This is a genomic window from Streptococcus sanguinis (assembly GCF_050222175.1).
Taxonomy (GTDB): domain Bacteria; phylum Bacillota; class Bacilli; order Lactobacillales; family Streptococcaceae; genus Streptococcus; species Streptococcus sanguinis_M.
In genome coordinates this window covers 1957892-2015562 of record NZ_CP071420.1, presented here as the reverse complement: position 1 = coordinate 2015562, position 57671 = coordinate 1957892, and the positions used below count along the sequence as shown (strand labels likewise).

Here is a 57671-nt window from a genome sequence, read left to right as displayed (position 1 = left end):
TGGTGTAGCTATTGGGATGGGGGCTCAGGGCTTCCTGTCGGATCTGGTCAATGGTTTCTTTATTCTTCTCGAGCGCCAGTTAGATGTTGGTGACAATGTTCGCCTGACTAACGGCTCTATCAACATCGCTGGAACGGTGATCAGTGTAGGGATTCGGACGACGCAGGTACGGGACGCGGACGGAACGCTTCATTTTGTGCCCAACCGCAATATCATGGTCGTCAGCAATTTGTCTCGAGGAGATATGCGTGTTCTGATTGACATTCCGCTTTATGCCCAGACAGATTTGGACGAGATTTACCGCATTATTTCCAAGGTCAATGAAGAAGCAGTGCCAGAACATCCAGAGATTCTCAAGGAACCGGATGTCTTGGGGCCGCAGATGGCTTCAAATGGCCAGTTCAACTTCCGGATCAGCATGATCGTACAAGGTGGCATGCAGGTTTCCATTTACCATATCTTCTACCGCCTATACCATGAAGCGCTTTTGCGAGAGGGGGTTGAACTTCCGACGCTTGGGCCTCTTACAAAAGGCAAGTAATTATTGATTAGAAAGGTCCATATGAATCAGCGAATTCAGCAGGAAATTGTCAGTGAGGACAATCGTGTTTACCGTTTAAAACGTCCTCTCCACAAGCAGGGGCTCTTTTGGGCAGCTCTGGTGTCTGGTATTATCATCTTTCTTCTGGCCTTGCTCAGCATTCTCCTCGTCATCACTACGATTGGCCTTATGGAGGAAAATGACCATCTCAAGTCTCTCACAGGCTACCATAACTCGCCTTTAGAGACCTATTCCAGCCATGCTTTTGAGAAAACAGTTGAATTTTCCAGTGGACTCAAGGTGACCGTTCATTCGGCAGTAGAAGACAGCAAGAAAGTCATGAGCGATGAGTCGACAGGTGTAGCTGTCGTTGCGACAATCACGGTTGAAAACACTTCTAAAAAGCCCATTCTGGTCAGTCCTTATGATTTTGGACTATATGACAAGAAGGAAAATGTCTATATTTTGGACGGCTCAACCTTTGACAATACACAAATCGGCACCAATCTGGCACCAGGCAAGTCCATCCGCTTTGACTTGGTATTTGACGGGGAAGGCGGCGATGAGGATACCTATACCGTGACCTACGAAAATGCTAAGTGGCAAAAGGAGAAAAACAAGACAAAGCAAGAGAAAAAGAAGGAGTAATAGGGAAAATTATCCTATTACTCTAATGTCTTTGCTATTTTCCGCACCCAGATTTGAAAATGGAGGCAGCAAATTGAATAGATAAAAGAAGATTTGAGGCAAAAGTTTCAAATCTTTTTCTTGACTCTGACCTTAGAGGAGGGTGTATACTGGTGGAAATTAGAAAAGGAGATTACCATGAAAATCAATATCATTCGTTCAGATAAGGTTTATCAGGAGTTGCTTGAACTGCCCTTGGAAAAGAGAGAGGGTTGTTTTCGAGCTAAGATTTTAGCACCTTTTGCAACAAAATATCAAACACAACACATTCCTCTGAAAGCGAAGTATCCCGGAGGATTTGATGCTCTTTTCCTACTTGGCTTTATGAATCAGCTACCCGGCACTCTGTCAGAAAAGGATAGGCCGGCTATTGATGCTCTGAGCTCTGATCAACTCTGGCAAAATTGTCAAGATACCATCAAGAGGAGTATCGGTCTTTTTGAGCAAGCTGGCTATGACTTAGAGGTTGAGGATTACTATTTTACTATTTTGTTAGGCAATCCAGAAAAGCCCATGCTACAGCTCAATAAGGGTTACAGCGGAGATGGAGGAATTCCAGGCTACCTCATGCTTAGTCTGCTGCCAAATGACTATACTTTGCCACGTATTCAGGCTGCGTTGGCTCACGAGTGCAATCATAATGTCCGCTTCCAATTTATCAAATGGAACCAGCAGACGACATTAGCAGACTGGGTAGTTAGTGAAGGATTGGCAGAGTCTTTTGCAGCTGAACTCTATGGTAAGGAGCTCATCGGACCTTGGGTCACTTCAACCAGTCCAGAGCAATTAGAGAAGATTAAGCCCATCATCTCAAGTCAGCTTCAGCTAACAGGGATGGCGGAAATGGCTCCTTATCTCTACGGTGATGAAATTGCCGAGATTCAAGGTCAAATACCAGTCGGTATGCCTTATGCTGCAGGCTATGCTTATGGCTATCATCTGATACAAGCCTATCTAAAAAAGACGGGTAAGAATATTATTGAAGCGACAGTGACGCCTACAGAAGAGATTTTAGAAGCAACTAAAGACTTTTGGAAATGACACATTTTTGCTTGAAAATCTACCAGAACCTGATATAATGTAGGTGATTTCTGGAGGTATCAGTATGCATTATAAAAGAATTGAGTTAAAAGTCACAAATCAAGGTATCCATGAGCGCAAGATTTTTCAGGGTGTTAAGATTTTCAGCCGCAGCAAGCTGTCCAAAGATCAGAAAAGCATTCTGACGCAGAAGATTTACCTGACACCGAAGCAAAACATTGTTTACTATCAACGGGCAGATGTCAACTATGACCAGAACTGGCATCATAAGAAGGATTATTATGAACTAGCTTATGGCCAGTTGGACAGAGAGACTGTTTTTAAGGTTTGCCAAGATTTTGACGAACTAAGCCCTTTTCTGGAGAATGAGCTGCTTGAGAAGCTAAAAGAAAAGCAGTCTGCAGGCAAATTTTTTGAAAAATTAGATATATAAAAATCCGACTGCTTTGATAAGCAGTCGGATTTCTTTAGATTCGTGTTAAACGGTAATTGAATCTTCTCTTTTTTTAAGTTTCTTTGAAGTCGATAAAACAGGACAGCTTTCATCAAAAGATAGTCATTAAACAAAAATATAGATAACTGTGCCACGTCGTCTATGTTGACATCTATGAAAAATGAGCGTATAATCAAAGAGAAATGATTGAGTGCTCACTCAATTCGTGAATAAACAAAGGAGCTCATGAAATGGTTGTTCAAGCAATACAGTATAGTCGTTTCGGTGATGAAGAAGTGCTAGATTTGGTGAACATTAAATCTGATGTTTTGGAAGTGAATCAAGTTAGGGTAGAAGTTTATGCAGTTGGTTTAAATCCTATTGATTATAAGACTTTTGAGGGGGCAAAGCCACTCCGATTTCTATCTTTTATGACGAAACTAAAGCAGCCAAGTCGTTGGTTTGACTCAAAGACATCTCTTTTTCCAAGAGGTGTCGGGCGAGATTTTTCTGGAGTTATCACAGAAATTGGTGAAGGAGTGAGTCGGTTTGCAGTAGGGGATAAGGTTTTTGGAACAATGATCAGTGACCCTGGATTGGGGACCAAGAGGGGATCTTTGGCAACAGAAGTTTGTGTCAATGAATCGGAAATTGTATTGAAACCAGATATGATTGATATGAATCATGCTGCTACTATGGGGGTAGCCTCTCTAACAGTGGGAGGTGCTTTTAGAAAGATTGAGCTAAACTCTAAAGATGTTGTAGTTATTTCAGCAGCAGCAGGAGGTATTGGAAGTATCGCAGTACAGTATGCAGTTGCTAAGGGTGCGACAGTTATTGGAATTGCGAGTAAGAAAAATTCGGATTACCTGAAGTCCTTAGGTGCCATACCAGTAGCTTACGAAGAGAACATTCAGGATGCTCTTCTATCAGCAAGTGCAAAGCCGATTACAAAATTCTTGGATTGCTATGGAAGTGATTATGTTAAATTGGCTTTCAGTTTGGGATTGAAGGGCACGGCTATTGGAACGTTAGTACCTTCACCATATGTTATGATAAAAGGTGCCCAGTTCACAGGTCCAAGACATTCCACATATGATGATTTGAACACTCTAGCGGAAATGGTCTCAGATGGGAAGGTTCGGCTGAATATTGATCAGGTTTATGATTTTTCTCTAAAGTCTGTTAGAGAGGCATATTGTAGTCTGAAGTCGGGACACACTCGAGGTAAGAAAGTTGTAAAAGTAAGAGAGTAGCAGAGAGGTGCCAACAATGGAAAGTTTAGAACAAAAGTATGCTCAGACATTAGAAAATAGCAACTTGAGTTTAAAACAACGTCAAGTATTGTTATCAAGTCTAAAGTTATTCTCAGAAATTGGCTTTGAAAATACAACAGCCAGCCTTATTGCTAAGGAGGCTGGAGTTTCAGAAGGAACAGTTTTTAGTTACTTTAAGACCAAGGAAGGCATCTTAGAAGCTATTCTGTCAACTTTTCTCGAACAGGTTATTCCAGATGTGATTGCTGATTTTTCTGAGAAGAAATTTACAGCAAACCAAAAATCTTTTCCACTATTTTTAAGAAGTATTGTTCGAGATAGACTAGTTTTCATTCAGGAGAATCAAATGCAAGTTAAAATTCTCTTGAGTCGTTCTTTTATTGATAAAAATATTTCTGACCAGTTAGGGAATGTTATTATTCACTCTATCATTAAGCCAATTAGTCCAGTTCTGAATCAGTTTAAAGAAAATGGTATTATCCGAGATTGGTCAAATGAAAGAATCGTTCGTTATATTCTAGCCTTGAGTCTTTCTTATGTTATTCCAATGATGTTGAATGATAAGGAAGATGTGAACATAGATGAAGCAGTAAACGAAATTGTTGACTGCCTATCTTCTGCCTTAGTAGAAGTAAAATAAATCTTGATTTTTAAGCTTACTATTTAATATAGTAAGCTTTTTTGAGACCAACATAAAAATCCCCAATCGTTGTGATTGAGGATTGATCAAAGAATCTTAAACAATACCTTGGGCAATCATAGCCTTGGCCACGTTTTCGAAGGTAGCGATATTTCAGGAAAAGTAATCAGTACCAAGTCAGTCAGCTCTGCAGTTGTTTTAGCAGTTATAAAAAATATACTGTTTTATAATGTGTCATGTCGTTATGTTTTTAATTGACATAACACTTTTGACGGCCAGAGTATACTGACATCTATTCATCTGATAAGAGAGATTTTATCATCCAGATATTCATAGCTGGGTGTCCGGCAGCGTTAGAAAGTGGTTGTTGCAGTGATGTAAAACCATAGTGCTGATAGATGGCCACGGCTGTAGCCAGTTCAGTAGTGGTTTCTAGATAAAGCTGTTCATAACCTGCTAGGCGGGCTTCTTGGAAAATCTGCTTTATCAGCCGACTGGAATAACCTTTGCCACGACAGTTTTTAGTGACATACAGTTTTTGTAATTCAGCAATCTTATCAGACACAGGTGCAAAGCCACCACAGCCAACGAGATGGCCTTCATCTTCCAGAATAAAGTAAGCCGCCCTCTCTTGATGTTGATAATAGTCGGCCAAATGATCTAGATGAGAATCAAAGTAGACAGTTCCTGGTTTATCAAGCCCGAATTCTTCTAGGCTGGCTCGAATGAGCTGCGCTACAGCTGGATTGTCTCTCACTTCCATTGGCCGTAAGTTCATCATTTGTCCTCCGATAGGATGTATCGATTAGTTAAACAATACCTTGCGCAATCATAGCATTAGCTACGTTTTCGAAGGCAGCAATGTTCGCACCAGCCAGGTAGTCTTTGCCAAGTCCGTAAGTTTCAGCGGTAGTCTTAGCTGTGTTGAAGATGTTGGTCATGATGTCCTTGAGGCGGCCATCAACTTCTTCGCGAGTCCATGACAGACGAAGGCTATTTTGGCTCATTTCCAGAGCGGATACAGCTACACCACCAGCATTGGCAGCTTTGGCAGGTCCGTAGAAGATACCATTTTCTTTGTAAACTGCGATAGCATCCAGGTCGCTCGGCATGTTGGCACCTTCAGATACACAGATAACTCCTTGAGCAACCAAACGTTTAGCTGCGTCACCATTGATTTCATTTTGTGTCGCACATGGCAGAGCGATGTCATAGTTCCCAGCGTAAGTCCAGACAGAACCTTCATGGTAAGTAGCAGTTGCTTTTTCAGCAGCATATTCTGTCAAGCGAGCGCGGCGTTTTTCTTTAACATCAACCAAAAGATCAAAGTCAATACCGTTTTCATCGATAACATAACCGTTTGAGTCAGATACAGAGATAACAGTTGCACCAAGCTCAGTTGCTTTTTGAAGAGCGTATTGGGCTACGTTACCAGAACCAGAAATAACTACCTTTTTGCCAGCAAAGCTTTGACCATTAGCTTTGAGCATTTCCTCTGTGTAGTAAACCAAGCCATAACCAGTAGCTTCTGGACGGATCAAGCTGCCGCCAAATCCAAGAGGTTTACCAGTCAAGACACCAGCGTCGAATTGGTTAAGGCGTTTGTATTGACCGTAGAGGTAGCCGATTTCACGTCCGCCGACACCAATATCACCAGCTGGAACGTCAAGAGATGGGCCGATGTGCTTTTGCAATTCTGTCATAAAGCTTTGGCAGAAACGCATCACTTCAGCATCAGTTTTACCTTTAGGATCAAAGTCAGATCCACCTTTACCACCACCGATTGGCAGGCCAGTCAAGACATTTTTAAAGATTTGCTCAAATCCAAGGAATTTCAAGATACCTTGGTTTACAGTTGGGTGGAAACGAAGTCCGCCTTTATAAGGGCCAACTGCTGAGTTAAATTGCACGCGGTAACCACGGTTGACTTGTACGTTACCTTCGCGGTCTACCCAAGGAACACGGAAGCTGATAACGCGCTCAGGTTCAGTAATACGCGCTAGGATGTTTTCTTCAATGTATTCTGGGTGTTTTTCAAAAACAGGCTCCAGAGTATTGAGAAACTCTTCAACAGCTTGGAGGAATTCTGCCTCGTGTCCGTTGCGGGCTTTTACGGTCTCGAAAGTGCTTTGGATATATTCTTTAGCAGTTGTCATCTGTCATTCTCCTTTAAATAAAATAGTAAACCATCCTGCCGGAAGCTGCTTGCAGCTTGTGTGACGAGGATGTGTTTAAATTTTTAAAACAGGCATCTTTTAGATGTCATATTTTATTACATGGAACATTATAGCAGACTTTTTTTCTCTTGTAAAGAAAAAAGTTGAATTTTCTAAAAATTTCCACAATTTATTTTCTGAAATATTCCAGAAAATAGCTGATCGAACGGGATGTTTTCCGAACGTTAGTCAGGAATTGCCGGTTTAAAAAACGAAAAAGCGGAGTTTGGTGATATAATAGAGGAAATGAGCTGAAGGCACTCGCCTTCAGAAGAAAAAGGAGCGTTTTACTATGGTTTCGACATCTACACAGATTGCTGGTTTTGCATTTGACAACTGCCTGATGAATGCAGCTGGGGTTGCCTGCATGACAAAAGAGGAACTGGCAGAAGTCAAAGATTCTGCTGCGGGAACATTTGTGACTAAGACGGCGACGCTGGAATTTCGTCAGGGGAACCCAGAACCGCGCTATCAGGATGTTCCGCTGGGGTCTATCAATTCCATGGGCCTGCCCAACAATGGTTTGGACTACTATCTTGACTACCTGCTGGAACTCCAGGAAAGCGAACCGAACCGGACCTTCTTCCTCTCTTTAGTCGGTATGTCGCCAGAAGAAACTCACACCATTCTTAAGAAAGTGCAGGCAAGTGACTTTAAAGGCATTACTGAGCTCAATCTCTCCTGCCCCAATGTCCCTGGCAAGCCACAGATTGCTTATGATTTTGAAACGACGGAAAAAATCTTGTCAGAGGTTTTTGCTTATTTTACCAAACCGCTGGGTATCAAACTGCCTCCTTATTTTGACATCGTGCATTTTGACCAAGCCGCTGAGATTTTTAACAAATATCCTCTTAAGTTTGTCAATTGTGTAAACTCGATCGGAAACGGCCTTTATATAGAAGATGAGTCAGTGGTCATTCGTCCGAAAAATGGTTTTGGAGGTATCGGAGGTCAGTACATCAAGCCGACTGCTCTGGCCAATGTCCATGCCTTTTACCAACGCCTTAAACCGGAAATCCAAATCATTGGTACTGGTGGTGTCCTGACGGGGCGCGATGCCTTTGAGCATATCCTCTGTGGTGCCAGTATGGTGCAGGTAGGAACAACTCTTCATAAAGAAGGAGTGGCAGCTTTCGAACGCATCACCTCAGAACTCAAGGCTATTATGGAAGAAAAAGGCTATGAAAGCTTAGAAGATTTCCGAGGAAAATTGAAGTATATTGAGGAGTAATCTTCTATAAAAAGGTTTAATGTAGGAGTTGTTGTGATTTGAAATGAAGAACATCGCTGAGTTGATGGTCATTAAGACCCAGCTTTTTCATATTAATTTGAAGAAAGTTCTAATCAAATTACTATAATTTCGACTTCTTTTATGAGAAAATAGTCGCAAAGAAATGAGGTGTTATTATGGCTGAAATTTATTTAGCAGGTGGATGCTTCTGGGGATTGGAAGAGTACTTTTCTCGCATTGAGGGTGTGGAGGAAACGACAGTGGGATATGCCAATGGACAGGTGGAATCAACCAACTACCAGCTGATTCACCAGACGGATCATGCAGAGACGGTTCATCTAGTCTATGACGAAAAGCGGGTCAGCCTGCGGGAAATCCTGCTCTATTATTTCCGAGTCATTGATCCTCTGTCAGTCAATAAGCAGGGAAATGATGTAGGACGTCAGTATCGGACGGGCGTTTACTATACCAATCAAGCCGATAAGGCGGTCATTGAGCAGGTCTTTGCTGAACAGGAAAAACAACTGGGACAAAAGATTGTTGTTGAGCTAGAACCTTTGCGCCATTATGTTCTAGCTGAGGACTATCATCAGGATTATCTCAAGAAAAATCCTGGTGGCTACTGCCATATCAATGTCAATGATGCCTATCAGCCCTTGGTCGATCCAGGCCAATACGAGAAGCCTACAGATGTGGAACTAAAAGAGCAGCTGACGGAAGAGCAGTATCAGGTGACCCAGCATAGTGCGACAGAGCGTCCTTTCCATAATGCCTACAATGCCACTTTTGAAGAAGGGATTTATGTTGATGTGACGACTGGTGAGCCCCTCTTTTTTGCTGGAGACAAGTTTGAGTCTGGTTGCGGCTGGCCTAGCTTCAGCCGACCTATTGCCAGAGATGTTCTAAAATACTATGAAGACAAGAGTCATGGCATGGAGCGGATCGAAGTGCGCAGCCGTTCTGGCAATGCCCATCTGGGGCATGTCTTTACTGATGGTCCAGAAGCAGCAGGCGGCTTGCGCTACTGTATCAACTCAGCAGCTCTGCGATTTATTCCAAAAGAGAAAATGGAAGCAGAAGGATATGGCTATCTGCTGACCTTTATGCAGTAAAAGGGCATAAAATCAACTCAAATACTTCAAATCGTTATATAATTTTTTTATCACGGCGATAAATTATTTATATAAGCCAAGTCTCCTTGAACATGGTAAAATGAGAAGTAATCTTATAAAATAGAAGATTTAGAATTTTATTCATTAAAGGAGAATAAATGATGAATTTGAAAAAAATCTTTTCAATCGGCTTAGTAGGCCTTGCAGCCTTGGGTTTGGCAGCTTGCGGCGGAGGTGCAAAAAATAAAGATGCTGCTAGTGATGATAAAAAAATCTTGGTAGTTGCTTCGCCAGCACCTCATGCTGAGATTTTGGAAGCGGCTAAACCGATTTTGAAAAAAGAGGGCTATGATTTAGAAGTTAAAATTGTCAATGATTATGTGACACCTAATAAACTAGTCTTTGATGGTGACGCAGATGCAAACTTCTTCCAGCATACTCCCTACTTGGATAAATTTAACAAAGAGAATAATGAAAATTTGGTAAGTGTGGGGAATGTTCATATTGAGCCAATGGCGTTATATTCTAAGAAATACAAGTCTATCAAAGATTTGCCAAACGATGCTGTAGTATATGCTTCAACCAATCCTGCTGAAGTAGGTCGCTTTATTGATCTTTTTGTCAAAAATGGTTTGATGAAGATTAAAGATGGGGTAGATCCAGTCGATGCTCAGTTGAAAGATATTGTTGAAAATCCAAAGAATATCCAGATCAAAACAGAGATTGCTCCAGAATTGTTGGTACAAACCTATAACAATGATGAAGGAGATGCAGTTATTATCAACTCAAACTTTGCTATTGATGCGAAGCTTTCTCCAGTCAAGGACTCTATTGCTCTTGAGGATAGTGAATCACCATATGCAAATTTGATTGCTGTTAGACCAGCTGACAAAGATTCCGAAAAAATCAAAGCGTTGATTAAGGTATTGCAAGGTGATGAGATTCAAAAATTCATCAAGGATAAATACAAGGACGGATCAGTTATTCCAGCAAAATAATGAGATATAAAAGACGAACGCTTGGAGGCGACTCTGACTTACATCAAGCACAGATTTCCTCCTAAGTTCGTTTTTTTCATAGAATAAGCTATTTTATCCACTCTATGTAAGAAAATGAATGATTGCGCATCATGAAAAAATGAAAGGACTAATAATGATTCGTATTGAGAATGTATCTAAGTATTACCAAACCAAGCAAGGTTTGGTAAAGGCTGTTGATGATGTTTCACTAGATATCCAAACAGGTGAGATTTATGGGATTATAGGCTTTTCTGGCGCAGGAAAGAGCACTTTAGTTCGCTTGCTGAATGGTCTTGAAACGGTTAGCAAAGGTACTGTAACCATTAACGATAAAAATATTAGCAGCCTGAAACGGAAAGACTTGTTAGAAGCACGTAAAAAGATTGCGATGATTTTCCAGCATTTCAATTTGCTCTGGTCTCGAACAGTGGAGCAAAACATTGCCTTTCCGCTGGAAGTTGCGGGAGTTCCTAAGGATGATCGTCTTAAACGTGTCAATGAGTTGATCGAGTTAGTAGGTTTAAAAGGGCGAGAAAAATCATATCCAGCTCAATTATCTGGTGGTCAGAAACAGCGTGTAGGGATCGCTCGTGCACTAGCTAATAACCCAGAAGTTCTTCTTTGTGATGAGGCAACGAGTGCATTAGATCCTAAAACAACCGATGATATACTGAGACTTCTAGTGGATATCAATAAGAAACTTGGACTGACTATTATTATGATTACCCATGAGATGCATGTGGTCAGTCAGATTTGCCATAAGGTTGCCGTTATGGAGAATGGGCGTGTAGTCGAAGAAGGGCAAGTCATTGATGTCTTTAAGAATCCTCAGCAGGAAATCACCAAACAGTTTGTCGGAGAAGAATTTGCGGAAGATGACCTGACACATGTCTATCATCATCTAGAAAAATCGCTAAAATCTGGAACTCTGGTTCGCATCCAATATCTGGGAGATAAGACAGCAGAAGGCATGCTTTCGAACGTTATTCGGGATTTGGATGCTACGATTACGATTCTGCAAGCCAAAGTCAATGTAACCCAAAAAGGCCCGTTGGGCTCCATGGTTATTGTGGTCGAAGAAAATGAAGAAAAGACACACGAAGTTCTGGATCGTTTCCGTCAGGCTGGTGTCAGTGTGGAGGTGTTAGATAATGTTCGCTAGTGTAGAACAAAGAGGGTTCTTGGCTCTCCTGAACGAAATGTTGAGTTTTAAAAATGTTGTTTGGGAAAATTTAATTGTTGCTATTCAAGAGACCTTGTATATGACTCTGGTATCAACATTTTATGTCTTTGTTATAGGATTGATTTTGGGATTATTTCTCTATCTTACAGGTCCTAACAAAGTTCTAGCCAACAGGTTTGTTAATTTTTTACTGGCAGGGATCATTAACGTATTTCGTTCCATTCCTTTTATCATCCTTTTGGTCTTATTGATTCCTTTTACTCGTTCAATCATGGGAACAATTATTGGTCCGGAAGGCGCAATTCCAACTCTGGTTATCAGCGCGGCTCCATTTTATGCTCGATTAGTTTCTATTGCTCTAAATGAAATACCGTCTGGTGTCATTGAGGCTGCAGAATCTATGGGAGCTAATACTTTTCAGGTCATTTGGAAAGTGCTAATTCCAGAATCTTTACCTGCACTTGTTTCTGGTATTACTGTAACTGCTATTGCTCTAGTAGGGTCAACTGCTATTGCTGGGGTAATTGGTGCGGGTGGTCTTGGTAACCTTGCTTATCAAGTTGGCTTTACTCGGAATATGCAAGATGTTATTTTTGTATCAACAGTTTGTATTTTGATATTGGTATTTATTATTCAAATTCTTGGTGACTTCGTTACTAAGAAAGTTGATAAACGTTAAGTTGGTTTTGGAGAGCTCCATATGGGGCTCTTTTTTACTAGTACAATTTTCAAAAAAGACTTGCGCAATTAGATTAGGCTTGTTATAATAGCTAAAATCTCTTGAAAGCAAGTGTTGGGAAAGTGAGGATAGGGCGTATGAAAGCTTATACAAATGTCAATCTGGTGACCTGTGACAGCGCATTTCATGTTTACCGGGACGGGCTGCTAGTGGTTGAGGACGACCGCATTGCCTACTGTGGTCCCTATGATGAAAACTGGCTAGGGAACTGCAGTGAAAGAGTAGATTATGAAGGTGCTTGGATTATGCCAGGGCTGGTCAACTGTCATACTCACTCGGCCATGAGCTTGCTGCGCGGGATTCGTGATGACAGCAATCTGCATGAATGGCTGGAGGACTATATCTGGCCAGCAGAAAGCCAGTTCACAGCGGAACTAACGACCCATGCTGTCCAGCTGGCTCTAGCTGAAATGCTGCTGTCAGGAACAACGACTTTTAACGATATGTATAATCCTCAGGGAGTGGAGATTGACCGGATTTATCAGGCTGTGCGGCAGTCCGGTATGCGCTGCTATTTCTCACCAACCCTCTTTAGCTTAGAGGCGGAAACGGCAGAAGAGACTCTGGCTCGTACTCGGGCTATTATTGAGAAAATTCTCTCTTACAATGATGAAGATTTTCAGGTCATGGTGGCGCCTCATTCGCCTTATGCCTGTGACGAAGAGTTGCTCAAGGGCAGTCTTGAGCTAGCGCGTGAGCAGGACTTGAAGATTCATATCCATGTAGCTGAGACACAGGAAGAAAATAAAATCATCCTTGAGCGTTATGGTAAACGGCCTCTGGCTTTCTTAAAAGGCCTGGGCTACTTGGAGCAACCAGCCATTTTTGCTCACGGGGTTGAGCTGAATCCTTCAGAGATTGCGGATTTGGCGGCTTCACCAGTCAGCATCGCCCACAATCCTATCAGCAACCTCAAGCTGGCTTCTGGTGTAGCTCCAGTGACAGACTTACTAGCCGCTGGGGTGACCGTTGGCTTAGCTACAGACTCTGTCGCTTCCAATAATAATCTGGATATGTTTGAAGACGGTCGGACAGCTGCCCTCCTTCAGAAGATGCGAGCAGGAGATGCGACTCAGTTTACGATTGAGCAGGCCTTGAAAGCTTTGACCATTGAAGGAGCCAAGGCGTTGGGATTGGAGAACAAAATCGGTAGTCTGGAAGCGGGCAAACAAGCCGATTTCATTGTCATTCAGCCTAAGGGACGACTTCATCTCTATCCTTTGGAAAATATGCTGTCGCACCTAGTGTACGCAGTCAAAGGCAGTGATGTTCAGGATGTCTACATTGCGGGGCGACAGGTTGTCCGAGACGGCCAAGTGCTGACCGTTGATGTTGGAAATTTTGTGTAAGAATGAAAGCCGAGTTTCAGCTCGGTGATCGGCTCTTAGATTTGAAAAAATAGAAAATGAAGCAGGAGAATGGTGGAAGAATGCCGCAATTTAGAGATTGTAGCATGCTTCTCCCCGATCCTGTTTTTTGCTTTGCTTTCCTTTTGGCGGTAAAAATAGTACAATATAGTAAATGTTGATGCACTATTATCAAGCAAGAAAAAGCGGAGAGATGTGATGAATAAAAAATTTCTTTGGGAGAAGATTCAGACTTTTTTTCAGGAACTTTGGGAAAAGATATCAGTTTTTGCTGCGGAGCATACTCTCCTGACAGATGCCTACCAAGCTTGGCGGGATTGGATTAAGAAGTTGCCGTTTCCTCGTCCTAAGTTCTTTCAAAAACAGCTTAGCAATCGCCAGTTTGTCGGAGTGCTTTTGACAGTTGTTGGGCTGTCGGCTGGCTTAATTCTGCTGTCAGAGCATTTACCTGACTTCAGCTTTTCCTTCTCTGCAAAGAAAGAGCAGCAGTCAGATTCCTCTCAGAATCAGACGGTTCGCATCATGGCAACTGGGGATTTGCTTTATCACGATGGCCTCTATCTGAGCGCTCAGAAGGAAGATGGCACTTATGATTTTTCTGAGAATTTCCAATATGCTAAGGAATGGCTTCGGCAGGGAGATTTGGTCTTAGGGGACTTTGAAGGCACGATTCGGCCGGACTATCCCTTGAATGGCTATCCGCTTTTTAATGCTCCAGAAGCCGTAGTTCCAGCAATCAAGGAGCTGGCTATCAGGTGATGGACCTGGCCCATAACCATATTTTAGACTCTGGCTTGGAGGGAGTTTTCACTACAGCTCAGGCTTTTGAAAAAGAGGGAATCACTCCCATCGGTGTTTATCCACATGAAAGTCGCAGTCAGGCACCGCTCTTGATAAAGGAAGTCAAAGGTATTAAGATTGCACTGTTGGCTTACTCCTATGGCTACAATGGAATGGAAGGGCTTCTCAGTCAGGAAGACTATGATAATCGCCTGTCCGATCTGGATGAAGAAAAGATGCGGGCGGAGATTGAGCGGGCAGAAAAGGAAGCAGACATCACGGTTGTTATGCCTCAGATGGGGATAGAGTACCAGCTGGAGCCGACAGAAGAGCAGATGACCCTTTACCATAAAATGGTTGATTGGGGAGCAGATATCGTCTTTGGAGGGCATCCGCATGTGGTTGAGCCGGCGGAGATTTTAGAGAAAGATGGCCAGAAGAAGCTGATCATGTATTCTATGGGGAATTTCATTTCCAATCAGCGCATCGAAACCATGGAGGAGATTGAAAATGCTCATTGGACCGAGCGCGGAGTGCTGATGGATGTTACCATTGAAAAGACACCAAAGGGCACACAGATAAAAAGTGCCCAGGCTCATCCGAGCTGGGTCAGCCGAGTTGAAAAGGGCACTACTTCAGCAGACGGTCTTCCTTTATACACTTACCAGACCTGGATTTTGGACGACTTTGTCGAAGGTGGCAAGTATCGAGACAAACTGGATCAAGAAACCAGAGCACGGATTGATACCGCCTATCAGGAAATGAAGTCTCATGTTGGACTGAATTGGCCGGGGCAATAAATTGCTTGAATATGAGTTTAGCCAGATTGGATTTACCAATCTGGTTTTTGCTGTTTTGAAATTTAAGATTTTGTTATAATTAAAAAGGATTATAGAACTGTTAATGAATGAAACTGACCGCTTTCGAGCTCGTCTATTATGTTATTGGAAAGAAAATAAAATGTATTTTGGTTTGAGGCTTCTTTTGTATTTTATACCCATGTTTATCTTGTTTTTGTTGCTAGTGTGCTCCCTGGTTTTGATGATTTTCTGCCTGTTTTTGCAGAGAAATTTCTTCAAAGAAAAGCAGGGGCGCAATTTGTTGCTAGCTATCTTTTGGTTAGGACTCTTCAATCTCCTGCTGAACTTGCTAGTATAGAAATGATTGGATGATAGGAACTAGCTTTATCCTTGTTCGTTGAAACTAAATATTGGTTGAGAATTAAAGAAAGGCGAAATATGAATTTTTTTGAACAACTTTTTCTTTTAATAGACTTTTTAATTCACTTTTTACCACTCTTATTTATCTTTGTTGTTTTTATTGTTTCATGGATAGTTTATATCTGTATAAAGAAACCTTTCTACAAAAGCATTTATGGGAAAGTGATTAGTCTACTCTTTTTGGGAACCTTGATTTGGAATCTGGTTTATTTTGGCGGAGAAGATCATGGTGGCTCTTACCAATTAGTAAAATTAAAGCCAGGTGAAGCTGTTTATGTAAAGATTAAAAAGCCTTATCTTGACCTAATAAAGGGTTCAGGAGTCAGTGTTTTAAAATTTAAAGATAAAACAGATGGGAAAATTAGAATATACGATTCTTATTTGAGAGAGCAGATAGATGAAAATGAGTATATCTATGATGCAGAAAAAAAGTCTGTTCACTACTATAATGAAAAGGATGGGGGGATAACAATCCCAAACGAACAGGCTTTATCCGATTTAGGTGTTGAGTTTAACGAAAACTATAGCATTGATGTCAACTTTACCCAAAATAGAGCGTTTGTTTTTAGTGTAAGCGACAGTGATCAAGATATCACTGTCCAAAACGAATCAGATAAACCCATATCTTTTTATATCAAAGCCTATCACAGAGTCTATGGCTCAGAAGGTAGGGACCGAGATCTAGAATAATATCTTACAAAACATGTTGCTGTTTCAATACTTCTTATAATATTAGCATTACAAAAAACGAATACCTCCTAGCATATTTTGTCAGCAGGTATTCGTCTTTTTATTTTCCATTGTAGAGCTTCATTTCTTCCGATACTGACTTGGTGTCATTTGATAGTATTTTTTGAACTGGCGGTTGAAGTTGGACAGGTTATTAAAGCCAGCTTGGCTGGAGATTTCTAGTACAGAGAGGTTGGAGTGCTGCAGGAGTTCGGCTGCCTTGCGCAAGCGGAATTGGATTAGGTACTCAATGCAGGAAACGCCCAGATGCTTCTTGAAGAAGTTCATGAAATGGGTGGAGCTGTAGCCGCAGATGCCAGCCAGTTGGTCAATATTCAGGTCTTCTTGGTAGTGGGCATTGATGTAGTCGATGATGGAGCGAATCTTTTCTTCCTTGCGATAGCCTTCGGGTGATAGGTCTTTGGAAATGACATAGCCATTCTCAAAGAGCAGGTAGAAGAGCTGGTTAAGCTGGGCTTTGAGCTGAAACTCGTAGTGAGATTTGCGGAAATAGCCTGTTTCCATAGCTGCTAAGAGGCACTGGCGAATCTCGGCATAGGCCGTATCCGTAGGCTTGATAACATGAGTCAAGTCCAACTGGCCATTGTAGAGGGGCTGCAGGTAGTTGATGCTGGCCTGGTCCATGGCAGAGTAGCCCATCAGATCCAGATGGAAATTAATAGCGTCCATATAATGGCGCTCGTCATTGATGGGGTGGATGGAGTGCAGGGCATTAGGGCGAATCAGGATAATATCACCTTTTTCGCTGTTAAAGTAGTCGTCGTCAATATGAAATTGTGCTTTTCCTTCGTGGACATAAATCATTTCAACATCGGTATGCCAGTGAAAAAGAATATCTGGATGACCATTCTCAGTGATGGTGCGGGTCAGAGAATAAGGGGTTCCTTGGTTTTTAAAAACGGTATTTTTATGTAGTTGGCCTAAATCAATCATGGGGACACTCTTTCATAGAATAGTACAATTAATTAAGATAATTGTGTTAGAAAATATGTTTGACAACTATTATAATATAAATACAAAAAAAACGAAAGTGAGAAAATGCAAATGGGTAAATTTCCGCAGAATTTCCTCTGGGGCGGTGCAACTGCAGCCAACCAGTATGAAGGCGCCTATAATCTGGATGGAAAAGGCCTGTCTGTTCAGGATGTGACTCCAAAAGGCGGAGTGCCAGCCAAGCCAGGTGATTGCAATCCTTTGATTACCGAGGGGCCGACACCAGATAATCTCAAGCTAGAAGGGATTGATTTCTACCATCGTTATAAGGAGGACATTGCCCTCTTTGCGGAGATGGGTTTCAAGGTTTACCGGACTTCCATTGCCTGGTCTCGGATTTTCCCAAATGGAGACGAGCAGGAGCCCAATGAAGCTGGTCTGCAATTCTATGACAATCTTTTTGATGAACTGGCTAAATATGGCATTGAGCCGCTGATTACCCTGTCTCACTATGAAACGCCCCTGCATTTAGCGCGTCAGTACAATGGCTGGGCAAACCGTGATTTGATTGGCTTCTACGAGCGCTATGTTCGCACGGTTTTTACCCGCTATAAGGACAAGGTCAAGTATTGGCTGACCTTTAATGAAATCAACTCTGTTCTCCATGCACCCTTTATGAGCGGAGGCATTGCCACGCCAGCTGAAGAACTATCCAAGCAGGACCTCTATCAAGCGGTCCACCATGAGCTAGTGGCTTCTGCCTTGGCAACGAAAATTGGTCATGAGATTAATCCTGATTTTAAGATTGGCTGTATGGTTCTCGCCATGCCGGCCTATCCTATGACACCTAAGCCTGAAGATGTGCTGGCAGCTCGGGAATTTGAAAATCAAAACTACCTCTTCTCTGATATCCATGCGCGTGGAAAATATCCAGCCTATATCAATCGTTTCTTCAAGGAGAATGGGATTGAGATTCAGTTTGCGCCGGGAGACAAAGAGCTTTTGGCTGAAAATACTGTAGACTTTATTTCCTTCTCCTACTACATGAGTGTGGTTGCGGCTCATGATCCGGAAAATTATTCTTCCGGCCGAGGCAATCTTTTAGGTGGCACCCTAAATCCTCATCTGGCTAGCTCGGAATGGGGCTGGCAGATTGACCCAGTCGGCCTGCGCTTGGTGTTAAATAGCTTTTATGACCGCTATCAGCTCCCTCTCTTCATTGTGGAAAATGGTCTCGGGGCCAAGGATGTCTTGGTGGATGGTCCAAATGGCCCAAGGGTTGAAGATGACTACCGCATTGATTATCTCAAACAGCACTTGCAGCAGGTAGGAGAAGCGTTGGAAGATGGCGTAGAACTGCTAGGTTACACAACTTGGGGCTGTATTGACCTGGTCTCAGCCAGCACGGCAGAACTCAGCAAGCGTTATGGCTTTATCTACGTTGACCGCAACGATGACGGCAGCGGAACTCTAGCCTGCTACAAGAAAAAATCTTTTGATTGGTACAAAGAAGTCATTGCGACGAATGGAGACAGTCTCTATCAGGATTGAATGACTTAAACAAAATAGAATGGCTCCTTATAAAATAAAGGATGAATCTTTTGATTCATCCTTTTTTCTATACTTTTATTTCTTCCAGTTTTCGACTTCTTTTTGGTGGTTTTTGATCCACTCCTTGGCTGCAGCTTCTGGTGAGCTGCCTTCGTTAATCTTAAGCATGACTTCTTCCATGTCCTTTTGGGTCCAGTTGAAGTTATTCAGGACCTTATTGACTTCTGGTAAGTCCTTGTCTAGATTTTTTCGAGTCATAGTGTGGATAGCTTCCTTGCCACCCATGGTTCCCTTAGGATCCTTGAGGTATTTGAGGTCGTATTTGGAGAACATCCAGTGAGGTGACCAGCCGGTTACGATGATATCTTCTTTATTCTTAATAGCCTGATCCAGAGCAGTGGTCATGGCTCCTGTTGAGGAAGAAGAAAGATTCCAGCCACTGAGATTGCTGTATTCTTGCATAGTCTTCTCAGTCGCGGTCATGATACCAGCACCGGGCTCAATACCTGTGATGGTTTTCTTGGCTTGGTCTGACAGGTCTTCGATAGAGTCAGCATCCATATAACTTGGTACGACTAGTCCTGTCTTAACGCCCTCAAGGTTTGGCCCCAAGTCCACTAGCTTATCCTTGTACTCTTCATAGAGAGCAGCATGGGTAGTCGGCAACCAGGCAGAAACCATGGCATCGGCTTCGCCATTAGCAACGGACTTCCACATAACGGCATTGTCCAGCGGTGTGATGGTGACATCGTAGCCCATTTCCTTGAGAGCTTCCGCTACGACATTGGTTGAGGCAACTTCGGAGTCCCATTCAACATAGGCAAGGTTGACTTTTTCTTTTTTGCTTTGCTGGAGCTTGGTCACTTGATTTCCGACAAAGGCTGTCAGGATGACAGCAGCCAGAGCAGACCAGAGCATAATCTTGTTGCGTTTTTCCTTGGCAGTGACCGGTGATTTTTTAGCCAGAGGTTGGTTGAGCTTCTGGGTCAGGCGGTCAATGATAATGGCCAAGATAACCAGAGATACCCCATTGACAAAGCCGGAACCGATGTCGGCATGCTGCAAGGCAGAGAGAACGCCGCGGCCCAGTCCTGGCGCCCCAATCATAGAGGCAGTAACGACCATAGATAGAGCTAACATGATGGTCTGATTGACCCCAGCTAGGATAGTATTTTTAGCCAGAGGCAGCTCAACTTTGAAGAGCTTCTGCTTGCCAGTGCCCCCGAAGGAGTCTGACGCTTCAATCAGCTCGGTTGGAATCTGACGAATGGCTAGATTTGTAAAGCGGACAGTCGGTGGCAGGGCAAAGATGACAGAGGCAAAGACTCCAGGCACCATACCAATACCGAAGAAGGCCACGGCCGGTATCAGGTAGACAAAGGCCGGCATGGTCTGCATAAAATCCAGCAATGGTTTGATAACGGCTTCGACACGGTTGCTCTTAGCCATCCAAATCCCCAGTGGAATACCGATGATAATGGAAATGGCACTGGAGACGATGACCAAGGTCACAGTGTTCATGAGATTTTCCCAGAGGCCTTGGTTGTAAACAAAGAGCAAGCCTAGGAAGGTGAGCAGGGGCAGTCCCAGCTTACGTTTGGAAATCAAATAGGTAAAAATAGTGATGACTGCGATAAAGAGCAGGGGCGGAATGAAGAGCAGGGTGTCTGTCATTCCATTCATGATGGCATTTCCGATAGCCTGAAGGACCGAGAAAAGTCCGGAGAAGGTATCAGTTACCCAGTTAGTAAAGGCCTCAACCCATTGAGAAACGGGGATTGGCTGTTGTAAAATATTCAAAATACGAACCTCCCTTATTCTTCAGATTCAGTAGTATTGGCCAAGGCTTCGATGACTCGACCTTTGATAATAACGCCGACTAACTTGTCCTTATCATCTACAACGGCCAGAGGCGCTGGTGAATCGTAAATCAGCGGGAAAATATCAGTAATCAGGGTTTCCTGAGTGACCTTGCGGACGTTCTTATCAATCACTTCAGCCAGTGCTTGATGTTGCTTGCGGGCATCTCGAGCGGCTTCGGCAGTTAGACTACCCTTAAGATGTCGCTTCCTATCCACAGCCAGCAGCATACTGACCTCTTCTTTTTTCATCCGATTAAGAGCCACGGTTGGTCCGTCAATGTCAATGTTAGTAGTCAGTGGCGTTGTCATGATATTCTGGGCAGTCAAGACCTTGGAGCGGTCCACATCTTCAACGAACTCTCGAACGAAGTCGTTGGCTGGATTGGTCAGGATTTCCTCACCGGTGCCAATTTGCATAATCTGACCGTCAGCCATAATAGCAATACGGTCACCGATACGCAGGGCCTCATTGAGATCGTGGGTGATAAAGATAATAGTACGCTCATGCTCTGCCTGCAGATCCAGCAGTTCATCCTGCATTTCTCGGCGGATAAGGGGATCTAGAGCTGAGAAGGCTTCGTCCATGAGCAGAATATCAGGATTGTTGGCCAAAGCTCGAGCTAGACCGACCCGCTGCTGCATCCCACCGGAGAGCTGATCGGGGTATTGATCCTTGAAGGACAGGAGACCGGCATTGTCCAGAGCTTGTTCAGCTAGGCGCGTGCGCTCTTCCTTATCAACACCTCGAACTTCCAGACCGAACTCAGTATTTTCCAAAATGGTCCGATGCGGGAAGAGTCCAAAGTTTTGGAAGACCATATTGAGCTTGTGGCGGCGAACGTCACGCAGCTCCTCTTCGTTCATCTTGGCCACATCTTGGCCGTCAATGTAAATGTCGCCTGATGTTGGGTCAATCAATCGGTTGAGCAGGCGGATAAGGGTAGACTTCCCACTACCGGACAGTCCCATGATGACAAAAATTTCTCCGGTCTGAACCTCAAAGTTTACATCGTAAACTCCGACAGTAGCACCTGTTTTTTCTAAAATTTCCGTCTTGCTTTTGGCTTGCTGCACCATTTCTAGTGCCTGCTTTTGCCTTTTTCCGAAAATTTTAGTCAAATGTTTTACTTCTAGTTTATTCAACGTATTTCTCCTTTTACACAAGTGACTACATATTTATTTTGATGAGTTGTCACTTAAAAGACCATCACAGTATAACATCGTGTGGTCACTTTGTCAAACCCAAAAGACCGTCAGACCGGCCTTTTTCGGCTATTATAAAAAAGGGAGTGGGGATTTTTGGAATATTTCTGAAAGTCATAAAAACCTTGTCAGACAGCGGATTCGCCTGTCTATTCTGCTTTTTGACAAAGAAAAAACAAGCGCTGTTTCACTTGTTTGTTTCAATTTCATTAAAAAATAAATTATGCATCAAACCGACTGATAATTCGTTGCCAACAAAGTAGATAGTATTGCCGGCTTCCAGCTTGGTATAAGGACCAGGCGAGATTAGGAGTTGGTCGCCCTGCTGTACTGCGACAATGGTAGCGCCAGTCGAGTGCCAGATATTGAGTTCATTGATAGATTTTCCTAGATTAATGGCGTCTGCTGAGAGCTGGAGCTCGTAGGGATTGAAAGGGAAGCGCTGCTGGACATCTTTTGTTCGACTGAGAAGCTGGTTAAGCAACTGGGAAAAGTTGGCAAATTCTTCCTCTTGGCGCTGGATGCTCTGGTGGAGCTTGCTTTTGAGGTCCTGCAGAGAGTTGACATCTTTATAGGTCTCAAGGAACTGCTGGGCTTTTTCCTTGGAAGAAATGAAGGCTCCACTGCCATGACGGACTTCCATGATTTCCAGATCTACCAGCACATTGATAGCCTTGCGGGCTGTCTCAGGGGAGACATTGAAGTTACTGGCTAGGGTAGAGCGGGCATAGATCTTGCTGCCGATAGGATATTTGCCGTCAACAATTCGCTCGGCAATGGCGACGGCAATCTGCTGGTAGCGTGGGAATGCGACTTCTTTTTTGCTCATGAGGACCTCCAATTTTACGACAGGAATATAGCTATGATTATAATATAAAACTGGAAGATTGAAAAGTGCTCTTTGTAAAATCGACCGTCTTATCCGCCTCTTCTTGCCTTTCTTTTTACTTTTTTAAGTAGTATAATATGTCTAAAAGTTAGAGGTTTTCTGGAAAAGGGGCGGTCCAAATTGGATGATAAAGATAGGAATGGATAAAAAGATGACTGTAAAGATGATAGCGACAGATATGGATGGAACCTTGCTGGACGGACAGGGACAGCTGGATTTGCCGCGTCTGACCACTATTTTAGATGAGCTGGAGAAGAGAGACATTCGCTTTGTGGTGGCTACTGGCAATGAAATTCCACGGATGCGACTGCTATTGGGAGATTTGGTAGAACGAATGACCTTGGTAGTCGCCAACGGAGCGAGGATTTTTGAAAAGAATCAGCTAAGCATGAGCAGTTTCTGGGAACCTGGATTGATTAGGGATGCGTTGGCTTATTTTTCTGGTCGTGAAAGGGAGCTTCAGCTGGTTGTGACCTCCGAAAGAGGCGGCTTTGTTCAGGAGGGAACAGAGTTTCCCTTGATTGAAAAGGTTATGACCAAGGAAATGGCCCAGCTTTTCTATAAGCGTATGAATTTTGTTCCTAGTCTTCAGGATTATCCCTTTGACAAGGTCTTGAAAATGAGTATGATGGTAGAAGAGGCTGCAGCAGCAGAGCATGCTCGTTTGATTAATCAGCATTTTGCAGGCCGATTGAGCGCTGTTCCCAGTGGTTATGGAGCCATTGACATCCTCCAAGATGGGATGCACAAGGCCTGGGGCTTGCAGCAACTGATGGCTAAGTGGCAGATTCAAAGCTCGGAAATCATGGCTTTTGGCGATAGTGAAAATGACATAGAAATGCTTGAATTAGCTGGTATTTCTTACGCTATGGAGAATGGGGATGAGCGGGTCAAAAAGGTAGCAGATTACCTAGCGCCGGCCAATACAGAAGCCGGTGTTCTACAGGTGATTGAGCAATACTTAGAAGAGGAAAAAGAATAATGACAGTACAATTACTAGAAGAATGGCTTCTCAAGGAGCAGGCAAAATTGCAGCAAAACTACAGAGAACTCAATCAACTCTCCGTCAAGGATCCAGACATCATCTTTATCGGAGACTCCATTGTGGAATACTATCCTCTCTATGAGCTCCTGCAGACGGATAAAAGGCTGGTCAACCGCGGCATTCGGGGCTATAAGACTGATTTGCTTTTAGAAAATCTGGATGCCCATCTCTTTGGGCAGGCTTTGGATAAGGTCTTTATCCTGATAGGTACCAATGACATTGGCAAGGAGATGCCTCAGACAGAAACGCTGTCCAATTTGGAAGCCGTTATTCAGGAGATTTCTCGTGACTATCCTCTGGCTCAGCTCCAGTTGCTGTCGGTCCTGCCGGTCAATGAAGATCCAGCCTACAAGAGCACGGTCTATGTCCGCAGCAATGAAAAGATTCAGGCCCTCAATCAGGCCTATCGCCAGCTGGCTAACGCCTACATGAATGTCCAATTTATTGATCTCTACGATGCTTTTCTGGACGAGAAAGGCCAGCTGCGCCCAGACTACACAACTGACGGCCTCCATCTGACCATTGCTGGCTATGCAGCCCTGTCCAAGGCTTTGCAGGAGACGTTATAGAGATAAAAATAGGGAGCGAAAAAAGCCCAACCAGACAAATCTTCAAAGGAAGATTTTTTTTAAAAACTTTTGGTTGACAAATGTAAATCTTAGAGATAAAATAGTATCATAAGATTTACAAATGTAGATTTTGAAAGGAGAAGCTATGCAAATTTCCAATGCGGAATGGCGCATCATGAAGATTATCTGGATGGAAGGCAAGCAGACCAGCACGGATTTGATCGCCGTCTTGTCCGAGCGCTTTGACTGGTCGAAGTCGACGGTCAAGACTCTCTTGACCCGCTTGGTGGAGAAAGGATGTTTGACTAGAGAAAAATCAGGCAAAGCCTTTGTTTACTCGGCTTTGTTGAAGCAGGACCAGAGTTTAGACTTGGTCGTTGAGGATGTGAAAGACAAGGTTTGCTCCAAAAGGATTGTCCAGGTGCTTGAAAACTTGATTCAGGAGAGTGACTTTACGCTTGCAGATCTTAATCAGCTGCAGCAGGTCCTGGAAGAAAAGAAAGCAGAGGCTGTCGAAACAGTCCCTTGCAATTGTATGTAGTAGAAAGAAGGAAATTCCATGTTTGGATTGTTGATTAGTATTGTTTGTTTACTTGTGGTTGCTTTTATTGCTTGGTGGTTCTTTGCAGAGCATGAAAAGGTAAGCGGCCACGCTCGTCAGAAATCAGGTTATCAAGAAATTGAAGTCGAAGTCATGGGGGGCTATTCGCCTGAAACCATTGTCCTGAAAAAGAATGTTCCAGCCCGGATCATCTTTAATCGCAAGGATCCATCTTCATGTCTGGCTCAAGTGATCTTTCCAGATTTTGGCGTTCACGAAGATTTGCCTTTAGGTGAAAAACATGTCATTGAAATTACGCCAGAAAAAGCGGGCGAATATGGGTATTCATGTGGAATGAACATGATGCATGGTCACATGATTGTGGAATAAAGGAGTAGGTATGGTAGAAAAACAAAAAGCAGTTGTGGAAAACGGAGTGCAAAAGATCCGTATTACAGCAGAAAAGGGCTATAGTCCCAAAGAATTTCAACTTCAAAAAGGGATCCCTGCTGAAATCACCTTCCATCGGGTCAATCCTTCCGGCTGTTACAAGGAAATTTTGTTTGAAGATCAGGGGATTTTAGAGCCTTTGGAAGTCGGTGTGGATAAGGTGATATCCTTTACCCCGACAGAAACAGGGGACTTCGAGTTTTCATGTGGAATGAAGATGCAAAAGGGTTCCTACACGGTTGTGGAAAAACGCCGTCGTGTCTTAAGTTTACGGGATCGCTTTTGGATTACTAGTATCTTTACCCTTCCTTTATTGATCTTGATGATCGGGATGATGGCAGGATTTGTATCCCATACAGTCAGTCGCTGGGGGACTTTTCTAGCGACAACGCCGATCATGTTGGTAGCAGGAGTTCCTTTTATCAAGAGTGCCTGGGCCTCATTTAAGAAGCACCATTCCAATATGGATACCTTGGTAGCTCTTGGAACCCTGGTAGCCTATGTCTATAGTGTATTTGCCCTTTTTACTGGTCAGCCAGTATACTTTGAGGCTGCGGGTTTTATCATCTTCTTTATCCTCTTAGGGCAAATCTTTGAAGAACGGATGCGTAACAATGCCTCCGAGGCTGTGGAAAAGTTGTTGGATTTGCAGGCAAAAACGGCTCAAGTTCTCCGTGATGGGAACTATGTCGAGGTGGCGGCAGAAGATATCCAAATTGATGACTTGATTCGGGTCCGTCCTGGGGAAAAGATTGCGGTTGATGGGACGATTGTAGAAGGAAGTACGACCATTGATGAGTCGATGGTGACAGGTGAAAGCTTGCCTGTGGAAAAATCAGTTGGTGATGCAGTTATCGGCTCCACTATCAACAGCAATGGGACCATTCTCTTTAAGGCTGAAAAAGTCGGTAGTGAGACCCTCTTATCTCAAATTGTGGACTTTGTCAAAATGGCCCAATCCAGTCGTGCTCCTATTCAAGATTTGACGGATAAGATTTCAGGTATCTTTGTTCCAGTGGTGACGATTTTGGCCATTGCGACTTTCTGGGTTTGGTCCGTGCTTCTGGGCGCGTCGCTTCAAGAGGCCATGCTCTATGCAGTCTCTGTCCTCATTATTGCCTGTCCTTGTGCCCTTGGTTTAGCAACCCCAACAGCCCTGATGGTCGGAACCGGCCGTAGTGCCAAGATGGGGGTTCTGATTAAAAATGGAACGGTTCTTCAAGAAGTGCAAAAGATTCAAACCGTTGTGTTTGATAAGACAGGGACTATTACCATTGGCCAACCACTTGTAACCGATGTTGTAGGAGATGAAGCGCGTGTCTTGACACTGGCTGCTAGTCTTGAAACTTTTTCAGAACATCCACTAGCCCAAGCGGTGTTATCCCAAGCAGAAGAAAAAGGTTTGGTGTTATTCCCTGTGGAAAACTTCCAAGCGATTGAAGGAAAAGGGGTCCAAGGTCAGATCGACCAGCAGTTGGTGACCTTGGGAAATGGCAAACTTCATGACGGGACAGCGATGGATCCGGAGCTTGAAAAACGGATGGTAGAGTTGCAAGAGCAGGCCAAAACAGTGATCAGTTTGTCTGTGGATGGGCAAGTGATTGGCTTGATTGCCATTCAAGATGCTCCGAAGGCCAGCTCAAAAGAAGCGATCAAAAAGCTCAAAGAACGGGGCTTGAAAACGGTCATGTTAACGGGGGATAATGAACGGGTGGCCCAAGCTATTGCTAAGCAAGTGGGAATTGACACCGTCATTGCTGATGTCCTTCCTCAAGAAAAAGCTAGCGCCATCCAAAAACTGCAAGAAGCTAGCAAGGTCGCCTTTGTTGGAGATGGGATCAATGATGCTCCAGCTCTCTCGATCGCAGATGTGGGGATCGCTATGGGATCTGGAACGGATATTGCGATCGAGTCCGGTGGCATCGTGCTCACGCAAAATGATTTACTTGGCGTTGTGCGCGCCTTTGACATGAGTCAAAAGACCTTCCGCAGGATCTTACTCAATCTCTTCTGGGCCTCTATCTACAATATCCTTGGGCTTCCAATTGCTGCTGGAGTCTTTGTAGGACTGGGATTGACCCTCAATCCAGAACTAGCAGGTCTTGCTATGGCCCTTAGTTCTTTGTCTGTTTTGACTAGCTCGCTGCTTCTCAATGTTGAGAAAATTGATTAAATGAAATAAAAAGTGATACAGAATTTTGTATCGCTTTTTGTTTGATTTCCTACAGCTACAAGTCTTAGAGGTGCATGCAAATTATAATAAAATATCCTATTTTACTATAGTTTGTGAAATTTTCTCAAAAAAAGAGCATCTGTTATGTAATAGGGATTGAGCATCTCTGAGCAGATTCTTATATATGTGAATCTCTTTGTGATAAATTAATACTGTAATCGTTTTGTAAATCGTTTTCATGAGAAATGTCAGAAAAAACTCATTTTCAAAACGAAACCTGATCGCAAAGATGGAGTAGAAGCGCTATGCTACATTTTTAAAGGATCAAAATAGATTTAAAGGAGAGTTAGAATGACTCAAGGAAAAATTACTGCATCTGCAGCAATGCTCAACGTATTGAAAACATGGGGCGTAGACACCATCTACGGTATCCCATCAGGAACACTCAGCTCACTTATGGATGCTTTGGCTGAAGACAAAGATATCCGTTTTTTGCAAGTTCGCCACGAAGAAACTGGTGCTCTTGCAGCGGTGATGCAAGCTAAATTCGGCGGCTCAATCGGGGTTGCAGTTGGTTCAGGTGGTCCAGGTGCGACCCACTTGATTAACGGTGTGTACGATGCAGCTATGGATAATACTCCATTCCTTGCTATCCTTGGATCACGTCCAGTCAACGAACTCAACATGGATGCCTTCCAAGAGCTTAACCAAAACCCAATGTACAACGGTATCGCTGTCTACAACAAACGTGTCGCTTACGCTGAGCAATTGCCGAAAGTAATCGACGAAGCTTGCCGTGCTGCAGTTTCTAAAAAAGGTCCAGCTGTTGTTGAAATTCCAGTAAACTTTGGTTTCCAAGAAATCGACGAAAACTCATACTACGGTTCAGGTTCATACGAACGTTCATTTATTGCTCCTGCCTTGAACGAAGTTGAAATCGACAAAGCAGTTGAAATCTTGAACAATGCTGAACGTCCAGTTATCTATGCTGGTTACGGTGGTGTCAAAGCTGGTGAAGTCATCACTGAATTGTCACGTAAAATCAAAGCACCAATCATCACAACTGGTAAAAACTTTGAAGCTTTTGAATGGAACTACGAAGGTCTGACAGGTTCTGCTTACCGTGTTGGTTGGAAACCAGCCAACGAAGTTGTCTTTGAGGCAGACACAGTTCTTTTCCTTGGTTCAAACTTCCCATTTGCTGAAGTTTACGAAGCCTTCAAGAACACTGAAAAATTCATCCAAGTGGATATCGATCCTTACAAACTTGGTAAGCGTCATGCCCTTGACGCTTCAATCCTTGGTGATGCAGGTCAAGCAGCGAAAGCAATCCTTGACAAAGTTAACCCAGTTGAATCTACTCCATGGTGGCGTGCAAACGTTAAGAACAACCAAAACTGGCGCGATTACATGAACAAACTCGAAGGTAAAACTGAGGGTGAATTGCAATTGTACCAAGTATACAATGCCATTAACAAACATGCTGACCAAGACGCTATCTACTCAATCGATGTAGGTAACACAACTCAAACATCGACTCGTCACCTTCACATGACACCTAAGAACATGTGGCGTACATCTCCGCTCTTTGCGACAATGGGTATTGCCCTTCCTGGTGGTATCGCTGCTAAGAAAGACAATCCAGATCGCCAAGTATGGAACATCATGGGTGACGGTGCATTTAACATGTGCTACCCAGACGTGATCACAAACGTTCAATATGACCTTCCAGTTATCAACCTTGTCTTCTCAAATGCTGAGTACGGCTTCATCAAGAACAAATACGAAGATACAAACAAACACTTGTTTGGTGTAGACTTCACTAACGCTGACTACGCGAAAATCGCTGAAGCTCAAGGAGCTGTTGGATTTACAGTAGACCGCATCGAAGACATTGACGCAGTCGTTGCAGAAGCTGTAAAACTCAACAAAGAAGGTAAGACTGTTGTCATCGATGCCCGCATCACTCAACACCGTCCGCTTCCAGTAGAAGTACTTGAACTCGATCCAAAACTTCACTCAGAAGATGCGATCAAAGCCTTCAAGGAAAAATACGAAGCAGAAGAACTCGTACCATTCCGCCTCTTCTTGGAAGAAGAAGGATTGCAATCACGCGCAATTAAATAATTCCTCTTGTTGAAAATCAAATGTAAGCTTTGTAGCCTTTATTCTTTGATTTTCCTAGAGTCGAACTTGAAAAGATCGGAGCAATCTGGTCTTTTTCTGGAGAATAGTCAATGAATTTAAATCAATTAGATATTATCGTTTCAAATGTTCCCCAAGTCTGTGCTGACTTGGAGCGTATTTTGGATAAAGAGGCAGACTATGTTGACGACAGTTTTGCTCAGTTCACGATTGGCAGTCATTGCCTCATGTTGTCCCAAAATCATTTGATTCCTTTGGAAAATTTCCAGTCAGGAATCATTCTTCACATCGAGGTTGAGGATGTAAACCAGAACTACAAACGATTGAAAGAGCTTGGTGCTGAGATTTTACACGACCCAGCTGTAACTGATTGGGGAACGGAGTCCCTGCTAGTTAAAGGTCCGGCTGGTCTAGTGATTGATTTTTATCGAATGAAATAGGTCTGTTTAACATAGAAAAAACGCATAAAATCAACTGATTACAAAAGTGTTGATTTTATGCGTTTTTATGTGAACTATTATTATATTTCGGCTAGAAATTAAGTTTTTGTCCAACTTCTTGCTCTATATCAGCAGGTTTATTTAACTTCCCCGCCTTCAACAACTAGGTCGTCAGCCTTAGCAGCTTCGCCGTATGTTGGGTGGAGAGTTTCTTCATAGGCCTTGTGGAAGAAGTTTTCTTTGCCGAGTTTCTTGATTTCGTCGTTGATGTAGTTGAGCAGCTCGGTATTGCCTTTCTGCACAGCTGGGGCAATGGTGTCTGGGTCACCCAGCGAAGTGATGCCAACTTCAAATCCCTTGTTTTCCAGCGCCCAGGCTAGGACTTCAGTATTGTCTGTAGAAAAGGCATCGCCGCGGCCGTCCAGCAGGGCTTGGTAAGCATCGCTGTACTGATCATACTTTTGCAGTTTGATATTCGGGTAGTTCTTTTCAAAGTAGGTTTCAGCCGTGGTTCCCTTGGTGATGATTAGGGTCTTTCCTTCCAACTGCTCAGGCTTGGTGATAACTGAGCCTTTTGGTGATACGACTCCGAGAGATACTTTCATATAAGGCAAGGCGAAGTCAACTTGTTTTTTCCGCTCGTCTGTGACAGTGAAGTTGGCTAGGGTGATATCGACCTTGTTGGAGATTAAGTATTCAGCCCGGTTGGCAGCATCTACAGGCACGTACTCTGGCTTAACACCTAAATCTTTGGCTAGTTGGTCGCCCAGATAAATGTCATAGCCTTGATATTTGCCGTTGTTATCTACATAGCCGAACGGTTTCTTGTCGCTGAAAACTGCAATACGAAGTTTGCCGCTCTTTTTAATTTCCTCTAGGCTGCGAGCCTTGACCGTTTTGCTGGAAGCTGCATCTTTGTTACCAGCATCTTTCTTGCTGGAAGTTCCGCAAGCGACAAGGAAGAAAGCCAGAGTTAGAGTTGTTAAAGCAAAGATTGTTTTAGATAATTTCATAAGAGACTCCTTTATAAGATATGGAAATGCGAAGAAAACACAGAGATACCAAAGAGCAGCCACCTCAGTGGTGGGGTAGGCATAACTGTCAGCCTAGATGACTGAAGTCAAAGACATTGAGAAATTCCTGGGCTCGCTGGGTTTTGGGTTGGCTGAAGAACTGTTGGGCGGTATTTTCCTCGAGGATACCACCTTTGTCCATGAAGATGATCCGATCGGCAATGGCGCGGGCGAACTGCATTTCGTGGGTCACAATCAGCATGGTCCGGCCTTCCTCAGCCAGGTCATTAATAAGCTCAAGCACTTCGCGAACCATCTCGGGATCCAGCGAAGCAGTTACTTCATCAAAAAGGATGATTTCTGGGTGCATGAGGAGCGAACGGACGATTGCCACCCGCTGCTTTTGGCCGCCAGACAGTTGGCGAGCAAAACTGTGCTTTTTATCAGCCAGGCCGACCCGCTCCAGCAGGTTTTCAGCTTCCTTAATGACCTCGTCTTTCTTGCGCCCCTGAGCCTTTATGGGACCAAGAATCAGATTTTGCAGGACATCCAGATGGGGGAAGAGCTCATAGCTTTGAAAGACCATGCCAATCTTCTGACGAACGAGATGGAAGTCCTTTTTCTGGCTGAGGATGGACTGGCCATCCAGTAAAATATCGCCAGACTGGATGCTTTCAAGGCCGTTGATACAGCGAAGCAGGGTCGACTTGCCGCAGCCAGATGATCCTAGGATGACCACGACCTCTCCTTTTTGGACAGAAAGAGACAGGCCTTTAAGGATGGCATTGCTACCGAAAGACTTGCGAATGTCCCGTAATTCTAAAATGATTTCCGACATGATGTCCGTTACTCCTTCCAGATGGTTTCCAAATAAGAGGACAGCTTAGAAATAGGGAAGCAGACTGCGAAGTAAAGCAGCAGAATGCAGCCATAAATCCAAAAAGCAGCAGAAGGGATAGACAGACGATTGCTGTCAATGATCTGCTGGCCGACCTTGACAACCTCAATGACTCCGATAAGGACGATGAGTGAGGTTGTCTTAATCATCCGCGTGATTAGATTAATCGCCTGTGGTAAAAGCCGACGCAGTACCTGTGGGATGATAATGTAGACATAGAGCTGGCGCTGAGACAGTCCCAGTGCCTGACCACTCTCAAACTGATGCTTGGGCAGGGAAGTAATAGCACCTCGTACCAAGTCTCCCATCTCCGCAGTTCCCCAAAGAGAGAAGACGATGATGGCTGAAAGCTCACCAGAGATATTGATGTCGAAATTTCTGGCTAAGCCAAAGTAAACCAGAAAGAGCAGAACCAGCTGGGGCATGACGCGGATAAACTCTAGATAGGCTCTGGACAGAAAGCGCACGACTTTTGAGTGCGAGGTCATGATGATGCCAAAAATAGTTCCCAAGATAAGGGAGATGATGACCGAGAGGATGGAAATACCAATGGTAACGCCCAGCCCCTGTAAGATACGTAAGAAATTATTCCCCTGAAAGAGAACTTGAATGCCCGAATCCTGCACGCCGCAGCCTCCTTTCTATCCAGCTAAAGCCAAGTGAAATTGGCAGCAAAATAATCAGATAAGCAATGACCAACATGAGCAGAGCTGTATCTGTCTCGTAGTAAAGGCCAATCAAGTCCTTAGCTACAAACATTAGGTCTGCCAAGGCAACAGCTGAAAATACTGAGGTTTCCTTGATTAAAAAGATGACATTGGCACTAAAGGAAGGCAGGGCAATAGCTGCAGCCTGAGGCAGGATGACATAGTAGAAGACTTGTACTGGTCGTAGGCCGATAGAGAGTCCGACTTCCCTCTGCGTTTGGCTGACTGCTTCTAGGCCGCTTCGGAAAGACTCAGCCATGTAGGAACCGCCCAGAAAGATTAGCCCAATCGTCGCACAAGCCTCAGAGGATAGAACGAGTCCAACACGAGGCAAGCCAAAGTAGAGAAAGAAAAGCTGCAGCAACAGTGGCGTATTGCGGGAAAACTCGATATAGGCGGTTGCTAGCGGCTTCAAAACTGGAATCTTGTAAAAGCGAATCAGACTGACTAAGAATCCGACAGCAATTGATCCCAAAATCCCCCAAAAGGCGATGAACATGGTTAAAAGAAAGGCCTCTTGATAGAGGGGATAGTAATCACTAACGACGTCCCAGTTCACGGCTCTCACTCCTTAAACACTTGATGTTCCTAGTGTAGCATAGATAACAGACCTTTAGTAATATGTATTTTTTATCGCACTGATAAGGAAAATCTATCACTGGTCTGAAGAGAAATGCTAGATTGGGAGTTTGTTATTTCAGTTGTGAGCTCGATTAAACCAAGGTGGTTATAAAAAATTGCGCTTTGATTTTGGATGAGTATAAAAAGGCTAAAAATCCCTGACCTATGGTATAATAGGATAATATGACAAAAGACAATACTATTTCAAACAAATTATACAAACTACTCTTTGCTTTATTCAGCTGTTTCGTGGGGCTGTCGTTTCTGTTCATGATGCTGAAAGATGTCTCGTCCACTAATTGGTATAAGAGTCGATTTCAGGGGTGGCAGACCATAACGGCTGAGGTGAGCGATTTTACGACCAGTCCGGAAAATCGCTCTACGCCCACTTACTACCCTATTTATCACTACATTGTTGATGGCCAAACCTACCAAGGGATTTCAGACATCTATCAATATGAAGTGCCTAAGTCTGGGCAAACCATTAGCATTCTCTATAATCCCAAGTCGCCTGATCAGAGCCAATATAAGAATGACATCCCCATCCCTGTCCTTGTACTCATGCCATTGCTGGGATTCTTATTATTTATGGCATTTGCTGCCGGCTCCCTCTATCAGGCCTTTAATCCTCTACAGGAGCCAAAGCCGCAACCCAAGGCGGCAAAAAGCATCAGCATTGTTGAGGGAACAGTTCGTAAAGAGAATCCCATTGTATCTTTAGTCTACCTAAGCCTGATTATGATAGCCCTCACTTATATCTGTATCACTGCAACAGGGCAATTCAAAGCCGTATTTTATGGTTGGAAAACTACATCCGCTCAAGTCATTGACTATGATGTGTATGAAACCGGAGGAAGTAGAGGAGGAGGAGGATTAAGTCTTTATAATAGCATCTACCAATATCAAGTAGACGGCGTAACTTATGAAGGCCATTCTGTTCTCGGTAGATTTACACAACCCAAAATTCAAAGTCAAATCCCTATTGCCTATAATCCTGAGTATCCTTATCAGAGTGCTTCTAGTGAAAACCGTCATTTCTTTTATATAGTCTTCTTGCCTGGCTTTAGTCTATTGCTAGTCGGCAAGATTCTCTCTCTAATCATTGCTGCTTGGATAAAGAAGGCTAGCCTCGCTCAAGCCAGAAGACTAGGGCCTGTCTATGACGGATATATTATCGATGTTATCCCCGCTGAACAGTTTAGAGAGTATAATCCGTTGCATGAGATTTGGCTTGAATTTGATATTAACCAAGTGCCCTATCAAACCAGCATTTGCCTTCCTTTAAGAGAACATCATTTTATCTCTTACAGCCAGAATCCTAGACCTATCCCAGTCTATGTGGATCCTCATGATGATAGCCAGTTCCTGATAGATGACAATGATATCTATGCTATTACAAATAAAATACAGATTAGTTGATCCCCCTCCTAATGCCACCTCTCTCCTCATTGGCCAGCAACTGGACGTCCTGCCGTCTTGACCTCCTTTGAGGTGCCTCCACATGAGCTGAAGAGTATCGGAAATGCCGAACCTCACAGACACCATAGAACTTGGAATAGTATCAATTTTCCATAGGATGCTAGAAGTTTATTTGCTGATTGTTTATTATAATATAAGAAAAACGTTTAATTGATAAGGAGGCAAAAAGATGACCGAAAAACTGACTTTTCCGGATGGTTTCTTGTGGGGCGGAGCGACAGCTGCCAACCAGTGCGAGGGTGCTTATGATGCGGATGGTCGCGGGCTGGCCAATGTAGATGTGGTGCCGATTGGTGAGGAGCGTCTGGCTATCATAACAGGTAAGAAAAAGATGTTTGACTTTGAGGATGGCTATTTCTACCCAGCCAAGGAAGCCATTGATATGTACCATCGCTTCAAGGAGGACATTGCCCTCTTTGGTGAGATGGGTTTTAAGACCTATCGGCTGTCCATTGCTTGGAGCCGGATTTTTCCTAAGGGGGATGAGATGGAGCCCAATGAAGCTGGCTTGAAATTTTACGAAGACCTCTTTAAGGAATGCCATAAGTACGGCATTGAGCCCTTGGTGACCATTACTCACTTTGACTGTCCCATGCACTTGATTGAGGAGTATGGTGGTTGGCGGAGCCGTAAGATGCTGGAATTTTATGAGCGTCTCTGCCGTACTCTCTTTACCCGCTACAAGGGCTTGGTCAAGTACTGGCTGACCTTCAATGAAATTAATATGATCCTCCATGCACCATTTATGGGGGCGGGGCTCTGCTTTGAAGAAGGCGAAAATGAAGAGCAGGTCAAGTACCAAGCGGCCCATCATGAGCTGGTTGCCTCAGCTATTGCTACCAAGCTGGCTCATGAGATTGATCCGGAAAATAAGGTCGGCTGTATGTTAGCGGCGGGTCAAAATTATCCTAATACCTGTCATCCACGCGATATATGGGCTGGTATGGAGGAAGACAGGAAAAACTATTTCTTCATCGACGTGCAGGCGCGTGGAGAATATCCTAACTATGCCAAGAAAGCTTGGGAGCGCGAGGGTATCACTGTCGAGATGACAGAAGAAGACCTGCAGCTGCTCAAGGAGCATACGGTGGACTTCATTTCCTTCTCATACTACTCTAGCCGGGTAGCTTCGGGAGATCCTAAGGTTAATGAGCTGACCGAGGGCAATATCTTTGCTTCTCTCAAAAACCCTTATTTGGAAGCTTCTGAGTGGGGCTGGCAGATTGATCCTCTGGGCTTGCGCATTACGCTAAATACCATTTGGGATCGCTATCAAAAGCCCATGTTTATCGTGGAAAACGGTCTGGGCGCAGTGGATACTCCAGATGAAAATGGCTATGTAGCTGATGATTACCGGATTGACTACTTGGCTGCCCATGTCAAGGCCATGCGAGAAGCCATCAATGAAGACGGTGTGGTTCTGTGGGGCTACACGACCTGGGGCTGTATTGATCTAGTATCAGCTGGCACTGGCGAGATGAAGAAGCGCTATGGCTTTATCTACGTGGACCGGGACAATGAAGGAAAGGGAACACTCAAACGTTCCAAGAAAAAATCCTTTGATTGGTATAAGGAAGTTATCGCGACTAACGGAGCATCTGTAAAATAGAAAAAAGCTGAGATATGAATGTCTCAGCTTTTTTTCCTTAGCCCTCAAGGGCGAAAGTAATACTTCTAAAAACGATTTTGCAAAAAATTTTAAACATATCGAGCCTCCTTTTTATAGCACATAAATTTCTTATTTCTTTCTATTTTAAAGTTCGATTCTCAAATATCCTTCAAGTAATTCTAAAATATTTCTAAAGTTTTTCGAATAGTCCATCTTTTATTGACTTAGCCTCTTATCCTTGCTACACTAGTGATAGGAAATTTCTGGAGGCGAGTGTTTATGGCTCATATTTTACTCATCGAAGATAATAGTGATATTCATGAAATTCTAAAAGATCTTTTTCAGAAGGAACACACGGTTTATTCTGCCTATTCGGGGACGGAGGGCATTTCTCTGTTTGAGCGGGAGGAGATTGATTTGGTCCTTTTGGACATCATGCTGCCGGGGAAGAATGGCGATGAAGTGTTGAGGGAAATTCGCAGCAGCAATGCTACGGTGCCTGTGGTCATGCTGACGGCCCTTGGTGAGAAAGCGCTTGTTAGCCAGTACCTGCTGAATGGTGCTAATGATTATATTGTCAAACCTTTCAATCTGGATGAGGTTTTTGCCCGTATCACCGTGCAGCTGCGCAGCCAGCAGGCTTTGACTGGCGAGGAAGAAGGCCAGTCCTTTAAAAATATCCGTCTGCTCAAGGCTACCTTTGAGGCGGTCTGTGGTGAGAAAAGCGTCCGTTTGAGCAAGAAAGAATATCATATCCTCCAGCTCTTGCTTCGTCATCCCAAGAAGATCTACACCAAGGAAGAGCTCTTTGAGCAGGTCTGGGAAGAGAGCTATCTGCCTGGGGATAATACCCTGAATACTCACCTCAGCAATCTACGTAAGAAACTGGCTCAGTTGGACCCAACAGAGGAATACATAGAGACTGTTTGGGGACTGGGTGTCCGGCTCAAGGAGGACTGATATGTTGGTGTTAGTCATTTTATTTGCCCTTATCAGTCTGTTTCTGGCCATTGGTTTCATACGCTATCATCTGGCGGTCAAGGATGTGGCTCAGCAGATTCGTCGGAAGCGGCAGACAGGGAGCCAGAATCGTCTGACTCCTGCTGCTCATGCACCTAGTATTTTGGAGCTGACAGAGGAAGCAGAGCTGCTCTTTAGGGAGCTAGATAAGACGACCTTTGTCGTCCAGCAGGAAAAGAAGACGCTGGATATGGCCATCAGTAATATCGCCCATGATATCCGCACTCCTCTGACCATTGCCAGTGGCTACACCCAGCAGCTCTTGAAGGATGAGAGTCAGGAAAGTCAGCAGCTGGTCAAAATTGCAGATAGTCTGGGAATGGTATCCAAACGGCTGGAAGCTTTGATGGAGTACCGCCGGCTGATGGAGGGAGCCATTCGGGCCAATGTCCAACCGACAGATATATCCCAGCTGGTAACCCAGCAGCTTTTTACCTATTATGATGCCTTTCAGAAAGCCCAGATTGACCTGCAGGTAGAGCTGGCTGAAGGTCTAGAGCTAGAGACAGACCCAGAAATTTTAGAGCGCATTGTCCAAAATATGATAAGCAATGTCCTCAAGCACGGTCGTAAGGCCGCTAGCATTTCGCTGAAAAAAGACGGCGAGCACTGTATCTTTACCGTCAAAAATATCGTCCAGCAGCCTATCCAATATCTGGATAAGCTGACCAATCGCTTTTACTCAGAAAATCTATCCAGCAGCGAGGAGTCTTCAGGGCTGGGGCTCTACATCACCCAGCAGTTAGTCGAAATCCTAGGCGGAGACTTGACAATGAAAGCCGAGGCCGACTGGTTTGAACTGGTTGTGACTTTGTAAAAAAGACTTAAAAAATCAAAACAAGGAAGGCTCAGCTCTATCAGCTAGTCTCAAAATCCGCTCAAAAAACCTCAGCTAATTTTCGAATTGGCTGAGGTTTATTTTTAGATTAAATCGAAGAAAGGCATGATAAAAATGCCTTTCTGTTTTGTGATTTGAAAAGCCAATTATCTTAGAAAGGCCATTTTACCAGTCGAAGTGAAAAATCAGCCGACTGCTCTAAATCCTTGATATAACTGACTTGCAACTGACAGTTGACACTGATTCCAAGTTCAATCACTCAAAAAGCAACTAGATTTTTTCTTTATTCCAAGTCCAGTCGCTAGAAAGGCAACTGGCTTTTTTGTTAATCTGAAAGCAGAAGCCAAGTTTTTGATTTCGGAATGAACGAGTCGCTGTCTTTGAAGATTTGGATCAAAAACTTGAGTTTAATTATATTATAAGGAGGTATTCTCATGAATACAGAAACAACTATCAAACCACAACCAAAACTAATTTTGCCGTTCCTGGCTTGGAACTTCGGCTGGACATGGGGATTCTGGCTATTGGACATTATCCTCAAAAACCTTTGGCCAGACAGTCCACCTACAACCTATCTAGCTCTTGAAGCTATTCTAAATGGTATTGCTATGTTTGGGCCTATGCTGGCCAGCCTGATCGTACTGAAAAAGAAAGGCTTCAAGGCCATTTGCTCCTATCTCTTTTCAGGCAAGAAAGAGACCTGGCTCTACTTGCTAATCTATGGTGGCGGTCTGACCGCCTTCTATGCCCTAGCTTCTGGCGGCAAGCTGGTAGACGGCGCTTTATTAAGATTTCCTTGGTTTTTTATCTATTGTATTGTCCTATCGGGCGGGATTGAAGAATTTGGCTGGCGCGGTTTCCTACAGCCAGCCTTAGAGAAAAAGTTTTCTTTCTTTGTCTCTACCTTGATGACCGGTATTATTTGGGCCATCTGGCATATCCCTCTCTGGTTTTACGATCGCTTTTATGATCGAAGCCAGGATCTGTTCTCAGTTTTTATCATTTTCAGTATCCTTCTATCTTTTTGGCTTGCAGCTCTGTATAAGAAGACCCAGTCTGTCCTTGCTTGTAACATCTTTCATGCACTCTCCAACACTCTCATCCCGACTTTTGTTGGAATAGCTCAAGCTAACAATTTGGATTTCTCTCAAGTTAATCCCTTCTTTTACTTTGGTGGTGTGCTTCTCCTGACACTTTATAGTATCTATCTCTGGTATCGAACGGATAGGGAGGAAAAAGCTCTTCCATCTAAAGAAGAAGTCTAGCATTTTATGAAGAGATGACAATCAGACTTTGCAGTCTCTCCGCCTTGTGCTATAATAAGTTTCAATGAAAGAAAGTATAAAAAATAAGAAAGAGTAGGTAAAACAATCCATGAATCTATCAGACAGAATCCAGTACCTGCGAAAAGTGCGGGGCATTTCTCAGGAGGGGCTAGCCGAAAAACTCGGTGTGTCTAGACAGGCCGTTTCCAAGTGGGAGAGCGAGCAGAGTATGCCTGATTTAGATAAGATCATTTCCATGAGTGACTATTTTGAGGTGACCACAGACTATCTGCTCAAGGGAATTGAGCCTGTAGTCCAGAAAGAGGAAGAGCAGTCAATCAAGCACAGGAGAATAGCCAGCAATATTTGCTATCAGCTCTCTCTTGGCTTTGTCGGTCTGGGCATCATCCTCTCCATTATCCTAGCTGATTTTCTCAAGATCAGTATCTTGCTAACGCCGGTGCTGATCGTTCAGGGAGTAGGGCTGCTGGTGTGGGGAACGGGCCGCAATCTATCCGAGGTAAGACCTTCTTTTCAGGTTAAGCTAGCCTTGATTTTATTCTTGCTCTTTGTTCCCCTCGGATTTCTATCTAATGTTCTTTTTCCTCTGGGCAAGATCTTTCCATATCCGACCAGTTTGGCAGCTAGTCTTACCTTTGTCACTTTCTACCTTATCCTAGGAGTCTGTATCAGTCTGTTCTTGAAAAAGCAAGATTGGAAGCAGTGAAAGAAAGCCGATAAAGAGGGCTAGACCAGAAAGGGTGAAATCTGCTCATCATCCAATTAAAATCCGCTCAAAAAAACTCAGCTAATTTAGTGATTAGCTGAGTTTTTATTTTACAAATCTCTCTTTTTCAGTGTAGCCAGTCCTGCTAAGCTAAAGACCGTGATCAGACTGAGAGCAAAGATAGCTGTTTTGATGATGACACTTGGTATTGAAGCGTCTCCGTAGACGAACTCCATCTTGATAGCCTTGAACCATTCATTATTGGCATCAACCATTTGACTAGGGAGGCCGAGTAAGATGTAGGTCATGATATAGGTGATAAAGACGACACTATAGTTTCGAGTCAAGTAGAGGACAAAGCTGGTAATGCAGTACCAAGCATAGGTACAGATGACCTGCATGACAAAGAGTATTGCGAATTGTCCCCAGAAATTATCTGGCAGGGTTCCCATATTACCACCGGTTCGGACAAATTCGATGACAATACCAAAAATGTAGAGTAGTATGAACTGCATAGGCAGTAAGCTACCGATAGTCAGTGATTTAGAGAAGTAATACTGGGTCCGAGTCTTGCCTGTAGTCAGGTTATTGTGATAAAGTTTGTCATTGAGATCAACACCGAGAAGCAAGCTAGTCATGACATTGCAGGCAATAAAGAGCATGCCGCTGTTGTAGGAGACGACATCTATGGCAAAAAAGATACCGTTGTCGGAACTGACAACTTTGGAAGTGAAAATGCCGAGGAGAATTCCAAAGATGCAGAAAGCCTGCACTCCCCAGAATCCTACGGAGCGGAAGAGACGGTAGTAATCCGCCTTGATACTATTAAACATGAGTGTTTCCTCCTTGTTGGTTGATTAAGTCTGTAAAGTATTTTTCTAAGTCTTTGTGGGCGTAGTAGATTTCCCCGATTGGGATGTCGGCTAGGACTAGTTCCTTGGCAATCTTGCGAATTTCTTGTACCTTACCAGAAATATGCAGCTCATCTTCCTTGTTGGTCGGTCTGAGCTGGTAGCCGAGCTTGTCTTGCACTAAATGGGCAGCTTGCTTGATATTATCCGTTTTGAGGATGATATAGTCGCCGCTTTCTCGGTTAAATTCTTCCTTAGACAGCTCCTTGATGAAATGCCCTTGATTGATAAAGCCAAAGCGAGTTGCTACTAGATAAAGCTCGGACAGGATATGGCTGGAAATGATGATGGTGATGCCTAGTTCTTGATTGAGGCGCTTGACCATTTCTCTAAATTCCTGAATCCCAACTGGATCTAAACCATTTATGGGCTCATCCAGAATGAGCAAGTCGGGACGCCCCAAAATGGCAATGGCAATGCCCAACCGCTGTTTCATCCCCAGAGAGAAGTTACGGAATTTCTTCTTTCCAGTATCGGTCAGGCCGACATATTGCAGGGTTTCTTTGATGACTTTGTCAGCATTTGGAATGCCCCGATCGGTACAGTAGTAGCGCAGATTTTCATAGGCCGACATGTGGGCATGAGCTACAGGGGATTCGATGACAGATCCAGTATGGCTGAGGGCTCTGGTCCATTCTTGTTGGTTCTGAGAGCCCAGGACAGATACGGTCCCTCCGCTAGGATAGATGACTTGAGTGATGATTTTGATCAGAGTGGTCTTACCAGCACCGTTTTTTCCGATGAGACCGTAGATCTCTCCTTTCTTGATGGAAAGACTGACATCTTTCAGAGCATATTGATCACCGTATTTTTTAGTGAGTCCTTTCACTTCTAAAACATTTTGCATGATGTTTCTCCTTTAATTACTTTGTTTATACTTTTAGTATACAAACTAAATTTCAAATATTTCTCAAGAAATTCTAAAATATTTCTAAAGAAATTTAAAATTGAAAAGATTAAAATGAGCCAGTCGAGAACCAGCTCATTGTTTACTATAAATCCTTTTTGTGGAAAGTATAAAGACTTGCTGCGGTGAAGACTGTTTCTAAAACCAAGGCAATTAGAACAATTCTTAAGGTTACACCGCTACTTTGAAGCGTCTCAAAATCAAAGCTCATGGTGAAATGCTGCAGCCATAGAGATTTTGGATAAAATTGAGCAAGAGCTCCGGTTAAAGATGCGCAGAAAAGGTAACCTCCCAGGGCAGCAATCATAGATTTACTCAGATAAAGAATAAAGGAGATAATAGCTGTCCAAGCAATGACAGTCAGGCACTGCACAAAGAATAGAAGAATAAACTGAAGCAGGAAGGTGGCGGATAAATCACCAATACCGTTTAGAATGGCTGCTAGGATAAAGTTGATGCTATAATAGAGAGTCAACTGCAGGAACGTTACGCAGACCATGACTAGGGCTTTAGAGACGAAGAAACTAGTACGGGAAACGCCGCTGGTTAATGTATTCTTGTAAAGTTGCTTGTTCAGATCTGTCCCGATGACGACCATAGAGAGGATAATGATGATAAAAGTATTATTACCGATAGCGTTGGACACCGCTTGTATAAGCTGGACGGCATTTAATTTGCCAAAGACTGCGCTCAAGGTCGTCAGTAGAAAGATGAATTCGGTAATCCAAACAGCCTTGGAACGAAAGAAGCGGTAAAAATCTGCTTGAAAAGTATGTAACATGGTTTTTCTCCTTACTGGACTAAATCTGTAAAGTATTTTTCTAAATCTTTGTGAGCTGCATAGATACCATTGACATGAATGTTGGATAGGACCAACTCCCTGTTGATGTCATTTAGTTCCTGTTCTTGGGCAACAATGTGCAGTTCGTCAGGCTTATCAGCATCCTTGAGCTGGTAGTGGAGCTTGCCTTGGATGAGATTGGCAGCCTGCTCTCTATCGCTGGTCTTGAGGACGATATAATCTTCACTGGCTCGGTCAAAGTCATCTTTGGTGAATTCTGCGACAAGCCGTCCTTGGTCAATCACTCCAAACTTGGTGGCTACCAGATAAAGCTCGGACAAGATGTGGCTGGAAATGATAAAAGTGATTCCCAATTCTTGGTTGAGCCGCTGAATCATCAGTCTAAATTCCTTGATGCCAAGAGGATCTAGGCCGTTGATGGGCTCGTCTAGAATCATGAGTTCAGGCTTGCTGATAAGTGCAATAGCGATCCCCAAGCGCTGCTTCATTCCTAGCGAAAAGTTTCGGAATTTCTTTTTACCAGTATTGCTCAATCCGACATAGGCCAGGGTTTCCTTGATGAGCTGGTCGGGCTGGGCAATCTGGTGGACCTTGCAGTAGTAGTTGAGGTTTTGATAAGCAGTCATCTGATTGTAAGCGACTGGTGTTTCGATGACAGTACCTATCTTGCGCAGGGCTTCATTCCATTCCTTAGAGTTCTGCGAACCAAAGACAGAAACGGTTCCGCTGTTGGCATGAATGAGCCGGCTAATGGTCTTGAGAAGAGTGGTTTTGCCAGCTCCGTTCTTGCCAATCAGTCCATAAATATCACCTTTCTGGATTGAAAGACTCACATGATTAAGGGCATATTGCTGGCCATATTGTTTGGTAACTTGCTTTACTTCTAAAACAGTTTGCATGGTATATTCTCGCTTTCTTAGATTTGATTTTAGTATACAAGCTAGATTTCAAATATTTCTCAAGAAATTCTAAAATATTTCTAAAGAAATGCAGAACCAATCCAAAAGCAATAAAAAAGCAGCCAAAGGGCTGACTGCTTAAATTTATAAGTCTCTGTGCAGGAAGGCTTGGTAACCACCTAAGAGAGAACCAGCTAGGATAAGGAATAAAAATAGTTCAGAATTTAACTGAGGGAAAACGATGACGAGGCTAGACTGAAGCATGATCAGGGCGAAAAAGACGAGATAGCTGGCCAGGGTGGAGCGGGTCAGGTAGAGGAGACAGGTAACTACAGAACTGCAGGTCATAATAAAGAGAAAGGAGCGAAAGAAAGACAAGGAAAAGCTCCAGAAAAAGTTCTTTGGCATAGTCCCAAGTCCATGGAAGAGGCTTCCAAAGATAAAGGCTGCGGCAAAAGCTGCCGCCATTTGCAAGATGATAATTGTGATAAGAACAGCTATTTTGGATAGGTAAAATTCTTTCCGAGAAATCCCGCCAGCTAATATATTTTTGTATAGCTTTCTAGTCAGGTCGCGACCTAGCAGAAAGATGATGAGCACAAGGACAGTAATCATGACAAAGGGCAGGAACTCTTTAGCAAGCTGCCCGAGAGCTTCAAATCCTGTCCAACCTTGGATGACTATTTCTTCTGGATCAGAAGATGTAGAGATATAAAAATTAAAGTTTCTTTCACCAAGAGAACTGATGAAAATGAGAAAAAAGAGCAGCCCTTCTATTAGCCAAAAAAGCTTGGAGCGGACAAGCTGGTAGAGCTCCGCCTGAATGGTATGTAACATGAAATCTCCTCTGAATGATTAAGATTGTTCCTGCTTTTTATAAATTTTTCTTTTTGAAAACCATCAGCCCGCTAATCAGAAAGACTAGGGTGACCGTTACCACTGTCAGGATAGCCTTGATAACAGCTCCGCCATCTGCTGCCATATTTGTGTTAAAGCGCAGGGTCAGACAGATTAGCCATTCATTATCCGGATAAAAGATGAGGGGAATAGTCAGTAAAGTACCGCCAAGGAAATAGGTCAGAAAGCTAGATATAATCGAGTGGCTGGCATAGAGCACAAAAGAAATGATGGCAATCCATGTAATCGTGCTGAGAAATTGAACGAAGAGAGCAGCTCCTAGCTGAGGCAAAAAAGAGCTGGGGGCACTTCCAATTCCGTTGGACAGACTAGCAGTCACAAAGGAGATAGATAAAATCAGCAGGAAGTGAAAGGCTGCGATGCTAACACAAACAAAGAACTTAGAAAAATAATAGCTGAGCTTAGAGATGCCGTAGCTCAGACAGTTTTTATAAAGTTTCCGAGACAGGTCCACTCCAAGGACCATACCGATACCAATGATGGTGAAAAAGAGCAGACTGTCTGTTTTGCCTGCAAAATAGTCCAGAGCTTGAAGGCCGGTTAGTTTTCCTAGAGATTGACTAGCAGCCTCATTTCTGGAGATATTTGCTCCAAAATGAATATTTGCCTGGAAGAAGGTTGCTGATAAAATCACACAGAAAAACTCAGTAATCCAAAAGCCTTTTGAACGCATGAGCCGGTAAAAATCGGCTCGAATGAAATCCATCATGATAAGCCTCCCTTTGTCATTTGACCAAGTCTGTAAAGAAGTTTTCTAGGTTTTGTCGTGCATAGTAAATCTCCTGCACCGGTATATCTGCGACCGCAAGTTCCTTGACAATCTTGCTAATCTCATGAGAATGGGTGAAGATATGAATCTCGTCAGAAGCATTGACCACCTTGATGCGATGCATGAGCTGGTCGTGAATCAGCCGGCTGGCTTCTTCTAACTGTGACGTTTTAAGCACGATATAGTCTTCACTCTGTTCTTCAAACTCCGCCTTGGAAATCTCGCGAATCAGCCGTCCCTCCTCGATAATGCCGAACCGAGTACCCACCAAGTAAAGTTCAGACAGGATATGGCTGGAGATGATAAAGGTCATGCCAAACTCCTCGTTGAGTCGCTGCACCAGCTGGCGGAATTCCTTGATGCCGACTGGATCCAGGCCATTGATAGGTTCGTCCAGTATCATCAGGTCAGGTCTGGTAAGAAGCGCGATAGCTAGACCCAGCCGCTGTTTCATTCCGAGTGAGAAGTCGCGGAATTTCTTCTTGCCGGTATCTGTCAAGTCCACGTATTCCAAGGTTTCACGGATGACCTTATCCGCATGGGGAATATGGCGGAGCTTACAGTAGTAGCTGAGATTTTCATAGGCTGTCAGGTGGTTGTGAGCGACCGGTGTTTCGATGACCGATCCGACCCGTTTGAGGCTCTGCGTCCATTCTTGATAGTTCTGAGAGCCAAAGAGGGAGACATTGCCACTGCTTGCTTCCAAGAGCTGGGTGATGACCTTAATCAGAGTGGTCTTTCCGGCCCCGTTCTTGCCAATCAAACCGTAAATATCTCCTTTTTTTATCGTCAGACTCACATCGGTCAGAGCGTACTGCCGGCCGAATTTTTTGCTGACTTGCTGTAAAACCAAAACATTTTCCATGATCAAGTCTCCTTTTCATGATCTTAGGAGAGAAAACTCCTCTTCTTATTAATTAGTATAGCAACAAACTTTCAAATATTTATAAAGAATTTCTCAAATATTTCTAAAGTTTTTGATTGGTTCTTATAAAAGAGTCAGAACTCGTGTAGGAATTTCTCTATTATTTGAGCAAATATTTCTGGCATTTGGCTATTCAAAGTATGGCCACCTTTTTCTATAATGCGAAGCTGAGAACCTTTCAGCAGCTTGTTAAGCTCATAGGCAGCCTTTAGATTGGGTTTGTCTTTGCTGCCGCAAAGAATCAGGCTGGGAAGCTTGATTTTCTTAATTTTATCAGTGAGATTTACCTTTCGTAGCTCGGCCAAAATCCGTATCATCTGGCTTTTATCGGCTCCTTGCTTGCTGAAGACACTTTTGGGCATCAGTTTAAAGGCGAGAATCTGCAGTCTGTAGAGAAAATTATCTGCTAAATTGTATTGAGTTCCGGATAAAATCAAACCCTTCAGATGAGGAAGGGCTTGGTCAGCCAGGTCCAGTGCCAACAGGCCACCGAGTGACAAACCGACTAAGATAAAAGGCTGATTTTGGGCCTGAAGGTTCTGGAGGGTTTCTTGTCTAATTTTTTGGTAGCTTTCATTGCCCTTCGGAAAAAGAGCCAGCGACTCCGTCGGGACATCAGCTAGAGCTTCTTGAACTTCCTTCCAAGAATGCTCATCTTGCCCTAGTCCGTGCAGAAAGATAACTTTCATGTCAGAGTACTCCTTTATCAATCTCCAGCTCGTACAGCCCTCTGACTGCATTGCAGGCGTAGATTTTCTTCGCTTGAGCCAGATCAGCCAGAGTCAGAATCTTCTCAGTAGCTCGACCCTTATCTAATAACTGCTGACGGTAGATGCCCTTGAGCAGGCCTAGTTCAGCTGGAGGCGTGTAGAGTTTGCCGTTTAGCTCCAGTAGCAGATTGCCGATAGAAGTTTCCAGTAGCTGGCCTTGGGCATTGTAGTAAATCTGTTCTTGCTGCTCCAAGGTCAGATGTGGCCGATGGCTGGTTTTGAAATAGGTAAAAGGCTGGGCTAGATTGGCTGTTTGCTTGACCAATTTTGCCTTTCTGAAAGTATCCGTCAGTGGCAGTAGAGGAGTCGTTTCTAGCTCAATACTGCCGTCTTTTTTAAGAGCTATACGCAGCCTGTAATCCTGTCCTTTATCCAGCTGAGCGCAGGTTTCTTCTAACACTTGCTTCAGTTTGTCTTGGTCAAAAGGATAGGCGAAGTAGCTAGCTGCTTCTGTCAGTCTTTGCAGGTGTTGGTCTTGCAAGGTCAGCTTTCCGTCCGTTACTTTTCCTGTAGAAATCAGGTCAAATCGCGGATTCTTTCGATAGAGAACGGCCGATTTTTGCTGGGTTTCGATGTATTCGGATTTCCAGGTGCTGTCCCAAGTGATGCCTCCGCCAACGCCGTAGATAGCTTTTTTCCCCTCCAGCTGAATGGTGCGGATGGCGACGTTAAAAATCCGTCTCTGGTCTGGCAGGCAGATGCCGACTGTACCGCAGTAGACCCCGCGGGCCGCTTTTTCTGTCGCCTTGATGATAGCCATAGTCGAAATCTTAGGCGCGCCTGTGATGGATCCGCAAGGAAAGAGCGCCTTGAAAATCTCTGCCAGCCCGACTCTCTCCTGCAGCTGGCTTTTGATGGTAGAGGTCATCTGCCATACTGTAGAGTATTGCTCGACACTGCAGAGATGCTCAACCCGCTCGCTGCCTGTTTGAGAAATACGGTTCATATCATTGCGCAGCAGATCGACAATCATCATATTTTCTGCTCGGTTTTTAGCATCCTGGGCCAGCCATGCAGCCTGCTCCCTATCCTGCCCTAAGGTCAGTCCCCGATTTGTGGTCCCTTTCATAGGTCGAGTGGTCAGTTGGCCTCGGTGCTCCTCGAAAAAGAGCTCAGGGCTGATGGACAAGATGGCAGTCTCGTCATGCTCTACATAGGCATTGTAGGCCGCATTTTGCTCAACGACTAGCCTGTTGTAAATAGCCAAGCTATCCTCAGGATTGAGCTCCGCGCACAGCTGCACCGTGTAGTTGACCTGATAGGTATCACCCTGGCGGATATGATTATGGATAGTCTCGATAGCCTTCTGGTACTCTTGCTCAGAAGTCAGCTCCTGCCAAACTGCTGGCATTTCCACTTCCTCATAGGTCAAGGGAATGGAAGCCTCCTCAGCCTTATCGTGGATAGTAAAGTAGAGGAGGTATTCCTTCTGGAGTGGGGCCTGATGAACCTGGAACTTTTCCTCGAAGGCTGGAGCTGCTTCATAGCTGACATAGCCGACAGCATAGTACCCTTTCTCCTGCCAGCCCTCAATCTCTGCCAAAAGTTCCTCCACTTGGTCCAGACGGCGAGTCTTTAGCTCCTTGATGGGATTCGTAAAAATCAGGCGTTGGCCCAATTGCTTAAAATCAATAATCGTTTTCTTGTGCATAAAGTTATTTTATCATAAGATAATTTGAATGAAAACGGATTTATCGGATGTGACAATCATTCTTTTATAATGGTTGACAGATTAGAAAGTAGCTAGGTATACTATGTTTAAAAAAGAAAGAATGAGATTTCTATGAAGTCAAATAAATTGTTATTGGTAAATGGGGTTGCGAGTATTATAGCGGGAATTCTTATCATGTATTTTTCTTTACAAAGATCGAGTTTTGAGTTTGTTGATTTGATTGGTAGCTTCATTGAAAATTACATATGGGCACTTCTGATTCTGCTAATTAATGTTTTCTTGTTGATACTTTCCTTAGCTGGTATGTCTCATTATAGTGGGGACTCTAGGGTCAATAAGATGAATCATCAGATGTTGCTTTTTGCATCCATCATGGGATTTATTCCTTTTCTAGCTATCTTTGCAGGCCTTTTGTCTATAGGAGCTGGGGTCCTCTATCTTCAAGATTTTCAAAAAATTAAAAGTGAAGACAAAGCTGACTAACCCATTTCCTCCTGCTCGAAAGCCCTCGAAAATTATGATAAAATAAGGAAATGATAAAACCTTAAAAGGAAGCCTTATGAAAAAAATAAATGAATCCTATAAACTAATCATGTTTGCGGCGCTCGCTCTGGCTCTGGTTCTCTATATCGGGAATATCTGGTCTGGTTTGCAGAGTTTGACTTCGGTTTTTTCGCCTATTATACTGGGTGGAGTCCTAGCCTTTATCTTTAATGTCCCAATGAAAAAACTGGAAGACCTCTTGGACAAATGCCGAGTCCCTCAGAAGTTGCAGCGCGGTTTGGCCTTAGTTTTAGAGGTGCTGATTTTAGTTCTCATTATGACAGGGATTGTTTCTATTGTCGTGCCGACTCTGACCACAGCGGTCAATCAGCTGAGCGAAACAATCGGCAAGGTAGCGCCTCAGGTAGCCAAGTGGCTGCAGCAGTCTGGCTTGCTTTCCTCTAGCCAGCTGAAAGATTTGACCAAGCAGCTGCAAAACAGTGATATTGTCAACCGAGCCATCTATCTTCTGGGCAGTCTGACGGGTAATATCTCTGCTATTTTTGGCAATTTCTTCTCGGTCATCATGTCTATTTTTCTCATGTTTGCCTTCTTGAGCAGCAAGGAGCATTTGCAGACAATCACTAGTCGTCTCCTTCAGGTTATGCTTCCGGAGAAGGCTGTCAAACGCCTATCCTATGTCGGTTCTGTCATTGTTGAGACCTATGATAAGTTTCTGATGGGGCAGATGATTGAGGCTGTCATTGTCGGTGTTTTAGTCTTTATCGCCTACTCTCTGACAGGCCTGCCTTATGCGGCCTTGACAGGAGTTCTGGCTGGAGTGCTCTCTTTCATTCCCTACATCGGGCCTTTCTCAGCTTGTGCTCTAGGTGCTATCTTTATCTTCACCGACAGCCCTTGGAAAGCCCTCCTTTCTATCGCAGTCTTTCAGGGAGTGCAGCTGATTGAGGGTAATGTTATCTATCCGCGCGTGGTCGGCCAGTCCGTCGGTCTCCCAACTCTCTTTACCCTAGCTGCCGCCCTGATTGGGGGCAACCTCTTTGGATTGGTCGGCATGATTTTCTTCACCCCTATATTCGCAGTTATCTACCGCTTGGTTAGAGAGTTTGTTGTGGAGAAGGAGGAGAAAAAAGCTGAAGGGAGCGCAAGTAGATGAAGAAAAAAATAATTATTCTCAGCTCGCTTCTATTGACTATCTTGCTTGTTAGTTTTTATTTCACTATTTATAGAAAATCAACGGAGAATGAATCTCAGAAGATAACATATAAGAGTAATTCGCACTCAAAAGTAAGACGTTCAGAGATTCAAATCCTTGGAGATAAAAAACAATATATTCTTGCTCCAAGTAATATAAAGGTTGGTAAAAACTATGCCATCACTTATGAAAAAAAGGAAGCATTAATAAAAGATACAAAAAAAGGTTTTCTAAAAGCTCACTTTCAGCTAAAAGACGAATATTATAATCTCATTCTTTATAATTTAGAAGATGAGAAACTGCCAGAACGAAAGATTGATCTCTATAAGGTTGTGCGAAAATATAATAATAAAAGCATCCCTATTTTTAATAATTTCGGCGGCTCCTTTTATCTAGGAAATACCCATTACTTCGAGTTAAGGATCGAGAATTTATCAGATGAGGAGCATCCAACTTTTAAAGATGTGTATTTAAATATAGAAACTGAACAAATAGAAGAACTATCAGAAGATACAAAGTTTACCATGGATTCTGATATCTATAATACGGCAAAAGCAACAAATTTTTCGGAAGTTATAGATACTAAGGGCTATATGAATCCTTCGAATCAAATAGCAAAATTCACACTTGACGGGAGGGTTCAAGATGTGAACATCAATCTTTACAGCCTTTATCCAGATATAGAGTCTAAACTGATTAAAGAAGATTGGGCGCTTTATGTTAGGACGGATAAGGTTACACCAGATGAGTGGTTTGATACACTTCTTTATTGGTTTGCGACCAAGGGAGAAGATGTCTTGCCAGTTTATGGCTACAATGATGATTCATCTGTATCTGATACTCAGATTCATAATAGTCAAGAAGCAAAAGCATGGTTGGAGCAGCATCCAGCGCTACAGAAACATTAAACAATCGAATAATCAAAAACCAACGAGATTTTATTCTCGCTGGTTTTTCTTTTTCCAAGGTCATAATTTCTACCTATAGCAAACAATAATTTCAGTCAATGGAAGTTGAAAAATAAGCTTTTATTGTTGCATAGAGAACCGGGTTATAGTTTTAGACTATATCAAACTCTGGGAAATTCCAATTATACAGAGGGGGGATTTTCTGATAAGATAAAATCAAGAAAAATTTTGGAGGACGTTTATGTCAACGACTATCATTGGTTTCCCACGTTTGGGTGAATTCCGCGAATTGAAATTTACAACTGAAAAATACTTTAGACATGAAATCTCAGCAGAAGAGCTTCTGGCTGCAGCCAAAGAGCTGCGCGCTAAGCACTGGAATATTGTTAAGGAAAAAGGAATTTCAGAGATTCCGTCAAATGACTTTTCTCACTACGACAATGTATTGGATGCAGCCTTTCTCTTTAACGTGGTGCCGTCATCTGTGCAAGGCTTGGAGCTGACTGACTTGGAGCGTTATTTTGCCTTGGCTCGTGGTTATCAGGGCGAAAAAGGGGATGTCCGTGCCCTTCCGATGAAGAAATGGTTCAACACCAACTACCACTATATCGTTCCTAAATTTGAAAAAGAAACCCAAGTCAAGCTGGCTGGGCATAAGATTTTTGATGAATTTGCAGAAGCAAAAGAGTTGGGCTTGGTAACCCGTCCTGTTGTGGTCGGCCCATTCACCCTTCTGCAAGTATCTGACTTTGAAGACGGTGTAGCGCCGGCTGACTTTGTAGATGCCCTGGCTGCAGCCTATCAAGAAGTTTTTGCCAAATTAGCAGAGCTAGGTGCAGAGCGTATCCAGCTGGATGAGCCAAGTCTGGTTAAAGACCTGTCAGCAGAAGAAAAAGCTCTCTTCTTGGACCTTTATAAGAAGCTTTTGGCAGACAAGAAAGGCTTGGAAGTCTTGGTTCAAACCTACTTTGGTGACGTTCGTGACATCTATGCAGACCTTGTAGAGTTGCCAGTAGATGCGATTGGTCTGGACTTTGTCGAAGGCAAGAAAACTCTTGACCTTGTAAAAGGTGGCTTCCCAGCTGATAAGACTCTTTATGCAGGGATTGTCAACGGTAAGAACATCTGGCGCAACAACTATGAAAAGAGCTTGGCAGTGCTTGAGCAAATTCCAGCTGAAAATCTTGTTTTGACAAGCTCATGCTCACTTCTCCATGTGCCATTTACGACTGCTAATGAAGAATTTGAACCAGCAATCTTGAACCACTTTGCCTTTGCGGTGGAAAAATTGGATGAAATCCGTGACTTGGATGCTATCCGCAATGGCGGTGGTGCTGAAGCACTTGCAGCTAACAAAGCTCTCTTTGCAGCAGAGCGTGTTGGGCAAAATGCAGAGCTGGCTGCTCGGATCGCTGGCTTGACAGATGCTGACTACACTCGCCTGCCGGTCTTTGCAGAGCGTGAGGAAATCCAGCACAAGGCGCTCAATCTGCCACCGTTGCCAACTACGACAATTGGCTCCTTCCCTCAAACTAAGGAAGTCCGTGCCAAACGCTTGGCTTTCCGCAAGGGCGAGCTGTCAGCAGAAGACTATGACAAGTTCTTGGCTGAGCAAATCGATGATTGGATCAAGTGGCAGGAAGAAGTCGGCTTTGACGTGCTAGTACACGGTGAGTTCGAGCGTAATGACATGGTTGAGTACTTCGGTCAAAACCTGTCAGGTTACCTCTTCTCTAAGAATGGTTGGGTACAATCATACGGTATGCGTGGGGTGAAACCACCAATCATCTGGGGTGATGTGACTCGTCTCAACCCAATCACTGTTAAATGGTCTAGCTACGCACAAAGCCGTACAGACAAACCTGTTAAGGGTATGTTGACTGGACCTGTAACCATCCTCAACTGGTCTTTCCCACGTGAAGACATCTCTATCAAGGATTCTACCCTTCAAATCGCTCTTGCAATCAAAGATGAAGTACTTGACCTTGAAGCTGCTGGTGTTAAGATTATCCAAATCGACGAGGCTGCTCTTCGTGAGAAATTACCACTCCGCCGCAGTGACTGGTATGAAGATTATCTTGACTGGGCAATTCCAGCCTTCCGCTTGGTACACTCTACAGTAGCTCCCGATACGCAAATCCACACTCACATGTGTTACTCAGAATTTACAGATATCATCCCTGCGATCGACAACATGGATGCGGACGTGATTTCCTTTGAAGCTAGCCGCTCTAACTTGGAAATCCTGGATGAGCTCAAGGCTAAGAACTTCCAGACAGAAGTGGGGCCTGGAGTTTACGACATCCACTCACCACGCGTGCCAAATGAAGGGGAAATCGACCATACGATTGAAGCTATCTTGGCTAAGGTGCCAAGCAGTAAGGTCTGGATCAACCCTGACTGTGGTCTTAAAACTCGTGGTATCCCAGAAACCAAGGCTAGCTTGGTGCGCTTAGTAGAAGCAGCCAAAGCAGCTAGACAACATTTGCAATAATCCTCCTGGAACCTCAAAAGTTGATCTTGATGGAGGATACCCCAAAAATTGAAGCAGAGCTGACAATCCTGCAGAAGTTGTTCTTCTAGGGTTGCCCTCGGCTATCACTACCATCATTGAAAGGAACTTTTTGTTATATGGTTCGTCGTCACACACCCAGTCTCTCATTTGAAGTATTTCCTCCCAATCCGGCAGTAGGCAATGATAAGATTTTTCAGGCATTGAGAGAGATGCAAGATCTGGCTCCGCACTTTATCAGTGTGACTGCCAGCAATAATAAGTTTGACATTGAGGAGACGACGGTTCGTTTGACCGAGTTCATCGCCAATGATCTCCAGATTCCGACGATTGCTCACTTACCTGCGGTCTATCTGACCAAGGACATGGTGTCCAATATCTTGCAGTCTTTGGATCGGGTTGGTGTCCATCAGATTTTGGCTTTGCGAGGGGATATTTTTCCAGATGTAGCGCCTAAGGATGATTTTACCTATGCGACTGATTTGATTGAATACATTAAGACAGAAGCACCGCACTTTGACATCATTGGAGCCTGCTATCCGGAGGGCCATCCGGATTCTCCAAATCAGATTTCGGATATTCAAAATCTCAAGAAAAAGGTGGATGCTGGCTGTTCTAGTCTGGTGACTCAGCTTTTCTTTGACAATGAGCGCTTTTATGATTTTCAGGACAAGTGCATTTTAGCTGGTATTGAAGTGCCAATCCATGCTGGGATTATGCCGATTCTCAACCGCAATCAGGCTCTGCGCCTGCTCAAGACCTGTGAGAATATCAAGCTGCCAAGAAAATTCCGGGCTATTCTGGATAAGTACGAACATGACCCAGAGTCTCTGAGAGCAGCTGGTCTGGCTTATGCTGTGGACCAAATTGTTGACTTGGTGACCCAAGATGTAGCGGGCATACACCTTTACACTATGAATAACGCTGCAACAGCCTACCATATCTATAAGGCTACCCATGCCCTCTTCAATCATAACCCATCCGTTCAATCTTTTTAAGATGAATGAAGAAACCACTAATCAGATTCATTTGCTGATTAGTGGTTTTTGTTTTATAATAAGGATAAAAATCTTATCCAAATCTAAGGAGGAGTTGATGGAGCATTCGCTGACCTTGGTTAAGTCTATGCAGTTTGGGCAAGAAGATTGTTTTTTTGCCTTCTGCGGTTATTCAAAAACGGAAGCCCATCATAGCTTTGGGCCGGCTGTTCGGGATGTTTATGTCATTCACATCGTACTGAAGGGACGGGGGACTTACTCCGTGGGCAATCAGCGCTATGATTTGCAGGAAGGGCAGGGCTTTGTGGTGCCGCCAGGTCAATCGGTCTTTTATCAGGCTGACAGGGAAGAGCCTTGGTCTTATGTCTGGATGGGACTGGGTGGGCGTCTCTTGCCTCGCTATCTGCAGGATCTGGGCTTACAGTCTGGCCAATGGTCTTTTGAGCTGACTTCTTTGCAGGAATTTAAGGCCTTGGTCTTTGAAAGTATGGCCTATGAGGGCAGCGGAATAACAGCTGAACTGGCTCTGCAAAGGCAAGTTTATCGCTTCTTAGAGCTCTTGTCCCAGCGTATCAAGCAGGCATCCTTAATCACGGAAAGCCGTCGAGTCAATCCTTATGTCCAGCAGGTTTTGGAATTGCTGAGCAGTCATCTGCCAGAAAATTTATCTGTGCAGGCGTTGGCGCAGAAATTGGCGCTGCACCCTTCCTACCTATCTCGGCTTTTCAAGGATGAAGTAGGCAAGGGGATTAAGGAGTACAGCAATGATTTGCGGCTCAATATGGCAGCTGATCTGCTGACGAGCAGCCAGCTTTCGGTGGAAGAGATTGCCAGTAAGACAGGCTTTGCCGGAACACAGAGCTTTTCAAAAGCCTTCAAAAAGGCGCGTGGCCAGTCGCCCTTGAACTTTCGCAAGGCCAGCTCTCATCTGGGGCAGGAGCTGTAAAAAGTCACATTTAGATAAATAATACTAGAAAGAAAGGCTTACCAAAAGGGGGAGCCTTTTTTATAATGAAAGGAGAAACAGGATTGCAGACTGTGAAAGGAGAAGACCATGAATAAGGCGAATATTTTGTTTAAGGAAGAATGCCGGCAATTTCATCTGACTAACGGTGAGATTTCTTATATCTTTCGGGTTTATGAGGATGGTAAACTCTTGCAGCTTTACTACGGAGCGGTGGTACCAGAGCGGGATTATTCTTATTTGGTGGAGCTGCAGCATCGGCCCATGACGACCTATCGGAAAGAAGGAGATTTACGCTATTCTTTGGAGCATGTGCGGCAGGAATTTCCAGAATACGGCACGACAGATTTTCGTCATCCCGCTATCTGTCTGCGGCAGGAAAATGGCTCGCGTATTACTGATTTTGTCTATGTCAGTCATCAGATAGTAGATGGTAAGCCTGCTTTAGAGGGGCTGCCCGCTACTTATACAGAGACTCAAACGGAGGCTAAGACTCTTATTCTAACCCTACGAGATGAGGTGACAGAAGTAGAAGTTCAGCTGTTTTATACGATTTTTGCTGATTGGCCGGTTATCACTCGCTCCAGCAAAGTGATTAATCAAGGCAGGGAAACTTGCTACTTGGAATCCCTAGCTAGTCTGTCGCTTGATCTGCCAGATGCTGATTATGACTGGCTGCAGTTATCAGGGGCATGGGCCCGGGAACGCCATATCAAGGAGCGCCCGCTTCAGCAGGGGATTCAGTCTATTGAGTCAACCCGCGGCATTTCCAGTCCCCACCACAATCCTTTTGTGGCTCTTAAGCGACCGGAAACGACTGAATTTTCAGGTCCAGTACTAGGAACGGCCTTGGTGTATTCAGGTAATTTTCTCATTCAGGCTGAGGTGGATACCTATGATGTGACCCGGTTGCAGCTAGCTATCAATCCTTTTGGTTTTGAGTGGAAGCTGGCTGCAGGCCAGTCCTTTACCAGTCCAGAAGCTCTGCTAGTATATTCTGAGCGGGGCCTCAACGGCATGAGTCAAGTCTTTCATCAGCTATTTCGTCGACGCCTAGCTAGGGGCTACTGGCGCGAGCGAGCGCGTCCTGTTCTCATCAATAACTGGGAAGCTACCTATTTTGACTTTAGTGAGAATCAGCTGCTGGAGCTTGCTGAAAAGGCTCAAGATGTAGGAGTGGAGCTCTTTGTGCTAGATGACGGATGGTTTGGCCAGCGGACTAACGATCGCGCTGGGCTGGGGGATTGGTTTGTCAATCCAGAAAGGCTGCCGAAGGGGCTGGGCTCGCTAGCAGAGCGTATTCACGGTTTGGGCATGCAGTTTGGTCTTTGGTTTGAGCCGGAAATGGTCAATAAGGACAGCCAACTCTACCGAACTCATCCTGACTGGCTGCTGGCAGTGCCAGATAGACAGCCCCACCATGGTCGGAACCAGTTTGTTTTGGACTATTCTCGGCCGGAAGTAGTGGATGAGATTTTTGAGCGTCTATTAGCGGTTATCGAGGAAGCGCAGCTTGATTATATCAAATGGGATATGAATCGCCCTCTGACGGATGTCTTCTCAGCTGCCTGGCCAGCCGATCAGCAAGGAGAGATTTTTCACCGCTATGTCTTGGGCGTTTATGACTTGTATGAGCGTTTAATCAGTCGCTATCCGAGACTGTTATTTGAGTCCTGCTCTTCAGGTGGGGGCCGCTTTGATCCAGGTATGCTCTACTATGCTCCTCAAGCTTGGACCAGCGATGATTCGGATGCGATTGAGCGCTTGAAAATCCAGTACGGGACCAGCCTTCTCTATCCGCTT

At 43.9% G+C, this 57671-nt stretch carries 53 protein-coding genes and 2 pseudogenes (2 of these 55 running past the window's edge); 36 read left to right on the top strand and 19 right to left on the bottom strand.

What is annotated here, in order from left to right; all coding sequences use genetic code 11:
* The 6 genes from J1C91_RS09895 to J1C91_RS09870 form a co-directional block, all read left to right on the top strand.
* On the top strand, nt 1-541 hold the 3' portion of the coding sequence (locus J1C91_RS09895; RefSeq protein WP_002910677.1) for a mechanosensitive ion channel family protein. The gene continues 323 nt to the left of window position 1, outside the view; 541 of the gene's 864 nt are visible here — the last part of the coding sequence; the start codon falls outside the window, past its left edge; it ends in the stop codon at nt 539-541.
* 21 nt (nt 542-562) lie between these two features.
* Nucleotides 563-1189, top strand: coding sequence for a DUF4352 domain-containing protein (locus J1C91_RS09890; protein ID WP_002910676.1), 627 nt, complete (start codon nt 563-565; stop codon nt 1187-1189).
* A gap of 177 nt (nt 1190-1366) precedes the next feature.
* On the top strand, nt 1367-2269 hold the full coding sequence (locus tag J1C91_RS09885; RefSeq protein ID WP_032912541.1) for a DUF2268 domain-containing protein: 903 nt from the start codon (nt 1367-1369) through the stop codon (nt 2267-2269).
* A gap of 64 nt (nt 2270-2333) precedes the next feature.
* On the top strand, nt 2334-2702 hold the full coding sequence (locus J1C91_RS09880) for an EXLDI protein (RefSeq protein ID WP_002910673.1): 369 nt from the start codon (nt 2334-2336) through the stop codon (nt 2700-2702).
* A gap of 251 nt (nt 2703-2953) precedes the next feature.
* Nucleotides 2954-3958, top strand: coding sequence for an NADP-dependent oxidoreductase (locus J1C91_RS09875; RefSeq protein ID WP_002910672.1), 1005 nt, complete (start codon nt 2954-2956; stop codon nt 3956-3958).
* Between the two features lie 16 nt (nt 3959-3974).
* Nucleotides 3975-4619, top strand: a complete 645-nt coding sequence (locus J1C91_RS09870) for a TetR/AcrR family transcriptional regulator (RefSeq protein ID WP_002910671.1) — start codon at nt 3975-3977, stop codon at nt 4617-4619.
* 292 nt (nt 4620-4911) lie between these two features.
* Here the strand turns inward: J1C91_RS09870 and J1C91_RS09865 are convergent, their stop codons facing one another.
* Nucleotides 4912-5397: a GNAT family N-acetyltransferase gene (locus J1C91_RS09865; protein WP_032912107.1), complete on the bottom strand. Its 486-nt coding sequence runs from the start codon at nt 5395-5397 to the stop codon at nt 4912-4914.
* A gap of 31 nt (nt 5398-5428) precedes the next feature.
* Nucleotides 5429-6775, bottom strand: a complete 1347-nt coding sequence (gdhA, locus tag J1C91_RS09860; RefSeq protein ID WP_002910669.1) for an NADP-specific glutamate dehydrogenase — start codon at nt 6773-6775, stop codon at nt 5429-5431.
* A 352-nt stretch (nt 6776-7127) separates the two neighbouring features.
* Between gdhA and J1C91_RS09855 the strand changes: the two genes are divergently transcribed.
* The 9 genes and pseudogenes from J1C91_RS09855 (at nt 7128) to J1C91_RS09815 (ending at nt 16176) form a co-directional block, all read left to right on the top strand.
* Entirely contained in the window at nt 7128-8066 is a 939-nt protein-coding gene (locus J1C91_RS09855) for a dihydroorotate oxidase (protein WP_002910668.1), read from the top strand.
* 176 nt (nt 8067-8242) lie between these two features.
* Nucleotides 8243-9178, top strand: a complete 936-nt coding sequence (msrB, locus tag J1C91_RS09850) for a peptide-methionine (R)-S-oxide reductase MsrB (protein ID WP_002910666.1) — start codon at nt 8243-8245, stop codon at nt 9176-9178.
* A 158-nt stretch (nt 9179-9336) separates the two neighbouring features.
* A complete protein-coding gene (locus tag J1C91_RS09845; RefSeq protein ID WP_002910664.1) occupies nt 9337-10176 on the top strand; it encodes a MetQ/NlpA family ABC transporter substrate-binding protein in 840 nt (279 codons plus the stop codon).
* A 154-nt stretch (nt 10177-10330) separates the two neighbouring features.
* On the top strand, nt 10331-11359 hold the full coding sequence (locus J1C91_RS09840; protein WP_032912642.1) for a methionine ABC transporter ATP-binding protein: 1029 nt from the start codon (nt 10331-10333) through the stop codon (nt 11357-11359).
* The gene (locus J1C91_RS09835; protein ID WP_002910662.1) at nt 11349-12059 is read left to right on the top strand and encodes a methionine ABC transporter permease; all 711 of its coding nucleotides are present in this window, start codon (nt 11349-11351) and stop codon (nt 12057-12059) included. Before J1C91_RS09840 ends, J1C91_RS09835 begins: the two co-directional genes overlap by 11 nt.
* Nucleotides 12060-12196: 137 nt before the next feature.
* Entirely contained in the window at nt 12197-13468 is a 1272-nt protein-coding gene (locus J1C91_RS09830; protein WP_002910660.1) for a TRZ/ATZ family protein, read from the top strand.
* Nucleotides 13469-13684: 216 nt separating this feature from the next.
* Nucleotides 13685-15066, top strand: a pseudogene (locus J1C91_RS09825) (CapA family protein).
* 177 nt (nt 15067-15243) lie between these two features.
* Nucleotides 15244-15438: pseudogene (locus J1C91_RS09820) on the top strand (RhtB family transporter); the annotation flags it as partial.
* Nucleotides 15439-15504: 66 nt separating this feature from the next.
* Nucleotides 15505-16176: a hypothetical protein gene (locus J1C91_RS09815; RefSeq protein WP_002903346.1), complete on the top strand. Its 672-nt coding sequence runs from the start codon at nt 15505-15507 to the stop codon at nt 16174-16176.
* Nucleotides 16177-16296: 120 nt separating this feature from the next.
* On the opposite strand, the gene J1C91_RS09810 is transcribed toward J1C91_RS09815, so the two are convergent.
* Complete coding sequence (locus J1C91_RS09810) at nt 16297-17169, bottom strand: AraC family transcriptional regulator (RefSeq protein WP_002896563.1); 873 nt, start codon at nt 17167-17169, stop codon at nt 16297-16299.
* A 105-nt stretch (nt 17170-17274) separates the two neighbouring features.
* On the opposite strand from J1C91_RS09810, the gene J1C91_RS09805 reads away from it, so the two are divergent.
* The gene (locus J1C91_RS09805; RefSeq protein WP_312023172.1) at nt 17275-18720 is read left to right on the top strand and encodes a glycoside hydrolase family 1 protein; all 1446 of its coding nucleotides are present in this window, start codon (nt 17275-17277) and stop codon (nt 18718-18720) included.
* A gap of 75 nt (nt 18721-18795) precedes the next feature.
* On the opposite strand, the gene J1C91_RS09800 is transcribed toward J1C91_RS09805, so the two are convergent.
* The 3 genes from J1C91_RS09800 to J1C91_RS09790 all read right to left on the bottom strand — a co-directional run bounded on the left by J1C91_RS09800 (nt 18796) and on the right by J1C91_RS09790 (nt 22614).
* The gene (locus J1C91_RS09800) at nt 18796-20520 is read right to left on the bottom strand and encodes an ABC transporter permease/substrate binding protein (protein WP_002910643.1); all 1725 of its coding nucleotides are present in this window, start codon (nt 20518-20520) and stop codon (nt 18796-18798) included.
* Between the two features lie 14 nt (nt 20521-20534).
* Nucleotides 20535-21725: a quaternary amine ABC transporter ATP-binding protein gene (locus tag J1C91_RS09795; RefSeq protein WP_002898349.1), complete on the bottom strand. Its 1191-nt coding sequence runs from the start codon at nt 21723-21725 to the stop codon at nt 20535-20537.
* Nucleotides 21726-21972: 247 nt separating this feature from the next.
* Nucleotides 21973-22614, bottom strand: coding sequence for a GntR family transcriptional regulator (locus tag J1C91_RS09790; RefSeq protein WP_002896558.1), 642 nt, complete (start codon nt 22612-22614; stop codon nt 21973-21975).
* Nucleotides 22615-22798: 184 nt separating this feature from the next.
* On the opposite strand from J1C91_RS09790, the gene J1C91_RS09785 reads away from it, so the two are divergent.
* The 7 genes from J1C91_RS09785 (at nt 22799) to J1C91_RS09755 (ending at nt 30037) form a co-directional block, all read left to right on the top strand.
* On the top strand, nt 22799-23656 hold the full coding sequence (locus tag J1C91_RS09785; RefSeq protein ID WP_185761313.1) for a Cof-type HAD-IIB family hydrolase: 858 nt from the start codon (nt 22799-22801) through the stop codon (nt 23654-23656).
* Nucleotides 23656-24288, top strand: coding sequence for an SGNH/GDSL hydrolase family protein (locus J1C91_RS09780; RefSeq protein WP_002903338.1), 633 nt, complete (start codon nt 23656-23658; stop codon nt 24286-24288). Before J1C91_RS09785 ends, J1C91_RS09780 begins: the two co-directional genes overlap by 1 nt.
* Nucleotides 24289-24433: 145 nt before the next feature.
* A complete protein-coding gene (locus J1C91_RS09775) occupies nt 24434-24829 on the top strand; it encodes a CopY/TcrY family copper transport repressor (RefSeq protein ID WP_002903337.1) in 396 nt (131 codons plus the stop codon).
* Between the two features lie 18 nt (nt 24830-24847).
* Nucleotides 24848-25219 carry a cupredoxin domain-containing protein gene (locus J1C91_RS09770; protein ID WP_002901455.1) on the top strand — a complete coding sequence of 124 codons (372 nt, stop codon included), beginning with the start codon at nt 24848-24850 and terminating at the stop codon, nt 25217-25219.
* A gap of 10 nt (nt 25220-25229) precedes the next feature.
* The gene (locus J1C91_RS09765; protein WP_023916820.1) at nt 25230-27452 is read left to right on the top strand and encodes a heavy metal translocating P-type ATPase; all 2223 of its coding nucleotides are present in this window, start codon (nt 25230-25232) and stop codon (nt 27450-27452) included.
* 351 nt (nt 27453-27803) lie between these two features.
* Nucleotides 27804-29579 (top strand): pyruvate oxidase, encoded by a 1776-nt coding sequence (spxB, locus tag J1C91_RS09760; RefSeq protein WP_125438439.1) that lies wholly within the window; start codon nt 27804-27806, stop codon nt 29577-29579.
* A gap of 110 nt (nt 29580-29689) precedes the next feature.
* The gene (locus J1C91_RS09755; protein WP_002910637.1) at nt 29690-30037 is read left to right on the top strand and encodes a VOC family protein; all 348 of its coding nucleotides are present in this window, start codon (nt 29690-29692) and stop codon (nt 30035-30037) included.
* Between the two features lie 137 nt (nt 30038-30174).
* On the opposite strand, the gene J1C91_RS09750 is transcribed toward J1C91_RS09755, so the two are convergent.
* The 4 genes from J1C91_RS09750 to J1C91_RS09735 all read right to left on the bottom strand — a co-directional run bounded on the left by J1C91_RS09750 (nt 30175) and on the right by J1C91_RS09735 (nt 33214).
* The gene (locus J1C91_RS09750; protein WP_002911194.1) at nt 30175-31050 is read right to left on the bottom strand and encodes a cysteine ABC transporter substrate-binding protein; all 876 of its coding nucleotides are present in this window, start codon (nt 31048-31050) and stop codon (nt 30175-30177) included.
* 88 nt (nt 31051-31138) lie between these two features.
* Nucleotides 31139-31888 (bottom strand): amino acid ABC transporter ATP-binding protein, encoded by a 750-nt coding sequence (locus tag J1C91_RS09745; RefSeq protein ID WP_002910634.1) that lies wholly within the window; start codon nt 31886-31888, stop codon nt 31139-31141.
* 8 nt (nt 31889-31896) lie between these two features.
* On the bottom strand, nt 31897-32574 hold the full coding sequence (locus J1C91_RS09740) for an amino acid ABC transporter permease (RefSeq protein WP_002901449.1): 678 nt from the start codon (nt 32572-32574) through the stop codon (nt 31897-31899).
* Nucleotides 32534-33214, bottom strand: coding sequence for an amino acid ABC transporter permease (locus tag J1C91_RS09735; RefSeq protein WP_002910633.1), 681 nt, complete (start codon nt 33212-33214; stop codon nt 32534-32536). Before J1C91_RS09735 ends, J1C91_RS09740 begins: the two co-directional genes overlap by 41 nt.
* Before the next feature lie 332 nt (nt 33215-33546).
* Between J1C91_RS09735 and J1C91_RS09730 the strand changes: the two genes are divergently transcribed.
* From J1C91_RS09730 to J1C91_RS09705, 6 genes are all read left to right on the top strand, one after another.
* Nucleotides 33547-34695 carry a DUF3592 domain-containing protein gene (locus J1C91_RS09730; protein WP_427151634.1) on the top strand — a complete coding sequence of 383 codons (1149 nt, stop codon included), beginning with the start codon at nt 33547-33549 and terminating at the stop codon, nt 34693-34695.
* Nucleotides 34696-34924: 229 nt separating this feature from the next.
* Nucleotides 34925-36364 carry a 6-phospho-beta-glucosidase gene (locus tag J1C91_RS09725; RefSeq protein ID WP_125438432.1) on the top strand — a complete coding sequence of 480 codons (1440 nt, stop codon included), beginning with the start codon at nt 34925-34927 and terminating at the stop codon, nt 36362-36364.
* Nucleotides 36365-36643: 279 nt separating this feature from the next.
* Complete coding sequence (locus tag J1C91_RS09720; RefSeq protein WP_002907256.1) at nt 36644-37324, top strand: response regulator transcription factor; 681 nt, start codon at nt 36644-36646, stop codon at nt 37322-37324.
* A 1-nt stretch (nt 37325) separates the two neighbouring features.
* Nucleotides 37326-38201, top strand: a complete 876-nt coding sequence (locus J1C91_RS09715) for a sensor histidine kinase (protein WP_002910629.1) — start codon at nt 37326-37328, stop codon at nt 38199-38201.
* A 455-nt stretch (nt 38202-38656) separates the two neighbouring features.
* Nucleotides 38657-39487 carry a CPBP family intramembrane glutamic endopeptidase gene (locus J1C91_RS09710; protein ID WP_002910628.1) on the top strand — a complete coding sequence of 277 codons (831 nt, stop codon included), beginning with the start codon at nt 38657-38659 and terminating at the stop codon, nt 39485-39487.
* Between the two features lie 109 nt (nt 39488-39596).
* Nucleotides 39597-40214, top strand: a complete 618-nt coding sequence (locus J1C91_RS09705; RefSeq protein ID WP_002910627.1) for a helix-turn-helix domain-containing protein — start codon at nt 39597-39599, stop codon at nt 40212-40214.
* Nucleotides 40215-40324: 110 nt separating this feature from the next.
* Here the strand turns inward: J1C91_RS09705 and J1C91_RS09700 are convergent, their stop codons facing one another.
* From J1C91_RS09700 to pabB, 9 genes are all read right to left on the bottom strand, one after another.
* Nucleotides 40325-41047: a lantibiotic ABC transporter permease gene (locus tag J1C91_RS09700; RefSeq protein WP_002910626.1), complete on the bottom strand. Its 723-nt coding sequence runs from the start codon at nt 41045-41047 to the stop codon at nt 40325-40327.
* Nucleotides 41040-41972, bottom strand: coding sequence for an ABC transporter ATP-binding protein (locus J1C91_RS09695; RefSeq protein ID WP_002910625.1), 933 nt, complete (start codon nt 41970-41972; stop codon nt 41040-41042). The genes J1C91_RS09700 and J1C91_RS09695 overlap by 8 nt, the downstream gene beginning before the upstream one ends.
* A gap of 145 nt (nt 41973-42117) precedes the next feature.
* Nucleotides 42118-42813 carry a lantibiotic ABC transporter permease gene (locus tag J1C91_RS09690; RefSeq protein WP_002910624.1) on the bottom strand — a complete coding sequence of 232 codons (696 nt, stop codon included), beginning with the start codon at nt 42811-42813 and terminating at the stop codon, nt 42118-42120.
* Nucleotides 42814-42824: 11 nt separating this feature from the next.
* A complete protein-coding gene (locus tag J1C91_RS09685) occupies nt 42825-43733 on the bottom strand; it encodes an ATP-binding cassette domain-containing protein (RefSeq protein WP_002910623.1) in 909 nt (302 codons plus the stop codon).
* A gap of 144 nt (nt 43734-43877) precedes the next feature.
* Complete coding sequence (locus tag J1C91_RS09680) at nt 43878-44570, bottom strand: ABC transporter permease (protein WP_002910622.1); 693 nt, start codon at nt 44568-44570, stop codon at nt 43878-43880.
* Between the two features lie 37 nt (nt 44571-44607).
* Nucleotides 44608-45360: an ABC transporter permease gene (locus J1C91_RS09675; protein WP_002910620.1), complete on the bottom strand. Its 753-nt coding sequence runs from the start codon at nt 45358-45360 to the stop codon at nt 44608-44610.
* A gap of 16 nt (nt 45361-45376) precedes the next feature.
* Nucleotides 45377-46285, bottom strand: a complete 909-nt coding sequence (locus J1C91_RS09670; protein WP_002910618.1) for an ABC transporter ATP-binding protein — start codon at nt 46283-46285, stop codon at nt 45377-45379.
* 134 nt (nt 46286-46419) lie between these two features.
* Nucleotides 46420-47034: an alpha/beta fold hydrolase gene (locus J1C91_RS09665; protein WP_048772350.1), complete on the bottom strand. Its 615-nt coding sequence runs from the start codon at nt 47032-47034 to the stop codon at nt 46420-46422.
* Nucleotide 47035: 1 nt separating this feature from the next.
* Nucleotides 47036-48766 carry an aminodeoxychorismate synthase component I gene (gene pabB / locus J1C91_RS09660; RefSeq protein WP_048772353.1) on the bottom strand — a complete coding sequence of 577 codons (1731 nt, stop codon included), beginning with the start codon at nt 48764-48766 and terminating at the stop codon, nt 47036-47038.
* 132 nt (nt 48767-48898) lie between these two features.
* Between pabB and J1C91_RS09655 the strand changes: the two genes are divergently transcribed.
* From J1C91_RS09655 to J1C91_RS09625, 7 genes are all read left to right on the top strand, one after another.
* Nucleotides 48899-49270 (top strand): hypothetical protein, encoded by a 372-nt coding sequence (locus tag J1C91_RS09655; RefSeq protein ID WP_002910615.1) that lies wholly within the window; start codon nt 48899-48901, stop codon nt 49268-49270.
* Nucleotides 49271-49346: 76 nt separating this feature from the next.
* Nucleotides 49347-50447 (top strand): AI-2E family transporter, encoded by a 1101-nt coding sequence (locus J1C91_RS09650; RefSeq protein ID WP_002910614.1) that lies wholly within the window; start codon nt 49347-49349, stop codon nt 50445-50447.
* A complete protein-coding gene (locus J1C91_RS09645) occupies nt 50444-51394 on the top strand; it encodes a hypothetical protein (RefSeq protein ID WP_125438429.1) in 951 nt (316 codons plus the stop codon). The genes J1C91_RS09650 and J1C91_RS09645 overlap by 4 nt, the downstream gene beginning before the upstream one ends.
* Nucleotides 51395-51635: 241 nt before the next feature.
* The gene (metE, locus tag J1C91_RS09640) at nt 51636-53888 is read left to right on the top strand and encodes a 5-methyltetrahydropteroyltriglutamate--homocysteine S-methyltransferase (RefSeq protein ID WP_002910612.1); all 2253 of its coding nucleotides are present in this window, start codon (nt 51636-51638) and stop codon (nt 53886-53888) included.
* Nucleotides 53889-54025: 137 nt separating this feature from the next.
* On the top strand, nt 54026-54904 hold the full coding sequence (metF, locus tag J1C91_RS09635; protein ID WP_002910611.1) for a methylenetetrahydrofolate reductase [NAD(P)H]: 879 nt from the start codon (nt 54026-54028) through the stop codon (nt 54902-54904).
* A gap of 1 nt (nt 54905) precedes the next feature.
* Nucleotides 54906-55850 (top strand): AraC family transcriptional regulator, encoded by a 945-nt coding sequence (locus J1C91_RS09630; protein ID WP_002910610.1) that lies wholly within the window; start codon nt 54906-54908, stop codon nt 55848-55850.
* A 108-nt stretch (nt 55851-55958) separates the two neighbouring features.
* On the top strand, nt 55959-57671 hold the 5' portion of the coding sequence (locus J1C91_RS09625; RefSeq protein ID WP_002910609.1) for an alpha-galactosidase. 525 nt of this gene lie beyond the right edge of the window; 1713 of the gene's 2238 nt are visible here — the first part of the coding sequence; its start codon is at nt 55959-55961; its stop codon lies off the right edge, out of view.

What these genes read in the sequence shown, in the direction of transcription:
- J1C91_RS09890 (WP_002910676.1), top strand. Translation starts at nt 563, where the DNA reads ATGAATCAGCGAATTCAGCAGGAAATTGTCAGTGAGGACAATCGTGTT.
- J1C91_RS09885 (WP_032912541.1), top strand. Translation starts at nt 1,367, where the DNA reads ATGAAAATCAATATCATTCGTTCAGATAAGGTTTATCAGGAGTTGCTT.
- J1C91_RS09880 (WP_002910673.1), top strand. Translation starts at nt 2,334, where the DNA reads ATGCATTATAAAAGAATTGAGTTAAAAGTCACAAATCAAGGTATCCAT.
- J1C91_RS09875 (WP_002910672.1), top strand. Translation starts at nt 2,954, where the DNA reads ATGGTTGTTCAAGCAATACAGTATAGTCGTTTCGGTGATGAAGAAGTG.
- J1C91_RS09870 (WP_002910671.1), top strand. Translation starts at nt 3,975, where the DNA reads ATGGAAAGTTTAGAACAAAAGTATGCTCAGACATTAGAAAATAGCAAC.
- J1C91_RS09865 (WP_032912107.1), bottom strand. Translation starts at nt 5,397, where the DNA reads ATGAACTTACGGCCAATGGAAGTGAGAGACAATCCAGCTGTAGCGCAG.
- gdhA (WP_002910669.1), bottom strand. Translation starts at nt 6,775, where the DNA reads ATGACAACTGCTAAAGAATATATCCAAAGCACTTTCGAGACCGTAAAA.
- J1C91_RS09855 (WP_002910668.1), top strand. Translation starts at nt 7,128, where the DNA reads ATGGTTTCGACATCTACACAGATTGCTGGTTTTGCATTTGACAACTGC.
- msrB (WP_002910666.1), top strand. Translation starts at nt 8,243, where the DNA reads ATGGCTGAAATTTATTTAGCAGGTGGATGCTTCTGGGGATTGGAAGAG.
- J1C91_RS09845 (WP_002910664.1), top strand. Translation starts at nt 9,337, where the DNA reads ATGATGAATTTGAAAAAAATCTTTTCAATCGGCTTAGTAGGCCTTGCA.
- J1C91_RS09840 (WP_032912642.1), top strand. Translation starts at nt 10,331, where the DNA reads ATGATTCGTATTGAGAATGTATCTAAGTATTACCAAACCAAGCAAGGT.
- J1C91_RS09835 (WP_002910662.1), top strand. Translation starts at nt 11,349, where the DNA reads ATGTTCGCTAGTGTAGAACAAAGAGGGTTCTTGGCTCTCCTGAACGAA.
- J1C91_RS09830 (WP_002910660.1), top strand. Translation starts at nt 12,197, where the DNA reads ATGAAAGCTTATACAAATGTCAATCTGGTGACCTGTGACAGCGCATTT.
- J1C91_RS09815 (WP_002903346.1), top strand. Translation starts at nt 15,505, where the DNA reads ATGAATTTTTTTGAACAACTTTTTCTTTTAATAGACTTTTTAATTCAC.
- J1C91_RS09810 (WP_002896563.1), bottom strand. Translation starts at nt 17,169, where the DNA reads ATGATTGATTTAGGCCAACTACATAAAAATACCGTTTTTAAAAACCAA.
- J1C91_RS09805 (WP_312023172.1), top strand. Translation starts at nt 17,275, where the DNA reads ATGCAAATGGGTAAATTTCCGCAGAATTTCCTCTGGGGCGGTGCAACT.
- J1C91_RS09790 (WP_002896558.1), bottom strand. Translation starts at nt 22,614, where the DNA reads ATGAGCAAAAAAGAAGTCGCATTCCCACGCTACCAGCAGATTGCCGTC.
- J1C91_RS09785 (WP_185761313.1), top strand. Translation starts at nt 22,799, where the DNA reads ATGATAAAGATAGGAATGGATAAAAAGATGACTGTAAAGATGATAGCG.
- J1C91_RS09780 (WP_002903338.1), top strand. Translation starts at nt 23,656, where the DNA reads ATGACAGTACAATTACTAGAAGAATGGCTTCTCAAGGAGCAGGCAAAA.
- J1C91_RS09775 (WP_002903337.1), top strand. Translation starts at nt 24,434, where the DNA reads ATGCAAATTTCCAATGCGGAATGGCGCATCATGAAGATTATCTGGATG.
- J1C91_RS09770 (WP_002901455.1), top strand. Translation starts at nt 24,848, where the DNA reads ATGTTTGGATTGTTGATTAGTATTGTTTGTTTACTTGTGGTTGCTTTT.
- J1C91_RS09765 (WP_023916820.1), top strand. Translation starts at nt 25,230, where the DNA reads ATGGTAGAAAAACAAAAAGCAGTTGTGGAAAACGGAGTGCAAAAGATC.
- spxB (WP_125438439.1), top strand. Translation starts at nt 27,804, where the DNA reads ATGACTCAAGGAAAAATTACTGCATCTGCAGCAATGCTCAACGTATTG.
- J1C91_RS09755 (WP_002910637.1), top strand. Translation starts at nt 29,690, where the DNA reads ATGAATTTAAATCAATTAGATATTATCGTTTCAAATGTTCCCCAAGTC.
- J1C91_RS09750 (WP_002911194.1), bottom strand. Translation starts at nt 31,050, where the DNA reads ATGAAATTATCTAAAACAATCTTTGCTTTAACAACTCTAACTCTGGCT.
- J1C91_RS09745 (WP_002910634.1), bottom strand. Translation starts at nt 31,888, where the DNA reads ATGTCGGAAATCATTTTAGAATTACGGGACATTCGCAAGTCTTTCGGT.
- J1C91_RS09730 (WP_427151634.1), top strand. Translation starts at nt 33,547, where the DNA reads ATGATGCTGAAAGATGTCTCGTCCACTAATTGGTATAAGAGTCGATTT.
- J1C91_RS09725 (WP_125438432.1), top strand. Translation starts at nt 34,925, where the DNA reads ATGACCGAAAAACTGACTTTTCCGGATGGTTTCTTGTGGGGCGGAGCG.
- J1C91_RS09720 (WP_002907256.1), top strand. Translation starts at nt 36,644, where the DNA reads ATGGCTCATATTTTACTCATCGAAGATAATAGTGATATTCATGAAATT.
- J1C91_RS09715 (WP_002910629.1), top strand. Translation starts at nt 37,326, where the DNA reads ATGTTGGTGTTAGTCATTTTATTTGCCCTTATCAGTCTGTTTCTGGCC.
- J1C91_RS09710 (WP_002910628.1), top strand. Translation starts at nt 38,657, where the DNA reads ATGAATACAGAAACAACTATCAAACCACAACCAAAACTAATTTTGCCG.
- J1C91_RS09705 (WP_002910627.1), top strand. Translation starts at nt 39,597, where the DNA reads ATGAATCTATCAGACAGAATCCAGTACCTGCGAAAAGTGCGGGGCATT.
- J1C91_RS09700 (WP_002910626.1), bottom strand. Translation starts at nt 41,047, where the DNA reads ATGTTTAATAGTATCAAGGCGGATTACTACCGTCTCTTCCGCTCCGTA.
- J1C91_RS09695 (WP_002910625.1), bottom strand. Translation starts at nt 41,972, where the DNA reads ATGCAAAATGTTTTAGAAGTGAAAGGACTCACTAAAAAATACGGTGAT.
- J1C91_RS09690 (WP_002910624.1), bottom strand. Translation starts at nt 42,813, where the DNA reads ATGTTACATACTTTTCAAGCAGATTTTTACCGCTTCTTTCGTTCCAAG.
- J1C91_RS09685 (WP_002910623.1), bottom strand. Translation starts at nt 43,733, where the DNA reads ATGCAAACTGTTTTAGAAGTAAAGCAAGTTACCAAACAATATGGCCAG.
- J1C91_RS09680 (WP_002910622.1), bottom strand. Translation starts at nt 44,570, where the DNA reads ATGTTACATACCATTCAGGCGGAGCTCTACCAGCTTGTCCGCTCCAAG.
- J1C91_RS09675 (WP_002910620.1), bottom strand. Translation starts at nt 45,360, where the DNA reads ATGATGGATTTCATTCGAGCCGATTTTTACCGGCTCATGCGTTCAAAA.
- J1C91_RS09670 (WP_002910618.1), bottom strand. Translation starts at nt 46,285, where the DNA reads ATGGAAAATGTTTTGGTTTTACAGCAAGTCAGCAAAAAATTCGGCCGG.
- J1C91_RS09665 (WP_048772350.1), bottom strand. Translation starts at nt 47,034, where the DNA reads ATGAAAGTTATCTTTCTGCACGGACTAGGGCAAGATGAGCATTCTTGG.
- pabB (WP_048772353.1), bottom strand. Translation starts at nt 48,766, where the DNA reads ATGCACAAGAAAACGATTATTGATTTTAAGCAATTGGGCCAACGCCTG.
- J1C91_RS09655 (WP_002910615.1), top strand. Translation starts at nt 48,899, where the DNA reads ATGAAGTCAAATAAATTGTTATTGGTAAATGGGGTTGCGAGTATTATA.
- J1C91_RS09650 (WP_002910614.1), top strand. Translation starts at nt 49,347, where the DNA reads ATGAAAAAAATAAATGAATCCTATAAACTAATCATGTTTGCGGCGCTC.
- J1C91_RS09645 (WP_125438429.1), top strand. Translation starts at nt 50,444, where the DNA reads ATGAAGAAAAAAATAATTATTCTCAGCTCGCTTCTATTGACTATCTTG.
- metE (WP_002910612.1), top strand. Translation starts at nt 51,636, where the DNA reads ATGTCAACGACTATCATTGGTTTCCCACGTTTGGGTGAATTCCGCGAA.
- metF (WP_002910611.1), top strand. Translation starts at nt 54,026, where the DNA reads ATGGTTCGTCGTCACACACCCAGTCTCTCATTTGAAGTATTTCCTCCC.
- J1C91_RS09630 (WP_002910610.1), top strand. Translation starts at nt 54,906, where the DNA reads ATGAATGAAGAAACCACTAATCAGATTCATTTGCTGATTAGTGGTTTT.